Origin of the sequence: Promicromonospora sp. NPDC023987 (genome assembly GCF_040639055.1) — a bacterium.
GTDB lineage: Bacteria > Actinomycetota > Actinomycetes > Actinomycetales > Cellulomonadaceae > Promicromonospora.
Map to the genome: position 1 here is coordinate 1 of NZ_JBEZZF010000034.1, position 55217 is coordinate 55217.

A 55217-nucleotide genomic window follows, 5' to 3' on the forward strand; every position below is an offset into this window, starting at 1 on the left:
GTCGAGACCTGGTGAGCCACTCACGGGGTCTCGACAGGCTCGACCAGCGGTGGGGGGCTCGACCAATCGGTGGGCGGCGCGCGGTCAGCGCAGCTGGGCCTCGATCAGCGCGTCTTCCTCGTCCTCCGCCGTCCGACGGCGCTCGCGGGCCGGCCTGCGCGCCCGCACCCCGTCGGCGTCGGCGTGGTCGGCCGAGGCGAGGAGCAGGTCGCCCGCAGAGACCGACTCGCCCCGCAGCGCCCCGCGCTCCCTGCGCCACAGCAGGACGTACCCGCCGATCGCGCCGATCGCGAAGATGCACCACTGGAACGCGTACGACAGGTGCGACCCCGGGTCGGTGTCCGGCTTCGGGAGGGTGGTGAGCGAGGCCTCGGGCGCCGGGTCCTCGGCCCGCAGCGCGCCGTACGCGCCGACGGTGCGCCCCTCGGCCCATCCGGCACCGTCCGGTCCCGCCGCGAGCACCTGCTCGGTCGAGATCGCCTGCACCTGCCCGGGCACGCTGCCGCGGGCCGACGGCGGCTCGTCCGCCCGCAGCGACACGACGACGCGCACCGGGCCCGACGGCGGCGGCGGGAACTCCCCGGGCCCCGACGCGTCCCGCCCGAGCGGCACGGTGCCACGGTTGACGACGATCACGATGTCCTCTCCCGGGAGCCGGGCCTCGAACGGGACCAGCACGTGGTAGCCGTTGCGCCCGGCGACGGGCCGGTTGCGCAGCACCACCGTCGCGTCGGTGACGTACTCTCCCTCGAGCTCCACGCGCTGCCAGACCTCCGAGTCCGGCACGACGGCGCCCGGCCCGTCCAGGATCTCCTGCACGGGCACCACCGGCGCCGACCAGTTGGCCTTGACGAGGTCGATCTCGGCGTTGCGCGACTCGGACCGCTCCCACTGCCAGCGCCCGGCCACGAGGCAGAGAGCGGCGAGGACCACAGCGGCCACCGCGAGGATCACCCACTGCCGTGTCGTCCGGGGGCCGCGGGACTCGTCGCCCGGGCCACCTGCGCTCATGACGCCCGCGCCGTCGGCGCCCGTGGTGCCGTCGCTCACGACACCCGGTCCAGCTCCGCCACCGCCACCGTCTGCTTCCAGAACGACCGTGACGCCAGGAAGTGCTCGAGGTGCTCGCGGTGTTCGTCGCACGCGAGCCACACCTTGCGGCGCTCGGGCGTGTGCAGCTTCGGGTTGTTCCACAGCAGACCCCACGACGCCTGGGCGCGGCAGCCCTTGGCTGAGCAGATGAGCTCGCCGTCGGGCACAGGGTCAGGTGCGGGGCCGGAGAGGCCGAGGAGGTCCATCGGGAGTTCTCTCAGTCGTCCACGTGGTCGATGACACGGCCGGCACCCGGCGCGCCCGTGGCGCTGGGGTCGCTCGGTGCGTTCGGCACGTCGGGGGAGGTGTCGGGCAGCTCGGTGAGCGCGGGGGCGGCGGGCGGCGTCACGGGCGACGTGTCGTGCGTGACCTGGTCGCGGCCCGAGTTGGCGATCAGCACCGCCGAGTACGGCAGCACCACGGCGGCTGCGACGAGCGCCCACCGGACCCAGCCGTCCACCAGCACGGCGCCGATGATGCACACGACGCGGATGGACATCTGGATGAGATAGCTGCGCGTTCGGCGCGCCTGGTCCACAGCCAGCGGCTCAGGGGCCGAGGTGATGGACGGGACCGGCTCGCTCATCCTGTCAGTCTACGTCCGCGGCGAACCGGGCGGGTACTCCCTGCGGCGTCGGCCGAAGCACGTGCGCCACGGGGAGTTGTTGTAGGAAACCGACAAGGACCGGTGAATCCCTGTGGCCCGGCGCGCGCGGCGCGCGGCCGACGCGCGGGGTAGCGTCGCAGCGGACCCGGATCGACCCAGGTACCGGCCGCGGCCCCCAGCCTCGCGCGGCCTCCATGCGAACTTGCGCCAATCCAGCATCGAGGAGTTCAGGTGACCACCATGCCCGCCACTCAGAGCATTTCCGCAGGTCCGACCGGCCGAGTAGTCGTCGTGACGGGTGCCGCCCGCGGCATCGGCCGCGCTATCGCGGAGCGCTTCGTGGCGGACGGCGACCGCGTCGCCACGATCTACCGCGGCGGCGACCTGCCCAAGGGCGTCGAGGCCTATGTGGCGGACGTCACCGACTCGGCGGCCGTCGACGCGGCGTTCACTGCCATCGAGAAGGACATGGGCGGCCCCGTCGAGGTGCTCGTGGCCAACGCCGGCGTGACGAAGGACCAGCTCCTCATGCGCATGAGCGACGAGGAGTTCGAGTCGGTCGTGGACGTGAACCTCACCGGCACGTTCCGCTGCGTCCGCCGCGCGTCCAAGGGCATGATCCGGGCGCGGAAGGGCCGCATCGTGCTGCTCGGCTCGATCGTCGGCCTGTCCGGCGGCGCCGGCCAGGTGAACTACTCCTCCTCGAAGGCCGCCCTGGTCGGCATGGCGCGTTCGATCACCCGTGAGCTCGGTACGCGCGGCATCACGGCGAACGTCGTCGCGCCCGGATACGTCGAGACGGACATGACCGCCGCGCTGTCCGACGACGTGCGCAGCCACTACCTCAAGACGATCCCGGCGGGCCGCTTCGCCACGCCCGACGAGATCGCGGCCGTCGTGTCGTTCGTCGCATCCGACGCGGCGGGCTACGTCACCGGCGCGGTCATCCCGGTCGACGGTGGCCTCGGAATGGGGCACTGAGCCGTACTCTGGCGCCGCTACCAGCGGTTTTGCCCGAATAAATCCAACATTCGGGACATCAAGCACGGCGCGGAGTTTCGTTCCACGCCGCAATCCGCATTACGCTCACACCCAGCGCAGGGGTCGCCTCGGCACGCCCTGCGCCCGATCGGAAGGACAACATGGGTCTCCTCGAAGGTAAGAAGCTGCTCGTCACGGGCGTGCTGACGGACTCGTCGATCGCATTCCACGCCGCCCGGCTCGCTCAGGAGGAGGGCGCTGAGATCGTTCTCTCGTCCTTCGGGCGGCAGATGAAGCTCACGCAGGCCTTCGCGAAGCGGCTGCCGGTCGAGGCCCCGGTGGTCGAGCTGGACGCGACCAGCCAGGAGAACCTCGACGGTCTGGCCGACGCGGTGCGCGCGGAGGGCTTCGAGCGGCTCGACGGCGTCGTGCACTCGATCGGGTTCGCGCCGCAGTCCGTCATGGGCGGCAACTTCCTCACGGGTACCTGGGAGGACGTGGCCACCGCGCTGCACGTCTCCACGTTCTCGTACAAGTCGATCGCCGTGGCGGCGAGGGAGCTGATGACGGACGGCGGCGCCGTCGTCGGCCTGACGTTCGACGCGCAGTTCGCCTGGCCCGTGTACGACTGGATGGGCGTGGCCAAGGCCGGCCTGGAGTCCGCGAACCGCTACCTGGCGCGCGACCTCGGGCCCGAAGGAATCCGCTGCAACCTCGTCTCGGCAGGGCCGATCCGGACCACCGCCGCCAAGTCCATCCCGGGCTTCGCGACGATGGAGGACGCCTGGCCGACCCGAGCCCCGCTCGGCTGGGACCAGACGACCGCGGAGCCGGCGGCGCGTGCCGTGTGCGCGCTCCTGTCGGACTGGTTCCCGGCGACCACCGGTGAGATCGTGCACGTCGACGGCGGCGTGCACGCCATGGGTCAATAGACCCGGCTCAATAGATGGGCAGGAGGCTTTGATGGGCAGAGCGTCGGGCACGGAGCCCACTACTTCGCCGGGACGGCGTCTGGTGTTGCTCCGGCACGCGAAGGCGGAGCCGCCGTCGGGACTTCCCGACGAGCAGCGTCCGCTGGCACTGCGTGGCCGGGACCAGGCGGTGAAGGTCGGTGCGGCGTTGGTCGCGTCCGGCCTCCTGCCCGACGCCGTCCTCGTCTCCGGGGCGGTGCGTTCCCGCCAGACGTGGGACCTCGCGCGCAAGCACCTGGGGGAGCCGCCGGTGGCGTTCACCGACGACCTCCTTGGCGCGATGCCGCGCGGCGTCCTCGCGCTGGTGCGCGAGCTCGACCCTGCCGCGCGGACCGTGCTGGTGATCGGTCACGAGCCCGCCATGGCGGGCACGGCCGAGCTGCTGGCCGGTCCCGGGTCGGAGGACGGCGCCCTCGCGCAGGTGCGCGTAGGCGTCCCGACGGGCACCTATTCGGTGCTGCACGCGGACCTCGACTGGCCGGAGTGGGACCGCAAGCTGGCCCGCCTGACGGAGGTAACCCGCCCCGCCTGACCCCTCCTCCGTTGAGTGCGGGCTATTTGTTGCCGGAGACGTCTCTGGCCCACAAATCGCCCGCACTCAACGTGCTAGAGGAGGGTGAGGATTCCGTCCAGACGACCCTCTACCGAGTGGGGGGCCTGTTGCCGGACCAGCGGCTTGGCGTTGAAGGCCACGCCGACGCCGGCGATCTCGATCATGCCGAGGTCGTTCGCACCGTCGCCGACGGCGACCGTGTGCTCCAGCGGGATGTCCAGGGCCGCGGCCCACTCGCGCAGCGTCGCGGCCTTGGCCGCCCGGTCGATGACGGGGCCGACGGTGCGGCCGGTCAGCACGCCGTCCGCGACCTCCAGCCGGTTCGCCCGCAGGAGCTCGATCCCGAGCTCCTGGGCGACCGGCTCCACGATCTCCGCGAACCCGCCGGACACCAGCCCGAACGCCCAGCCGCGCGCCTGGCACTCGGCCACCAGCTCGCGGGCGCCCGGCGTCAGCTCCACGGCGGCGCGCACCTTGTCGAGGGCTGCGACGGGGACGCCGGCCAGGGTCGCCACCCGCTCCCGGAGCGACGCCGCGAAGTCGAGCTCGCCGCGCATCGCCCGCTCGGTGACGGCCGCGACCTCGTCCCGGGTGCCGGCATGCTCGGCGATGAGCTCGATGACCTCCTGCTGGAAGAAGGTGGAGTCCACGTCGGTCACGATGAGTCGCTTCACGGGACCAGTGTGCCGGACTCCTGGCCCTAGCGTTTTCGAGGCCTAAGCCACTTCGCTTTGGACGGCTCCAAAGCGAAGTAGCTTAGGCCTCGAAGGAGATGGCGGCCCGGCGCCCACGGCAGCACGAGCGTCAGTCGACGATCGTGCCCTTCGGGACCACCACCAGGCCGCTCTCCGTCACCGTGAAGCCCCGGGCCCGGTCCTCGTCGTGGTCGACGCCGATGCGGGCCCGCTCGTTGATCACCACGTTCTTGTCGACGATCGCCCGGTGCACGTGCGCGTACCGGTGCACCTGGACGTCGTCCATCAGCACGGAGTTCGAGACGTTCGACCAGGAGTGCAGGTGCACGCCGGGGGAGAGCACCGATCCTCCGGCCTGCGCGCCCGAGATGAGCACCCCCGGCGAGACGATCGACTCGACCGCGTGCCCCATGCGCCCGGGACCGGCGTGCACGAACTTCGCCGGCGGCAGCCCCGTGTAGCCCGTGTACAGGGGCCACTCGTAGTTGTAGAGGTTGAAGATCGGGTGCACCGCGATGAGATCGGTGTGCGCGTCGTAGTACGAGTCGATGGTCCCGACGTCGCGCCAGTAACCGCGGTCGCGGTCGGTGGAGCCGGGCACGTCGTTGCGGATGAAGTCGTACACGCCGGCCTCGCCCTGCGCGACGAACGCGGGGATGATGTCGCCGCCCATGTCATGCCGCGAGTCGGGGTTCGCCGCGTCCTTGGTGACGGCCTCGACCAGCGCGTCGGCGTCGAACACGTAGTTGCCCATGGAGGCGAGGATCTCGCCGGGGGAGTCGGGCAGGCCCGTGGGGTCGGTCGGCTTCTCCAGGAACTCGCGGATCTTCGTGGGGTCGTCCGGGTCGACGTCGATGACGCCGAACTGGTCGGCCATCCCGATCGGCTGCCGGATCGCGGCGACCGACGCCCGCGCCCCCGACTCGATGTGCGCGTCCACCATCTGGGAGAAGTCCATGCGGTAGACGTGGTCGGCGCCGACCACGACGACGATGTCGGGCCGCTCGTCGTCGATGATGTTGAGGCACTGGTAGATCGCGTCGGCGCTGCCGAGATACCAGTGCTTGCCCACGCGCTGCTGTGCCGGGACCGGCGCCACGAAGTTCCCGAGCAGCGGCGACATGCGCCACGTCTTCGAGATGTGCCGGTCCAGGGAGTGGGACTTGTACTGCGTCAGCACGACGACGTGCAGGTACCGCGAGTTGACGATGTTGGAGAGGGCGAAGTCCACCAGACGGTAGATGCCGCCGAAGGGCACTGCGGGCTTGGCGCGGGCGGCGGTGAGCGGCATCAGCCGCTTTCCCTCGCCGCCGGCGAGGACGATCGCAAGGACGCGGGGGGCGGAAGCCATACGGGTGACATTAAGCCCTTTTGGGCTGGTCCGTCAGGTGGCGCGCGGAGACTTCGCGCACGCTAGGTTTGGCCACGTGCCCGACGTCGCTGCCGCCCCCGGCTTTGCCCCCCGTTCCGTTCCCGCGCCGGAGCCCGCTCGCGGCCCCGCCCACCAGCGCGCGAGCAGCCTCCGCGTCGACCTCCTGACGCGCGAGTTCCCGCCCCATGTCTACGGCGGCGCGGGCGTCCACGTGGCCGAGCTGGCCGGGGTGCTGGCCCAGCACGCCGACGTGCGGGTGCGCTGCTTCGACGGCCCGCGCGACGCCGCGACGGAGTCGTCGGGTGTCACGGGCTACCGGACGCCGGCCGCCCTGTCCGGCGCGAACGCGGCGCTGGCCACCCTGGGCACCGACCTCGTCATGGCCGACGACGTGGCGGGCGCCGACCTGCTCCACTCGCACACCTGGTACGCCAACATGGCGGGCCACCTGGGCGGCCTGCTGCACGGGGTGCCGCACGTCGTCACCGCGCACTCCCTCGAACCGCTGCGCCCCTGGAAGGCCGAGCAGCTCGGGGGCGGGTACGCGCTCTCGTCGTGGGCCGAGCGCACCGCCTACCTGGGCGCGGCCGGGGTCATCGCGGTCTCCGCGGGCATGCGGGCCGACATCCTGCGGGTCTACCCGGAGCTCGACCCGGAGCGGGTGCACGTGGTGCACAACGGCATCGACCTGGCGGGCTGGCGGCGCCCCGCCGCGGACGACGTCGCGGCGCAGGGCGCCGCAGCGGCGACCGTGCGCAGGTACGGGATCGACCCGGACCGCCCGGCGGTCGTGTTCGTCGGTCGGATCACCCGGCAGAAGGGCCTGCCGTACCTGCTGCGGGCCGCCGCCGAGCTGCCGCCCGAGGTGCAGCTCGTGCTGTGTGCGGGCGCGCCGGACACACCGAGGATCATGGCCGAGGTGGTGGGCCTGGTCGAACGACTGCGCGAGTCCCGCACCGGTGTCGTCTGGATCGAGGAGATGCTCCCGCGGCCCGACCTCGTGGCGGTCCTGTCGGCCTGCACCGTCTTCGTCTGCCCGAGCGTCTACGAGCCGCTCGGCATCGTGAACCTCGAGGCCATGGCGGTGGGCCTGCCCGTGGTCGGCACGGCCACCGGCGGCATCCCCGAGGTGGTCGACGACGGCGTCACCGGCGTGCTGGTCCCCATCGAGCAGGCCGACGACGGGACGGGCACGCCGCTGGACCCCGACCGGTTCGTCGCCGACCTGGCGGGCGCGCTGACCCGGGTCGCGACCGACCCGGAGGGCGCCGCGGCGATGGGGGCGGCGGGCCGCCGTCGGGCCGAGGAGCACTTCACCTGGTCGGCGATCGGCGACCGCACGATGGAGGTCTACGAGCAGGTGCTCGCGCAGGGCTGAGACGTCGGTACTTTCGTCGGTACCGGCCTGCCCCGCCCGCGGGCGAGGCTTCCCCCATGATCCAGATCGAGCACCTGACCAAGAGATACGGCACGACCACGGCGCTGCGCGACGTGACCTGCGAGGTGGCGACCGGCAGCGTGACGGGCCTGCTGGGGCCGAACGGCGCGGGCAAGTCGACGCTGATGCGCGTGGTCCTGGGCCTGGACCATGCGACGTCGGGCACCGCGCTGGTGGCAGGCCGCAGGTACGCGACGCTGCGCCGGCCGCTCCACGTCGCGGGTGCCCACCTGGGCGGGCTCGCGGTGCACCCGCAGCGTTCCGCCCGGCAGCACCTGCTCGCGCTCGCGCGGAGCAACCGCATCCCCGCCACCCGCGTGGACGAGGTGCTCGACCTCACCGGGCTGCGCGGCGTGGCCCGACGGCGGGCGGGCGGCTTCTCGCTCGGCATGGGCCAGCGGCTCGGGCTGGCCGCCGCGCTGCTCGGCGACCCGGGCACGGTCCTCCTCGACGAGCCGGTGAACGGCCTGGACACCGACGGCGTGCGGTGGATCCGTCGCCTGCTGCGCCGCCTGGCCGACGACGGGCGCACCGTCCTGATCTCCAGCCACCTCATGTCCGAGGTGCAGCTCGTGGCCGACCGCGTGCTGGTGCTCGGCAAGGGCCGCCTGCTGGCGGACCTGCCCACGGCGGACCTCGCCGCGCGGGCCACGCCGGAGCACCTGGCGGAGGGGATGTCGGCGCTCGAGTCCGGGTACCTCAACCTCGTCGAGGACTCCGCGGAGTACGTGGCCGGCGCTGAGTACGTGGCCGGCGCCGATGACGCGACCGGCGCCGGGCGCCCGGCGTCCGGTGCCACCGTGCAGTCCGGTGCCACCGTGCAGTCCGGCGTCACCACGCAGGAGGTGCGGCATGGCCGCTGAGCCGCTCCGCGAGCTGTCCGCCGTCGTCCGCTCCGAGTGGGGCAAGGCGTGGTCGGTCCCTGCCGCCGTGCTCTGGCTGGGGATCGCTGTCGTGATCGCCCTCGTCACGGCCATGACGCTCGCCAACGACGTGGTCCACGCCGTCTCGACGGGTGAGCTCCCGCCGGGCACCCGGACGCCGGTGTCGGAGGTCCTCGGTCCCGTGGTGAGCTTCGCCCAGATCGCGGTCGCCGGGTTCGCGCTGCACCTGGTGACGCCCGAGTACGCGGCCGGATCCATCGGGCCGGTGTTCCTGGCCACGCCGCGCCGGTGGATGGTCGTCGCGGCCAAGACGGCAGTGGCGGGCGCCGTCGCGGCGACGCTCGGTGCGGTCCTTGGCCCCGTGTCGGCCCTGTTGGCCGACGTGGTGCTGGGCAGCCACGCCGGCGCCCCCGTCCCGGTGGCCGAGGCCTCGGCCGGAGCAGCCGGGGTGTTCGCCGCCGCCGCGCTGGTCGCCGTGGGGCTGGGCTTCCTGTGCCGTAGCGCGGTGGGCGCCCTGTCGGCCGCGTTCGTCCTGCTCGTCGTCACGCTCGCGGCACCGGACACCGCCGGCCGGTGGTTGCCCGGCCCGGCCGGGGCGGCGTTCGTCTCCGGCACCGCGGACCTCTCCCGGCCGTTCGCGCTCGCGGTGCTGGCCACCTGGTCCGCGGCGACCCTCGGCCTGGCCGTGTGGACGGTGACCCGCCGGGATGCCTAGCCTCGGGCCGATGAGAACGCACCCGGTGCTGCGCTGGGCCGTCCCGGCATTCCTGGTGGTCCAGGCCGGGGTGCTGGGGCTCGCCTGGTGGGCGGGCTCCGGGCTGCTGCTCGCCCTGGCGGAGCTGGCGGCGCTCACCGGGTTCGCCTGCCTGCTGCTCCTCGGCCAGTACCTGCTGCTGCGCGGCAGGTACACCCGGGAGCGGGAGGCCGCTCGGCGGGCGGCCGAGCGGCGCCGGGTCGCCGACGAGGTGCACGACCTCGTGGGCCACGAGCTCAGCCTCATCGCCATGCAGGCGGGCCTGCTCGAGCTGCGGGCGGACGCCGCGGACGCGAAGCTCGCCGGGCAGCTGCGGGCGCAGGCCGAGCGCGCCGTGGCGAGCCTGCACGACACCGTCGCCCTGCTGCACGGGACGGCACCCGACGAGCCGGTGACCGACGACATCGAAGACCTCGTGGCCCGGGCCCGGCAGGCCGGCGCGCGGGTCACGCTGCACGGGGAGGTCGACCGGGTGGCGGTCCCCGCCCGCCTCGCCGTGCACGCGGTGGTCCGTGAAGGGCTCACCAACGCCGCGCGGCACGCGCCGGGCAGCCCGGTCGCCGTCGTGCTGTCGACGTCGACGGGCACGGGCGGCGACGTCGTCGAGGCCCGCGTGGCGACCTCCGACCCGCCGGCGCCGACGGCGGGCGCGGGCCGTGCCGGCCACGGGCTCGACGCGCTGCGCCGCCGCGTGACGGCGCTCGGCGGACACCTGGACGTTCAGCACCACGACGGCACGCACGTCCTCACCGCCCGCATCCCCGCCCAGCCCGTCGGCGACCCGCTCGGCAGCGCCGAACCCGTCGAGGTGGCCGGCGCACGACCCCTGCGCGCCCTGGTCCGCCAGACGGCGGTGCCCGTCGTGGTGGCGTGCGCCGTCGTCCTCGGGTTCTGGACCTGGGCGTCGCACGACACGACGGCGGAACCCGAGGTCCTCGCGCGGCTCGCCGTCGGTCTGCCCACCGCCGAGCTGGACGCCCTCGTGCCCGAGCGGCAGGCACCCGTCCGCCTCGCGCGGGCGCCCGAGCCGCCCCGCGGCTCGACCTGCCGCGCCTGGACCGACGGGAACTTTCCCATCGCTGCCGCGACCGTCGAGGTCTGCGCCGACGACCGCGCGGTCACCCGCGTCACCGACCTCGCCGGGGAGCCGCTGTGGTGAGGGTCCGCGTCCTCGTCGTCGACGACGACCCCCGCGTGCGTGACGTGCTCACCGGCACCTTCGCCACCGACCCGGACATCGACGTCGTCGCGCGGGCCGCCGACGGGCGGGAGGCGCTCGCGGTGGCCCGGTCCCGGCTGCTCGACGTCGTCGTGCTGGACGTGCGGATGCCCGTGCTCGACGGGCTCGGCACGCTGGAGGTGATCCGCCGGGAGCAGCTCCCGGTGCGCGTCGTCGTGCTGACCAGCTTCGGCGAGAGCGAGTACGTGCGCCGGGCGATCGCGCTCGGCGCGGACGGGTTCCTGCTCAAGTCGGGCGACCCGCACGACCTGCTGCGGGCCGTGCGGGGCACGGCGGAGGGGGAGACGTGGCTGTCGCCCGCCGTCGCCCACCAGGTCGCGCGCGACCTGCGCCGCGGCGACGCCGGGCACGCCGATGCCGAGCTCGCCGCCGGCCGGCTCGCGGCCCTCACCGCCCGGGAGCGCGACGTGGCGGACCTGCTCGCCCAGGGCCGCACGAACGCGGAGATCGCCACGGACCTGCACCTCAGCGAGAGCACCGTGAAGGCGTACGTCAGCTCGGCGATGGACCGACTCGGGGTACGCAACCGCGTGGAGCTCGCCTGGCAGGTCTGGTCGGCGGGTCAGCGGACCTCGCCGTAGGTGGCCGCGCTCATAGCGTGCCGGGCCGTGCGGTCCACCTCGCGCAGCGCCGTGGAGCGCTGGTCCACCTGGAAGACGTTCACGGCGCCGCCGTCGTCCACCGTGCCCAGCGCCACGATCGCCCGCAGGCGGTTGGCGAGGTCCAGCACGCGGGCGCGCCGTCCGTCCAGGTGCGGCACCGGCCACGACGACGTGCTGGCGGACCGGATCCGCTCGATGGCGTCGGCGGCGTCGTCGCGCCAGCGGGCGACGTCGAGCTGGTCCAGGGCGTCCGTCGCGGTCATCAGGCTCGTGCGGAGCTCGCGCTCGGCGTCGGCGACCGAGCCGATCGCGGCGTGCACGAGCGTGGTCCACGCGGGGACCTCCAGCACGTGCCACGTCACCATGTGACCCGGCTCGATGTGGCTGCCGAAGGCCTGGACGCGGGGGACCGCCGCCCAGCTCCCCGCGGGCGTCGTGACCACCACGCACTCCCCGGCGTCGGTGGCCTCGAGGTTGGCCGCTGCGGGCACGCCCGCGGCGTCGCCGGGCGCGGGCAGCAGCGCGCACACCTCCCGCGGCCCGGTGGTCCAGGCGGTGAAGAGCGTGTCGAGATCGGTGCCGTCGGCGAAGCCGGGCAGCCCCTCGACGGTGTGCGGCTCGTCGTCGCCCACCACGGACTTCACGGCGTCCGAGGTGTCGCCGACCCCCTGCAGCCAGAGGGCGAGCAGCACGCTCCGGGGGAGCTCCTGATCGGTGTCCACCGCAGAACTGTAAATGACTCCTCCTCGGGTATCGTCGGTGCCCATGAGCTCGGTTCTCCAACTCGCGGGCGTCACCGTCCGTCGCGGCACCTCGACCATCCTCGATTCCGTGGACTGGCAGGTGAACGAAGGAGAACGGTGGATCGTGCTCGGACCGAACGGTGCGGGCAAGACAACTCTCCTCCAGATTGTCGCAGCACGCCTCCACCCGACGTCGGGCACGGCCACGATCCTCGACTCGACCCTCGGCACGGTCGACGTGTTCGAGCTGCGCCCGCGGATCGGCATCTCGAGCGCGGCGCTCGCCGAGCGGCTGCCGACGGCGGAGACGGTGCGCGACGTCGTGCTGACCGCCGCCTACGGAGTGACCGGACGCTGGCACGAGACCTACGACGAGCTCGACGAGCAGCGCGCGAAGGACCTGCTGGCGGCGTTCGACGTCGACCACCTCGCCGACCGCACCTACGGCACCCTGTCCGAGGGCGAGCGCAAGCGCGTGCAGATCGCCCGGGCCCTCATGACCGACCCCGAGCTGCTGCTGCTCGACGAGCCCGGTGCCGGCCTCGACCTGGGCGGCCGCGAGGAGCTGGTCGGCGCGCTGTCCGAGCTCGCCGCCGATCCCGCGTCGCCGGTGCTGGTGCACGTGACGCACCACGTCGAGGAGATCCCGCCGGGCTTCACGCACCTGCTGCTCATGAAGAACGCGGGCATCCAGGCCGCCGGACCGATCGAGGAGGTCCTCACCGCGGACAACCTCTCGTCGGCGTTCGGGCTGCCCCTCATCGTGGCGCACGGTGGCGGGCGCTGGCTCGCGCGTGCTGCCCGCTGAGCCCATGTCCTGACGCCTGATCTCGCGGTGTGCTGACACTTCTGCCGTGGAAACGGTCGGCACATTCGAGAAATCACGTTGAAACACCGGTTTTTGCTACCACTGTGTCAGTAGACCTTGGTAAAGTCCGGGCAAAGGTCCGAGGTGGCGGTAGATTCACCGCGAGGACCCGCTGGCGGAGAGGTTCCGCCGGTGACCGGTCACCGGCCGGAGTGGACGCTCGGAGGGAGCACCCATGGACTGGTTGTGGTGGGTAGGAGCCGCGCTGGTATTCGCGTTGATCGAACTCCTGTCGCTGGATTTCGTCTTCATCATGTTCGCGGGCGGCGCGCTGGCCGCAGGTGTGGCGAACGCAGCCGGCACCCCGCTGTGGGTGCAGGCCATCGTGTTCGTGGTGGCATCGGTGGTGCTGCTCGTGACGCTGCGGCCCACGCTGATCCGCCACCTGCGCAACAACACGCCGAAGGCGCCCACCAACGCGGAGGCGAACGTGGGGCGCACGGCGTCGGTGGTCCAGGAGGTCAGCACGGCCTCCGGGCTGATCAAGCTCAGCGGAGAGGTGTGGAGCGCGAGGGCCGTGCCCGGCTCGCCTCTGCTGGCCGCCGGCACTAGCGTTCGTGTGGTCCAGATCGACGGCGCCACCGCCGTCGTCGAGCCGGCGTAGCCGCCTGGTTCCTGGGCGCCCCAGCAGCAGTACCAGCGTGAAGCAGTACCCAGAAGTCCAGTCGGAAGCTCGCTGTTCAAGTCAGAAGCGTGAAAACCGTCCGTGCGGGCCAAGGCGCCCGCGTAAGGAGACGTCGTGGAGTCATTCGGGCAAGTCCTGCTCTATCTGATCATTGCCCTGGTCGTGATCGTCGGTGTCGTCGCGGTGATCCGTGCCGTGCGGATCGTTCCGCAGTCGGTGGCGCTCGTGGTCGAGCGCCTGGGTCGGTACTCGAAGACGCTCGACCCCGGTCTGCACGTGCTGGTGCCGTTCGTCGACCGCGTCCGCGCCGGCGTGGACCTGCGCGAGCAGGTCGTGTCGTTCCCGCCCCAGCCCGTGATCACCAGCGACAACCTGGTGGTCGAGATCGACACGGTCATCTACTTCCAGGTGACGGACGCCAAGTCCGCGGTCTACGAGATCGCGAACTACATCACGGCGATCGAGCAGCTCACGGTCACCACGCTGCGTAACGTCATCGGTTCGATGGACCTGGAGCAGACGCTCACCAGCCGTGACCAGATCAACGGCCAGCTCCGTGGCGTCCTCGACGAGGCGACCGGCCGCTGGGGTATCCGTGTCAACCGTGTCGAGCTCAAGTCGATCGAGCCGCCGCCCTCCATCCAGGGTGCGATGGAGCAGCAGATGCGCGCCGAGCGGGACCGCCGTGCGGCGATCCTGACCGCCGAGGGCATCAAGCAGTCGGCGATCCTGACCGCCGAGGGTGAGAAGCAGTCGGCGATCCTCACCGCCGAGGGTGACGCCCAGTCGCAGATCCTGCGGGCCGAGGGTGAGTCCCGCGCGATCATCCAGGTGTTCGAGGCCATCCACCGCGGTGACCCGGACCCGAAGCTGCTCGCGTACCAGTACCTGCAGATGCTCCCGCAGATCGCCAAGGGCGACTCCAACACGACGTGGGTCATCCCCACCGAGTTCACTGCCGCGCTGGGCAGCATCGCCAAGGGCTTCGGCGGGACGCCCGGCACGCCGGGCATCCCGGACCCGTCCGGCGGTGACGACAGCCCGTCGAGCGGTCCCCGGACGTCGGTGCTCGACAAGCCGCTGCTGCAGGACCCGAGCGAGGCCCTGGCCGAGGCACAGCGCCAGGCCGAGGCCGCCGTGGCCGACGCGACGAGCGCCGGCACCCGTTCGGGCGAGCCGTTCGACCCGCGCACCGAGCGCGGGCAGCTGCCCGGTGGCGGCTCGACGCCGCCTCCGCCGGTGCCCCCGGCGCCGCCGGCCGGCTGACCGTAGCGTCAGCAGCTTTCGGAAGCCCCTCGGTGTGCGCACCGGGGGGCTTCCGGCATGTCCGGAGGGACGCACTGGGACCGCTCGCCGGCGGGGCGAGATCCGCTCAGCGAAAAACCGGTTGCGGAGTGAGTGCTCACTCATTTACCGTCTGCGGTATGGACAACGAACGGCGCCGAGCCTCGCCGATGACCCCGGACGAACGGCGGGCTGCCATCGCGGCGGCGGTCATGCCCCTGGTCGCCGAGCGCGGCGTCGACGTCACCAGCCGTGAGCTCGCTGAGGCGGCGGGCGTCGCGGAGGGCACGCTGTTCCGCGCGTTCGGCGACAAGGCGGCGCTCGTGGGTGCGGCGGCCGTGGAGGGCCTCTCCCGCGCGGGGAGGCCCGAGGAGACGCTCGCCGAGCTGACCGGGATCGACCCGACGCTGCCGCTGGAACGGCGGCTGGAGCTCGTGATCGAGATGGGCCGCCAGCGGACGGCCGAGGTGATGCGCTGGATCTCCGTGCTGCGCCGCATGGCGCCGCCCCCGGGCGGCCCGCCGGGCGCTGTGGTCGTCCCCGGACCGCCGCCGGGCCCGTCGGGCCCACCGGTGGTGCCGGGGGCGGCCGCCGACCAGCACGAGCGCCTGCACAGCTATCGCCGGATGTTCATGGACCAGCGCGCCCGCCAGCACGAGGCGACGGTCGAGGGCATCACCGCCGTCCTGACACCTGACCTCCACCGCCTCCGGGTCCCGGTCGAGGTGGCGGTCTCGCTGATCGAGTCGGCGATCGCCGGTGCCCACGCGCGCGTCGACCACCTGCAGCCGGGGGTCCCCGCCGACGTCCTGGCCGACGCCCTCGTGAACGGCCTCGCCGGTCCCGGGAAAATGCCTGGCCCCGCCGGCCCGGACCCTGCAACCTCCGGTAGTGCCGTACCGGGCGCCCCGGCCTTTGGTTCTCCACCCCCCAGCCCCGAAGGGAACTGCTTTTAATGCTTGTCACGCTTGCCCGGAAATATCTGGGTCCCTACCGCTGGGCGGTGGTAGCGGTGCTCGTCCTGCAGCTGGTGCAGACGCTCGGTGCGCTGTATCTGCCCAGCCTGAACGCGGACATCATCGACGACGGCGTGGTGGTCGGCGACATCGGCCGGATCTGGAGCACGGGCGGCTGGATGCTCGTCGTCTCGCTCGGCCAGGTCGTCGCCTCCGTCGTCGCCGTCTACTTCGGTGCCCAGGTCGCCACGGCCTTCGGCCGGGACCTGCGGCGCGACCTGTTCCGGACCGTCCAGACCTACTCGGCGCGGGAGATGGCGCAGTTCGGCGCGCCCACCCTGATCACCCGCGGCACCAACGACGTGCAGCAGGTCCAGATGACCGTGCTCATGACGTTCACGATCATGGTGATGGCGCCGATCATGCTGGTCGGCGGCGTGATCCTGGCGCTGTCGGAGGACGTGACGATGTCCGGCCTCCTGCTGGTCATCGTGCCGGTGCTCGGCGTCACGGCGGGCCTCATCGTGTGGCGGATGGTGCCGCACTTCCGCCGTATGCAGAAGCGCATCGACGCGATCAACGCCGTCCTGCGCGAGCAGATCACCGGCCTGCGCGTCGTCCGCGCGTTCGTCCGCGAGCAGCGGGAGAAGGAGCGGTTCGGCACGGTGAACGAGGAGCTGTTCGACACGTCGCTGCGCGCGGGTCAGCTCATGGCGCTCACGTTCCCCGTCGTCATGCTGATCATGAACATGTCGTCGGTGGCGGTGCTGTGGTTCGGCGCGCGCGAGATCGAGGCGGGCGGCCTGCAGATCGGCTCCCTGACGGCGTTCCTGAGCTACCTCATGTACATCCTCATGGCCGTGATGATGTCGACGATGATCTTCATGATGATCCCGCGCGCCGCGGTCGCGGCGGAGCGCATCGGGGAGGTCCTGGAGACCGAGTCGTCCGTCGTCGACCCGGTGGATCCGGTGGCGCTGGTCCCGGCCGGGGACGACGGCGGGGCGGCCCCCCGCGGGCGCGTCACCTTCGAGGATGTCGAGTTCCGCTACCCGGGAGCCGAGGCGCCGGTGCTGCACGAGCTCACGTTCGCCGCGGAGCCCGGCCAGACCACGGCGATCATCGGCTCGACGGGCTCCGGCAAGTCGACGCTGCTCAACCTGGTGCCGCGGCTGTTCGACGCGACGGGCGGCTCGGTGCGGATCGACGGCATCGACGTGCGGGACGTCCTGCAGCGTGACCTCGGCTCGGTGATGGGGCTGGTACCGCAGAAGGCGTTCCTGTTCAGCGGGACCGTCGCGGACAACCTCCGGTACGGCAAGCCCGACGCCTCCGACGAGGAGATGTGGGCGGCGCTCGAGGTGGCGCAGGCGCGCGACTTCGTCGAGGCGCTGCCGGAAGGCCTGGAGTCGGTCGTCGCCCAGGGCGGTGCCACGTTCTCCGGCGGGCAGCGCCAGCGGCTCGCCATCGCGCGGGCCGTGATCCGCAAGCCGCGGATCTACCTGTTCGACGACAGCTTCTCCGCCCTCGACTACGCCACCGACGCACGGCTCCGGGCGGCTCTGCGGCCGCAGACCCGGGACGCGACGGTGATCGTCGTCGCGCAGCGGGTGGCGACCATCCGCGACGCCGAGCAGATCCTGGTGCTCGACCACGGCCGCATCGTCGGCCGCGGCACGCACACCGAGCTGCTGGCCGAGAACCCGACGTACCAGGAGATCGTGACGTCCCAGATGAGCCTTGAGGAGGCCGCATGATCGACAATGTCGAAGCCGCGATCGTGCGGGCCGACCGGGTGCGGGTGTCCCGCAAGGAACTGGAGGAGGCCGCATGAGCGCGCAGGACAAACCTCAGGGCGCGACATCGGGAGCGACGGGCGGTGCGGCGCCGTCCGGTACGGCGGGTCCGGCCACCGCGCCCGCCGGCCCGCCTCCCGGGCGCGGCCCCGGCGGCGGCGGGCCGATGGGCAGCATGGGCATGCCCGTGCAGAAGCCGATGGACTTCAAGGGCTCGCTGCGCCGGTTCGCCGGCTCGTTGCGCCCCGAACGGCGGAACGTCGTGGTGCTCCTGGTGCTGGGCATCGGCTCGGTGGCGCTCACGGTGCTCGGGCCCAAGCTGCTCGGCAACGCGACGAACGTGATCTTCGCCGGCTTCGTGGGCGCCCAGCTGCCCGCCGGCGTGAGCAAGGAACAGGCGATCGACGGGCTGCGCGCCCAGGGTCAGGACCAGCAGGCGGACCTGATCTCCGGCATGCCGGGGCTGGTGCCCGGCCAGGGCATCGACTTCACGCTGCTGCTGCAGACCCTCGGCTGGGTGGTGGCCGCCTACCTGGGGGCCTTCCTGTTCGGGTGGCTGCAGGCGCGCATCACCACCGGCGTCGTGCAGCGGACCATGCGCAACCTGCGCGACGAGGTCGAGTCGAAGCTGCACCGGATCCCGCTGTCCTACGTGGACGCCAAGCAGCGCGGCGAGATCCTGTCGCGGGTCACCAACGACATCGACAACGTCGCCCAGACGACCACTCAGACCCTCGCGCAGCTCGTGACGGCGGTGCTCACGGTGGTGGGTGTGCTCGGCATGATGTTCTGGATCTCGCCGCTCCTGGCGCTCGTGGCGCTGGTGACCGTGCCGCTGTCCGTGATCGTGACGATGCAGATCGCCAAGCGCAGCCAGCCGCAGTTCGTGGAGCAGTGGGCGGCCACGGGCCGGCTCAACGCGCACATCGAGGAGTCGTTCACCGGCCACGCGCTGGTGAAGGTCTACGGGCACCAGGAGGCCACCGCCGAGGTCTTCGCCAAGGAGAACGGCGCGCTGTACTCGTCGACCTTCAAGGCACAGTTCATCTCGGGCACCATCCAGCCCGCCATGGGGTTCCTCGCGAACCTCAACTACGTGATCGTCGCGGTGATCGGCGGGCTCCGCGTGGCGTCGGGCACACTGTCGCTGGGTGACGTGCAGGCGTTCATCCAGTACTCGCGCCAGTTCACGCAGCCGCTCACGCAGGTCGCCTCGATGATGAACCTGCTGCAGTCCGGCGTTGCGTCCGCCGAGCGGGTGTTCGACCTCCTGGACGCGCCCGAGCAGTCGCCGGACCCGGTCGAGTCGCAGAAGGTCGAGCCGGTGCGCGGGCGGGTCGCGTTCGAGGACGTCAGGTTCTCGTACACGCCCGACCAGCAGCTCATCACCGGGCTGAACCTGGTCGCCGAGCCGGGCCAGACCATCGCTGTCGTCGGCCCCACCGGAGCCGGCAAGACCACCCTGGTCAACCTCCTCATGCGGTTCTACGAGGTCGACGGCGGGCGCATCACGCTCGACGGCGTCGACACGCGCGACATGTCGCGCGACGACCTGCGCTCGTCGGTCGGGATGGTCCTGCAGGACACCTGGCTCTTCAAGGGCACCATCGAGGAGAACCTGCGGTACGGCGTCCCGGACGCCGCTGCGGTCGACGACGAGGAGTTCCTCGCCGCCACCCGGGCCACCCACGTGGACCCGTTCGTGCGGACCCTGCCCGACGGCTACGACACCGTCGTGGACGAGGAGGGCTCCAGCGTCAGCACGGGGGAGAAGCAGCTGCTGACGCTCGCGCGGGCGTTCCTCGCCGACCCGGCGATCCTGGTGCTCGACGAGGCGACCTCGTCCGTGGACACCCGCACCGAGGTGCTCGTGCAGGAGGCGATGAACCGGCTGCGCAAGGACCGGACGTCGTTCGTCATCGCGCACCGCCTGTCCACGATCCGCGACGCCGACGTAATCCTCGTGATGGAGCACGGCGACATCGTGGAGCAGGGCTCGCACGACGACCTGCTCGCGGCCGACGGCGCGTACGCGCGGCTCTATGCGAGCCAGTTCGCGGCCCCGGTCGTGGAGGAGCCTGCGAGCTGACCCGGCCGACATCGTTGAGTGCGGGCTATTTGTTGCCGGAGACCGTTCCAGCCGACAAATAGCCCGCACTCAACTGTCCGCGGTTTCGTTGACCGTCGGCGGCGTATCGTGTTTCGATAGTATCGACAAACGATATGCCGACGACGGGGTGACGACGATGGCCAAGTTGTTCAGCGACCAGGGCAAGAACATCGAGGTGATGGCGCTCGCGGGTGGCCTGGCGGTGCTCGCCGGGCTCGTGCTGATCGTCCGCGACCTGGTGCGGATCCTGCCCAACCGCGACGTCCCGGTCCCGGTCGACCTCGCGAGGATGCCGCAGGACCTGCTGCTGGACGGCACCGCCACGGCGCAGGCGACCGAGGTGGTGATCCGGGTCTCCGACCTCGGCCCGGGGCCGTACGCGGTGGTGCTGGCCGCCGCCCTGCTGCCGACGGTCACGCTGATCCTGGTCGCCGTGTGCTTCACCGTGCTCGGCAGGTCGTTCCGGAGCGGCGACTTCTTCGCCCCGCGGAGCGTGCGGACGATGAACGTCACGGCGCTCACGCTCGTGCTGGGCTCGATAGCGATCCCGACGCTGCAGGGGATCGCGGCCGACGGCGCGCTGGCGAGCGTCGGCGTCGAGTTCGGCCCGACACTGGAGGTCGACTGGGTCCTGTTCATGGCTGGCCTGCTCCTCGGCACCGTCTGGCACGCGTTCCAGCGCGGCGCCCGCCTGCAGCGGGACACCGAGGGCCTCGTCTGATGCCCGTGGACGACGACGAGGCCCGCGTGCACTGCCGCCTCGACGAGCTGCTCGAGGAACGCGGGATGACGCTGGCGCGGCTCGCCGAGCTGGTCGGCGTCACGGTGGTGAACCTCTCGGTGCTCAAGAACGACCGGGCCAAGGCGGTGCGCTTCTCCACGCTCACGGCGGTCTGCGACGCGCTGGAGTGCGAGGTCGGTGACCTTCTGGTCGTGGTCCCGCGCTCGTGAGACGTGCGGCTAAGGTCGGCGCGTGACCTCTCTCTTCAGAGCGCCCACCGAAGGACGCACGCCCGACCCGAGCCTGGCGCACCGGCGCGCCGACGCCACGGTGACCCTGCGCGGACCGGACGGTGCGCCGCTGGCCGACCGCGACGTCGTCGTGCGGCAGTCGCGGCACGCGTTCCTGTTCGGCTGCATCGGGTTCGACCTGATGGACCTCGCGAACGGCACGTCGCAGGACCCGCAGTACGACGAGCGCGTCGCCGACGCGTGGTTCGACGTCTTCAACCAGACCACGCTCCCGTTCTACTGGGGCACGTTCGAGCCCGAGCGCGGGGCGCCGCAGACCGAACGCCTGCTCGGCGCGGCACGCTGGTTCGCCGAGCGCGGCACCGTGGTCAAGGGGCACCCGCTGGTGTGGCACACGGTGCAGCCGGGCTGGCTCCGCGGACTGCCCGACGCCGAGGTCGAGCGCCTGCAGCGGGCGCGCATACGGCGCGACGTCGGCGCGTTCCGCGGCGTGATCGACACGTGGGACGCGATCAACGAGGTCGTGATCATGCCCGTGTTCACGGCGGAGGAGAACGCGATCACGCCCCTGGCGCGCCGCAAGGGCCGGGTCGAGATGATCCGGATGGCGTTCGAGGAGGCCCGCGCGGAGAACCCGGGCGCGACGCTGCTGTTGAACGATTTCGACATGTCCACCGCGTACGAGTGCCTCATCGAGGCCGTGCTGGCGGCCGGGATCCCGATCGACCGGCTCGGCCTGCAGAGCCACATGCACCAGGGCTACTGGGGCGAGGAGAAGACGCTCGCGATCCTGGACCGGTTCTCGCGGTACGGCATCCCGATCCACTTCACGGAGACGACGCTCCTGTCCGGCGACGTGATGCCCGCGTACATCGAGGACCTCAACGACTGGCAGGTCGAGTCGTGGCCGTCCACGCCGGAGGGGGAGGAGCGCCAGGCCGACGAGGTCGAGCTGCACTACCGGACGCTGCTGTCCCACCCGAGCGTGGAGGCGATGACGTACTGGGGACTGTCCGACCGGGGTATGTGGCTGGGCGCCCCGGGCGGCCTGCTGCGGGCGGACGGCTCACCCAAGCCGGCGTTCGACCGCCTGCACGCGCTGGTCAAGGACGAGTGGTGGCTGCCGCCCACGACGCTGCGCACCGACGCGGAGGGCCGGGTCCGGTTCACCGGGTTCCTCGGCGACTACCGGATCGAGGCGGCCGACGGCGCGGGTGGCGCCGACGGTGCGAACGGTGCGGCGTTGACGCTGGCCAGCCCGGGCGCGACCACCCTGACGGCCACCCTCCCGCCGAGGTAGTCGTCTGGCGAGGTAGTCACGTGGCGCGAGCTGGGCGACTACTTCGCCAGAGGACTACTTCGCGGTGGCGGTCGCGTGCGGGTCCGTCCCGTTCAGCGTCGCCACGACCTGGTCGTAGTCGCCCCGGGCCTCGCCGTAGCGCAGGAACTTGACCCGCTCGACCTGGATCTCGTGCGCGTCCGGCCGGGACTCCAGGAGCGACAGCACCTCGTCGGCGAACTCGTCCAGCGGCATCGCGTGCTCGTTCGTGTCCTGGCCGGGCATGAGCTCGGTCTGCACGGACGGCGGCACCAGCTCCGTCACGGCCACGCTCGTGCCGGCGAACTGCAGCCGGAGCGTCTCCGACAGCATGTGGATCGCGGCCTTGGTCGCGTTGTAGGTCGGGGTGACGCGCAGCGGAGCGTGTGCCAGGCCCGAGGAGACGGTGAGAATGGTCGCGTCGGGCCGCGACTGCAGGTGCTCCGTGAACGCGGCGATCAGCCGGATCGGGCCCAGCAGGTTCGTGGTCACGGTCGCCTCGGCGTCCTCCAGGAAGCCCGGGGTGCGCCAGTCCTCCGCTCGCATGATCCCTGCCATCGGGACCAGCACGTTGACCTCGGGGAACCGCTCGATCACTTCGGCGGAGGCCGACCTGACTGAGTCCGGGTCGGTCGTGTCGAGGCGGACGGTGGCGAACCCGTGGTCGACGGCGACGGCGTCGAGCGCCTCCTTGTCCCTGCCGCCGACGATCACTGTGTTGCCCCTGGCCTGGAGGCGGACCGCGAGGGCGAGGCCGATGCCACGGTTGCCGCCGGGGATGAAGATGGTGTTGCCGGTGATGTTCATGTCTCCACCGTGCGGCCCCTGCGCCGACCGCGGGAGAGACCCGGTGAACCAGGGACCGGCGGTCCCTGGTTCCCAGCGGCGGCACGGCGCACCATGGGCGTATGAACCGCGCAGCCCTCGCCGACTTCCTCCGCCGACGCCGCGAAGCCCTGCGTCCCTCCGACGTCGGCCTGGTGCCCGGCCCGCGCCGTCGGGCACCGGGACTGCGCCGCGAGGAGGTCGCGGCCCTGACCGGGATGTCCGTGGACTACTACGCGCGGCTCGAGCAGCAGCGCGGACCACAGCCGTCCGAGCAGATGCTCGCCGCGCTCTCCCGCGCGCTGCGCCTGAGCGTCGAGGAACGCGACTACCTGTTCCGGCTCGCGGGGCACGGCGTGCCGCGGCGCACTCCGCTCGACTCCCACGTGGCCCCCGCGCTGCTGCGTGTGCTGGACCGGCTGGAGGACTCGCCGGCCCTGATCCTGTCGGGCCTGGGGGAGGTGCTGGTGCAGAACCGGCAGGCCGAGGCGATCTTCGGTACGCCGCCCACGACGGGACTGGCCCGCAGCAACGTCTACCGGTGGTTCATGGAGCCGGAGTCCCGCGACGTCTACCCGCCCGAGGACCACGAACGGCAGGGTCGCAGCCAGGTCGCCTCCCTGCGCGCGGCGCACGCGGCTGCGGGTCCTGGCTCGGTCGCCGACGAGATCCTGCGCGTCCTGCTGCGCGAGAGCCCTGAGTTCGTCCGGGTGTGGGAGCTGCACGAGGTGTCCCGCCGGTTCGAGGACCACAAGACGCTGGTCCATCCCGAACTCGGTCGCATCGACGTGGCCTGCCAGGCGCTGTTCACCGAGGACCAGTCGCAGGCGCTCCTGGTGCTGACGCCCGAGCCGGGGAGCGAGGCGGAGGAGAAGATCCGCCTGCTCGCGGTGCTCGGGCACGAGACGTTCGCGTAGGAAGGCTGCCCGCGACGCCCGGCGGGTGCGAGGATCGTCCAGTGCACGACGACGAACGCTGCCCCTGCCTCTCCGGCGACACCTACGGCGCCTGCTGCGGGCGCTACCACTCCGGTGCCGCGACCGCCCCGACCGCCGAGGCGCTGATGCGCTCGCGGTACTCCGCGTTCGCGACCGGGGACACTGCCTACCTGCTCGCGACGTGGGCCCCGCAGACCCGGCCGGACGCCGTCGAGACCGGCGACGAGCAGTGGCGCCGCCTGGACATCCACCGCACGGAGCGCGGCGGGCCGTTCGACACGGTCGGCGTCGTCGAGTTCACCGCCTTCTACCGCTACCCGGCCTCCGGCGTGCGCGGGAGCCTGCACGAGACCAGCCGCTTCGTGCGCGAGGACGGCCGCTGGTACTACGTCGACGGCGACCGTGCGGCACGCGACGGCTAACCGCGGTGTCCGCTCCGGCCGTGGTGCACCGGATCGGAGTCGTGGTGGATCGGTGTTGTGGCGCCGGTGTCGTGGTGGCCGGTGGGGTAGTCCCAGGGCAGAGGTGCCAGGTCCGGTGAATTTCGTTCGGCTCAGCCCCGCGTAGTCCGGCCGGGCTGAACTGTTCGGCTCAGGCGACAAGTACCAACCGGAGCCGAACGAAATTCACCGGACCTGGCACCCACCGGAACAGCACACCTTGCCTGCCGGGTAGGCCGCCACGTGCCACCCGGCCGGGCCGGTCAGTCGGCCTCGAGGACGAAGTAGATGAAGCAGACGAAGGCCGTGCGCTGCCCGTTGGCGATGCGTGGCGGCAGGAGCTCGGGCGGAGTATCCGGTGCGGGCGGCGGCTCGCTCAGGAGGCGGACGCGGAATCCCGCACCGGCGAACGCGTCGAACATCGCGTGCAAAGGCCGGTGCCAGAACGTGAGCACCGCTCGTTCGCCCGCGAGCTCGAACTCGTCCGAGAACTGGGTGGTGGCGAAGTAGTCCTCGTCCGGGTCGGTGACCACCCGGACGGTGGGGTGGTTGACCGACAGGATGAGCCGCCCGCCGGGCTTGAGCACCCGGTGGATCTCGGCCAGGGGAGCGGCCCAGTCCTCGAGGTAGTGCAGGACGAGGGAGGAGACGACGTCGTCGAACGAGTCGTCCGCGAACGGCAGGGGCCGGGCGAGGTCCGCGACGTGCAGCGGCACGTCGTCGCCCAGCCTCCTGCGCGCGTGCCCGAGCATCGCGGGGCTGCCGTCCAGCCCCGTCATGAGGGCGCCCCTGGTGCGCAGCTCCGCTGTCAGCGGGCCGGTCCCGCACCCGGCGTCGAGGATGCTTCGGCCGCGCACGTCGCCGGCGAGCCGGATCATGGCTGGCCGGTCGTAGTACGCGTTGAACAGGCTCGAGGCGTTCTCCGCCGCGTAGCTGTCGGCGAAGCCGTCGTAGTGGTCGACCTGCATCAGATCCAGCCCTCTTCCCACGCCCGGTGCGCCGCCGCGTGGCGGGTGGCGACCCCGAGCTTTGCCATCGCGGACGACAGGTAGTTGCGCACGGTCCCCGGTGCGAGGTGCACGGTGGCCGCGATGTCCGAGACAGGGGCGCCCGCGCGGGCCGCGCGCAGCACCTCCAGCTCACGGTCCGACAGCGGGCACTCGTTCTCCGTCAGCGCCGACGCGGCGATCTCCGGGTCCACGTACCGGTGTCCGACGGCGACGTCGCGCACGATCTGCGCCAGGCGCGCCGCCGGCGTCGACTTGGGCACGAACCCGCTGACCCCGGCGGCCAGCGCCCGGCGCAGGACGGCGGGCCGGGCGTGCCTCGTGACGATGATGACGCGGGGCGGCGTGCCGTCGGTCCGGGCCAGGATCTGCGCTGCCGCGTGCAGCCCGTCGGTGGGCGGCATCTCCAGGTCGAGCACGGCGACGTCCGGCCGGTGCTGCTCGGCGAGCCGCACGGCGTGCGTGGTGGTGGCCGCCTGGGCGACGACCCGCAGGTCGTCCTCGAGGTCCAGGAGCGAGCAGAGGGCTCCGCGCAGCAGCTCCTCGTCGTCGGCCAGCAGGAGGCGGATCATCCGGACACCGTAGCCGTGACCACGAACCGGTCGTCGTCGCCGGTCCACGACAGATGCCCGCCGACGGCGTCGAGCCGCTCCGCGAGGGACACGAGCCCTGTGCCGTCGCTGGCCCCGCTGGCCCTGCCGGGTCCGCCGCCCCGATGCGCGTCGTCGCCCGGTCGGGCCGGACGTGCGCCGTCGTTGTCGATCACGAGGCGGGCCCCGGCGCCGTCGGGCAGCAGGACGATCGCCGCGCGGGTGGCGCGGCTGTGCCGCAGCAGGTTGGTGGTGGCCTCGCGCACCACCAGGCCGAGGAGGCTGCGCGGCGCCTCGGGGAGGGCTGCGGCGAGGCCGGTGTCGACGTCGGCCCGGACCTCCACGCCGGCCGCCGTCAGGACCTTCGACGCGTTGGCGATCTCGGCGTCGAGGGTGGTGCGCCGGTAGCCCTGCACCAGGGCGCGGGTCTCGCGCAGGGCGTCCCCGGCGAGCTGCTGGACCTCGCGCATCGTAGCGGCCGCCCGCGCAGGGTCGGCCTCTGCCAGCCGCGCCGCGAGCTCGCTCTTCAGGGCGATCACCTGGAGGTGATGTCCCTGGATGTCGTGCAGGTCGGCGGCGAACCGGAGGCGCTCGTCGGCCACGGCGAGCTGTCCGGCGAGCCGCCGGGCATCGTCGAGGCGGGCCGCGACCTGCCAGCCACGGAGCATGCCGAGCATGGCCGGGCCGAACGCCAGCACCATCAGGGCGGGCATCCAGACGGCGTGCCACACGTCCGGCTCGCCCATGGCCAGCGCCGTGATCAGGCCCAGCGTCGGCAGGACGAGCAGCGCGGCGCCCAGCACCGCCCACGCCCGGCGTGCGGGCAGGAACATGACCAGGACCGAGAGCGTGGCCGCCGGCGGGATCGACCAGATCCCGAAGTTGCCGAGGGCGAGCGGTACCGCCGCGGCGACCCCCGTGACGCAGTAGGCGGTCACGAGCCAGCCGGTCGACGGCGCCTCGTCCCGGATCCTCCGGCCCAGCAGGACGCCGCACGTCACGATGGTCGCCGCCGTCGACAGGCCCGTGAGGGCACGCAGCCCGGCGGGGACGGCGGGGTCCAGCACCCAGTCGCCGACGGCGAAGCCCAGCACGCACGCCACGGTCCCCGCGAGGACCCACCAGATGTTGCGGCGGAAGCTCGCGAGGCCGCTGCCGCCGTCGTCGTCGACGGTCCGTGCGGTGCTCATGACGTCATCCTGCCAGCGCCGACGCCGGTCCGGGCGGCCTGCCGAGCCCTGATGACATCTGTCATGCGAGCTCATGACATGTGCTCGCGCCCGCGTGCGGTCCGGCACTACTGACCGCTGCCGCCGTCGGACAGCGTGGAGACCGGAGCGGCGAGGAACGCCGCCCGGACCGAGGGAGACGGAGACATGACGGAGACGACGGCAACGACGACGACGGTCACGACAGCGACGGCGACCGACCCGGTGACCCACCCGGTGACCGACCCGGTGACCCACCCGGCCGCACCCGCGACGCCGGGGTGGAAGGTGCTGCGGTTCGTCGCGCACCTGGCCGAGATGGTCGTCGTGATGGTGCTCGGGATGCTGCTCCTGGCACCGGCGTGGGACTGGGCGGGTTCGGCGATCGGGATCGAGGCCGTGCTGGCGCGGCCCGACGTCGCCGCGGTGGTCATGGTGCTGGACATGGTGGCCGCGATGACCGTGTGGATGCGGGTGCGGCGGCACGGCTGGGCGGCGATCCGGGAGATGAACGGGGCGATGGCGGCGCCGTTCGCGGTGCTGCTGGTGCTGTTCTGGGCGGGTGCCGTCAGCGCGGGCGACCTGATGCTCTGGGGTCACGTGCTGATGGTCCCGGCGATGGCGGGCGCGATGCTCCTGCGGCGGGCCGAGTACACGGAGCACGCCCACGGGTTCGACCTGGTCTGGCTGCGGAGCCGGTGGCCGGTGCTGGTCGGGCTGCTGCTCCTCGTCGGCACGCTCGCGGGCGGGGGAGCCGGCGTGCCGACGTGGCTGGTCTTCGCGATGGCCCTGGTTTACCCGGTGGTGGGGGTGCTCAGGAACCGCATCCGGGGGCGGGCGATGGTGGTGCTGCAGGCGGCGGGGCTCGCGGTGTTCGCGGGCATCAGCCTGCTGGCCGGTGCCCTCGTGGGGCAGGACACCGGGACGTACGTGCTCGCGGCCGGGCTCGTGGGGCACGGCGTCTGGGACGTGTTCCACCACCGGGCGAACGCGGTCGTGTGGCGTTGGTACGCCGAGACCTGCGTCGTCTACGACCTGCTGCTGGCCGCTGCGGTGCTCGCCTCGACGGTCGGGCCCTGATCGCGGACGCCCTGCGGGATTCACGCAGGATGTGACCGGCCCGCGCGTGGCGGCGCGCGTGTCGCGCCTGGCTCGCTCTACTTTTGGGCGCTATGGACAGCGCCCAGCCCAGCATTCTCGAGCTGCGGATCCACGGCATCGCGAACACCCCGCCGCACGGCACGCTCGACCTGGCGCGGGGCGAGGTGACCCGGTCGGACGGCGACGGCCTGGGCAGCTTCTGGACCCCGAGACCGCACGTCGAGGCACGGGACAAGGCGCTGCCGCCGGGACATGTCCACGCGATCCGGCCCGATGTGCGCCGGGAGGCCTACTCGTGGGGCGCGATGGCGCGGATCGGCGGCCTCCCGTTCGGCGGGCTGCTGGGCGTCGTCGGGCGCCTCGCGGTGCGCCTCCTGTGGGCTGCGATGGTCCCGTTCGGTCTGGCGAACGCCGCGTACTGGGCCCGCCGCATCCCGGCGCCGGAGCCGGGCGCCCACCGTCCGCCGTCGGGCAGCCTGCGCCCCGAGGCGACCGCCGCCCTGACGCGGGTGTTCGCGCTGGGCCTCACGCTCCTTTTCGTGTCGGCGGTGGCGACGGTGTCGCTGTCCTTGATCGGCACGCGCTGCATGGGCCTGGCCACTGCGGGGCCCGACTCCGTGGTCCCGGTCTGCGCCCGCATCCCCGCCGTGCTGTACGGCCTCGCGCGGATGGACGTCGGCGACCGGCTGGCGCTCCTGTCCCTCGCCCCGGTGCTGCTGGTCGCGATCCTCGTGGCCGTGGCGCACAGCGGCCAGGTCCGGTTCGAGTCCAAGTTCTCGGTGATGCGCGCCGGGCGCACGGTGGCGCCGTCGGGCCCGCCGCTGCACCGGGCCGGCTTCTGGTCGCAGCGGTCCGGCTCGGGTCTGCTGTGGGCGCACCTGGGCGCCGCGCTCGGCCTGACGGGACAGTTCCTCACCTGGACCCGCTACGCCGACCCCGGCCTCCCGATGCCGGGCCTCCCCGTGGCTGGGCTGGTCGTGATCGTGAGCGCGTGCGTGTTCGTCGCCCTGCGCACCGACGACGACGGCGTCCAGGCCATCACGCCCCGCTGGAAGGGCCGCGCCTGCCTCGGGGTGTTCGCGGCGGGCCTGCTCGTCTGGCTGCTGGCCTGCTACGCCTGCCTCGCCGGACCGCCGCCGCAGGACATGCCCGCGCTGATCGGCCTCGACCTCGTGCCCGCGCTGCTCGGCGTGGGCCTGTTCGGCATCGCGGCGACCGGCCTGGCCTGGCGTACCACGCGCAGCACCCGCGCCGTCGCCGCCTGGACGGCGGTGCCCGTCGTCGCCACCGTGTGCGTGGCGGTCGTGCTGGTCACACAGCCGGGCGCCCCGCTGCGGCTCCTCCTGGTCGCGCTGGCGGTGCTCGCCGTCCTGAGCCCTGCCGTCGTCGTGCTGACGGCGATCCTGCTGCGCCGTCGGGCCCACGAGGGCTGGAACGGCGCGGGACCGGGCGTGTTCCTGCTGGTGTCCGCCGCGGCGGCGGCCGTGTACTCGAGCCTGCTGGTGCTCGGCGTGCAGTGGTTCCTGCGCAACGGGGAGAGCGCCGCGCCGACCCCGCTCGGGAACGGCCTGGTCGGCATCCCCCGCGGTGTGCCCGACGCCGACCTCGTGCGCGTCCCGCCCGTCTACACCGAGTTCGGCACGGCGTCCGTGGTGATCGCCCTCGTGTTCGTCGTGCTGCTGGTCGTGGCGCTGACCGGGCCCTACGTCATGGACGTGGTCCGCTCCCGCGGGCTGTGGATCCCCGCCGCGCCGCGCACCTTCGGACCGCCCTACGGCCCGGCGGTGCCGGCCTGGCGTGCGGTGGCGAACGCCCCCGAGCCCGACGGCGGCCCCAACCCCGTGCTGGAGCGGGTGCTGCGCGGCAGGCAGGTCGCCGCGATGTCGCACCGCGCGGAGCTCGCCGCCGGCGCCCTGGCTGCCGCCGCCTACGTCGCGGCGCTGGTGGCCCACATCCCGCTGATCGCCCAGCACAGCGACACCGGCACGCTCCAGGTGCCCCCGTGGCTGTCCGGGCTCGCCGTGCCCGCCCTGGGCGTGCTCGCGGCGACCCTGGTGGTCAGCGCCCTGGCCGGGGGCACGGGCGGTGGTCCGTCGCGGCCGTGGGGCCTGCTGTGGGACCTGCTGTGCTTCCTGCCGCGCAGCGCCCACCCGTTCGGTCCGCCGAGCTACGCCGAGCGCGTGGTACCCGAGGTGCGTTCGCGGGTTGACGCCTGGCTCGCCGGCGCCGACATCGCCGACGACGCCGAGCGCGCACGCGTGGCCCCCACGCGGCGCGTGGTGCTGTCGGCGCACTCGATGGGCGGTGTGCTGGCCGCCGCGGTGGTCCTGATCCGGGCAGGCAACCCCGTGCCGGACCTCACCGACGGCCGCATCGGCCTGCTGACCTACGGCGTGCAGCTGCGGCCGTTCTTCGGCCGGTTCTTCCCCGACCTCCTTGGCCCGACGACGACCGGCACGCCGCCCTGCACCGGGCCGGGCTGGTCGGCGGACCCGTGGGGCGGGCAGGCGAGGGGTGGTCCCGGACCCGGGGCGGCCCCGGCGGCGCCGTTGACGCCGGAGCGCCCCGAGCCCGGCTCGGGGGTACAGGTCACGCTGATGTCACTGCTGACCTGCGGTGCCAAGCCCGCGTGGGTGAACCTGTGGCGGCGCACCGACTTCCTGGGCTTCCCTGTGGTGGGTTACGGGGTGAACGAGGTGGATCGCGGAGCCGAGGAGATGGACCGGTCGGCCTATCTCTTCGCCGTGGCTACCCACTCCGGGTACCAGTCGTCGTGGGCTTACCACGCGGCACTGGACGAGGTGGTCGATCGGCTGACGCCGGCTGGGCCGTCGGGTGCCCAGCCGGCGGTCACGCAGCGAGGGGAGCCGGGCTGACGACGTCGCGCAGCCTGGCCAGCGCCGCCTCGAGGATCTGGGCCACGCGCTCCTTGGTCACACCGAGGCGGCGGCCGATCTCGTCGAGCGTGCGTGTCGTGCCGTCCAGCAGCCCGAAGCGCATCTCCAGCACGCGGGCCTCCACGGCGTCGAGGTGCCGCAGGGCCTGCCGGACGCGGCGGCGCAGCATCGTCTGCTCGGGGCTGGGCCCGCTCTGGCTCGCCGACTCGGCGTGCTCCGCTGCGGCGACCGCGCGGACGATGGAGCGGCGTACCCAGCGGGTGGCATAGGCGGCGAACGTGCCGTGCGCGGGGTCGTACGAGTCCGCCGCGCGCACCAGGCCGACGTTGCCTTCCTGCACGAGGTCCATGAACGGCAGGCGACCGGAGTAGGCGCCGACGACGGCGGGCACGAGGCGGAGGTGGGCCAGGACAAGACGCTCCTTCGCGTATTGCCCGTCCTTGACCCGCGCTTCGAGCTGTATACGGAAGCTGGGGGAGACCGCTGTGGCATTGAGGGTACGCGCGGCGTCCGTTCCGGCGACCGCTCGCTCGAGGAGCGACTCGAGCTGCGCATCGTCCAGGGCCGGTGTGCGCTCGATCATCGCCGCGTAGGACTGGGGCAACGCAGGGTGCGGACTAGGTTCCTTGCCACGTCGTGCGCGGGACGACCGGGGATTTCGGGTAGTTCTCATCGCAACTCTCCTCACGAGCGGGACGAACTTTCCTTGCCCGGAGCATATGGAGTCTTGGGGCCTGGGGGAAGCGGAGACGATTTCGCTGTGAGAGATAACGGCTCGATAACGGCATGCTGCTGCGGTTCAGGGGCCGAGATCGAATTTCGGGGCGGTCGCCGCGGCGGGGAGAATGGGTCGGTGACCACCCTCGACGTCGTCCGCATCGACGACCCCGCCGACGAGCGCCTTGCCGACTTCAACAGCCTCACGGACGTCGTCCTGCGCTCCAAGCACGAGCCGGCCAAGGGCCTGTACATCGCGGAGAGCTCGACCGTGATCCGGCGGGCGCTCGCGGCCGGCCACCGTCCGCGAGCGTTCCTCATGGCGCCGAAGTGGCTGGACTCGATGTCCGACCTGGTCGCGGCGACCGGCGCGCCGGTCTACGTCGCCGAGGAACCGCTGCTCAAGGAGATCACGGGCTTCAACCTGCACCGCGGTGCGCTGGCGGCGATGCACCGCCCGCCCCAGCCGAGCGTGCACGAGCTGCTCACCGGCGCGCGCGGCGGTGCGGGGGCGCGCAGGGTGGTGATCCTCGAGGACATCGTCGACCACACGAACGTCGGCGCCGCGATGCGCGCCTGCGCGGCCCTCGGGGTGGACGTCGTGCTGTTCACGCCGAGCTGTGCGGACCCGCTGTACCGGCGGGCGGTCCGGGTCTCGATGGGTACCGTCTTCCAGATCCCGTGGACGCGGATCGACCCCTGGCCCGGCGGCATCCAGACCTTGCGCGAGCACGGCTTCACGGTGGGGGCCCTCGCGCTCGAGGAGGACTCGATCAGCCTGGACGACCTGGTGGCGGACCCTCCCGAGAAGCTCGCCCTGGTGCTCGGCACGGAGGGCGACGGGCTCAAGCCTCGGACGATCGCCGGGTGCGACCTGACCGTCCGGATCCCGATGGCCGGGGGAGTGGACTCCCTGAACGTGGCGTCGGCGGTGGCGGTCGCCGCCTGGGCGACGCGTGTGCCGGCCACATAGCAGGCACGCCATCATCCACGAGGGACGCCATGATCCACCGATCGAGGCAGATTCCGCAGAAGATGGCGTGGCCCGCGCAAGATGGCGTGGCCCGCGCAGCGAGTCAGAGCAGCTGGGACCGGCGTCGGGGCTCGGCGGCCTCGCGCTCGATCTCTTCCTGACGTCCCTGCCAGCCCTTGAACTTCTCCTGCGCCTCGAGCTCCGCCGCGCTGGGCGCCAGGCCGACCACCAGGAGCAGCAGGATCGTGCTGATGGTGACGCCGATGATCAGCGGACCGAGCAGTGCGGCGACGGACACGCCGACGTCCGGGACGATGACGGTGCCGGTGACGACCTCGGCGCGCATGGCGGCCATGCCCGTGTAGTGCATGCCGGAGACGGCGACGCCCATGATGAGCATCGCACCGGCGACCCCGGCGAAGTTGTGCACCCGCGCGGAGAGCCAGAGGCCCGCCGTCGCCGCGACGATGCCGATGAGCACCGACAGGAGCACCGTCGGCAGGTTGTACGTGAGCTCGACGCCGACGTGCACGGCACGCATGCCCAGGTAGTGCATGGCGGAGATGCCAAGGCCGGTGACGACGCCGCCGGCGACGAGAGCGAAGGGCCCGACGCCCGCCGCGCGGACGATGAAGAGGCCGAGCCCCACGACGGCGATCGCGAGCAGGCCGCTGGCGATCGTCAGGGGGACGTCGAAGCGGGTCTCGGTGCCTCGCACGTGGAACCCGAGCATGGCGACGAAGTGCATGACCCAGATGCCGGTGCCGCCGATGGAGACGGCGCCGAGGGCGAGCCAGGCGGTGCTCGCGAGGCCGTGGGAGACCCGCGCGCGGGCGGTGCAGGTCAGGCCCACGGCGCACCCGGCGCACGAGAGCAGGAACGAGATGATGGGCGTGACCCAGCCCAGCGCGAAGTGGTCGATCATGGTGGGGGCTCTCCAGCGAGTACGAGGTAAGCGTGCGGCCGGCCGCTGACGGCGAACGGCGGCCGCGCCAGGGCAAGGTCGGTGTGGGATCGCTTCCAAGTAAAGGGGGCCGAGAGGCAAGATGCACCCTTTGTACAGGGTTAACTTTGCGGAAGAAGGGGTGATCTATTCGGAACCCCGGCATCCTGTTTCCCCTCCGTTGTCCATTCGTGATAGTGCGCTGGAGCAGTCGCGTGAGTGGCCAGGCTCACTGCGTGGAGGGGTGGCACAGGGGCCACAAAGTTAGGTTAGGCTCACCGTCGTGACCACCAAGACCGAGGGGCTCGAAGCCAAGCCCTCGCGAATGTTCGACGTCGAGGTAGCGCGCGTGACGCGCCTGTGCCCGTCCTTCGTCCGCTTCACGTTCCGCGGACCGGACCTGGACAAGTTCGCGGACAACGGCCGCGACCAGCGCATCAAGCTCCTCCTCCCGGCACCTGACGGTGGCTGGGAGGGCCTGCGCCGCGACGACCCCAACTGGTATGCCGCCTGGCGCTCGCTCCCGGACGAGCAGCGCAACCCGATGCGCACCTACACCGTCCGCACCGTGCGCCAGAACCTGCGTGAGGTCGACGTCGACGTCGTCATGCACGGCGACACCGGCCCCGCCTCGCGCTGGGCCCTGAACGCCGCCGCGGGCGACCCGCTGGTCATCATGGGGCCCAACGCCGAGTACGACGGCATCCACGGGGGCGTTGAGTTCGCCCCGCCGTCGTCCAGCCACGCCCTGCTGCTCGCGGGTGACGAGACCGCGGTGCCCGCCATCGCCGCGATCTGCGAGTCCCTGCCCGCCGACGCCGTGGGGGAGATCTTCCTCGAGGTGCCGCACCCCGAGGACGGCTGGCAGCTCGGCGCGCCCGACGGCGTGCGCGTGCACTGGCTGGCACGCGACGGGCGCGAGCACGGCGACGTGCTGGTCCCCGCCGTCCAGGAGGCCGCGGACCGGCTGCTCGCGATGGGTGTGCGGCCGTCGTCGGACGTCGCGCCCGCCCTCACTGCCGCCGGGGTCGACCTGTCGGGGGAGATGGACGACGTCGACATCGACACCGGGATCCTCTGGGAGGTGCCGGTCGACGAGGCGGGCCGCCCCCTGGCGCAGGACACCGTGCTGTACGCGTGGCTGGCCGGCGAGGCGGGCGTCATCAAGACGCTGCGCCGCTATCTGGTGAACGAGTGCCAGGTGGACCGCAAGTCCGTGGCGTTCATGGGCTACTGGCGCAAGGGCCGCGCGGAGAACTGAGCCCGGCGGCTCCCGGCCTCCGGGACCATGACCGCCACCGCGGTCGGGTCAGCGCGCGATGCCGAGGTCCTCGACCACCTCGACACCCGGCATGGTGCACAGCAGCGGGCCTGGCATGAGGAGCTTGGAGCGCCGGACGCCGGAGCCCATGAGCGCCGTCGTGCCCTCCTCGGTGAACCGCGAGTCGACGAGCACGCGGTAGCCCTCGGGCAGGCCGACGGGCGTGATGCCGCCGTACTCCATGCCCGACTCCTCGACGGCGCGGTCCATCGGCAGGAACGATGCCTTGCGCACGTCGAGCAGCTTGCGCACCCGCTTGTTGACGTCGGCGAACGTGCTGGCCGGGACGACGCACGCCGCGACGCGCTCGTCCTCGCCCCGCTTGCCGGCCACGAGCACGCAGTTGGCCGACGCTTCCGGGGGCAGGCCGTGCAGCTCGTTGAGCGTGGCCGTCTCGGCGTGCTCGGGGTCGATCTCGGTGACGGCGACCTGGCTCGCGACCCGCGGGTCGGCGTCGGCCCAGGCGGTCAGCGCCGCGAGCACCGGCTCCGCGAGGAGCTCCGGGTGCTCGAGCGCGGGCGCCCAGGCGAGGTCGCCCAGCGTGGGCAGGGTGGCGTGCTCGCTCATCGGCTGTACGTCGCAGTGAGCGTGGCACGACCCAGCAGGTGGAAGTACACGTTGAACGCCACCTGGGCGTTGGTGTTGTCGGGGCCCAGCCCCAGCTCGCCGGGCTCCACGTCCAGCGCGTGCACGGCGAAGATGTACCGGTGCGGATGGTCGCCGGGCGGCGGGCCCGCGCCCTCGAAGCCCGGCGTGTGGCCGTCGCTGTGGGTGTGGAACGCGCCGGCGGGCAGGCCCGAGCCGTCCGGGGTGCCCGCTCCCGTGTCGAGGGACGTCACGGAGGCAGGGAGGTCCACGACGGTCCAGTGCTGGTAGCCCATCGGCGTCGGCGCGTCGGGGTCGTAGCAGGTCACGACGAACGACTTGGTGTCCTGGGGGAACCCGTTCCACTCGAGCGCGGGGGAGATGTTCTGGTCGTGCGCGGCGTGCGCGTCCGGCATGCGCTCGCCGTCGGTCAGGTTGCTGCTCGTCAACAAGAAGGCCGCGGGCGCGGGCAGCAGCGTGTACGGGTCCGGCGGGTAGGGGCGAGTGAAGTCCATGACCCCACTCTGCCGAATCGCCGGGTCGGGTGCCAGCGCCCCGGCCGGGTGGATCACGGGCGCGCGGCCCGCTCAGCCCACTCGCAGCAGGTGGCGGAACGCCGTCCGCGCGCGCTCCGGGCTCGGCTCGTCGCCGGTGATGAGGTCCGCGTAGGTGAGCGACTCCGACACCCGTACCAGCAGGTAGGCGAGCTCCTCCGGGGTGATGGTGCCGTCGAACGGCCGCTCGCCGAGGTCACGGACCACGAGCCACTCGACGGTCGCGACGAACCGCTGCTGGATGGGGCTGTCTGCGGTGGTGAGCAGCCGCAGGGAGCGGGCGGGTTCGCGGCGCAGGAACGCGCGGAAGTAGTCGGCGACGATGAGGTCGCGCGCGAAGGTGGTCAGCAGGCCGGCGAGCCGCTCGGCGCCGGTCAGATGCTCCGTCGCGCGCTCGGCCTGCACCAGGGTCGGCACGGCGAGCGACCAGAGCACCTCGCTGAGCAGCGCGTCCCGGTTGCCCACCCAGCGGAACACCGACGTGCGGTCCACGCCGAGCTGCGCGGCCAGGGGGCCCATGTCGATGCGATAGCCCTCGATGAAGGTGTCGCGCGCGAGGTCCAGCACACGCTGTGCCTCTGGCCGCGTGGCCAGCCGGGCGGAGAGGCGGCTCGGCGCGGCTTCCAGGCCGACGGTCGCGATCGACGTCGTTGTCATGGCGGCCATCCAACCGCTACCTGACCCTCGGTGCAACAATATGCAGAATGATGCATTCGGGGCAGCGGCGAAAGCATGAACTCTACCGGGAGGGGCCAGTACCCTGCCGCTCGGGGCGAGCATCTCGCCGCTCAGCCTCACCGCCGAGGCCCGCACCGCGGTGCCGCGGCAGCTCGTGATGTGCTGACCTCTCTACCCCGTATCGAAAGGAACCCCTGATGACTCGTACCGCCATCGTCACCGGAGCGGCCCGCGGCATCGGTGCCGCGACGGCCCGTCGGCTCGCCGAGGACGGCTACGCCGTCGCCGTCCTGGACCTCCTGGAGGACCAGGCCGCGGCCACGGCGGAGGCCATAGTGGCCGACGGCGGTCGCGCGCTCGCGGTGGGCGCCGACGTCGCCTCCGAGGAGTCGGCGACGGCCGCCGTCGCCCGCGTCACCGCCGAGCTGGGCGCGCCCACCGTGCTGGTGAACAACGCGGGCATCCTGCGCGACAACCTGCTGTTCAAGATGTCCGTGGCCGACTGGGACGCCGTGCTGAACGTGCACCTGCGAGGCGCGTTCCTCATGACGCGGGCCGTGCAGGCGCACATGGTGGAGGCCAAGTTCGGCCGCATCGTGAACCTCTCCTCGACCTCTGCCCTCGGCAACCGCGGCCAGGTCAACTACTCGGCGGCCAAGGCCGGCATGCAGGGCTTCACCAAGACCCTGGCGATCGAGCTGGGCAAGTTCGGCGTCACCGCCAACGCCGTCGCCCCGGGTGTGATCGAGACCGACATGATCCGGGAGACCGCCGAACGCATCGGCATGCCGCTCGCCGACTACCTCGGCGTGGCGGCCAAGGACGTGCCGGTGGGGCGCGTGGGTCAGCCCGAGGACATCGCGAACGCCGTGTCGTTCTTCTGCGCGGAGCAGTCCGGGTTCGTGTCGGGCCAGGTGCTGTACGTGGCAGGCGGGCCGAAGGCGTGAGTGCGGGCACCGGCGAGGTCATCGCCGTCGACTCGCCGGCTGCTCTCGCCGACGCCGTGGGCCGGACCGCCACCGGTGAGTGGTTCGAGGTCACGCAGGAGCGGATCGCCGCGTTCGCCGACGCCACCGAGGACTACCAGTGGATCCACCTCGACGCGCGGCGGGCGGCCGCCGGGCCGTTCGGCTCCACCGTTGCCCACGGGTACCTCACTCTCGCGCTGCTGCCGCGTCTGGCGTCCTCGCTCGTCGCGGTCGGCGGCACCGCGATGGTGATGAACTACGGCCTGGACCGGCTGCGGTTCCTGGCCCCGGTGCCGGCGGGCTCCCGCGTGCGGGCCGTCACCGAGATCCTCTCGGCCGAGCCGGCATCGACCGGCGTGCGTCTCGCCTCGAAGGTCACCGTCGAGATCGAGGGGGCCGAGAAGCCGGCGTTGGTCGCGCACACGCTGTCGCTCTACGTGCCGGAGCCCTGAGCTGTGAGCTGCTGCTGCTGACTCACGAAAGTCCGCTTCGAAAATGACCTGAGGTACCGATCCGGCCCGGATTCGGTGCCTCAGGTCATTTTCGAAGCGGACCGGGGTCGACCCCGGCCGGGACCCCTGCCAGGGGTGCCGGGCAGTCGTCGCCTCGTGCCGCAGCCGCATCCTTGTCGCGGCGAGGTGGGTCCGAGGCGTGGGTGCCAGGTCTGCTGAATCTCGTTCGCCCTGGCCCTGCCTTGTTCAGCCAGGCCGAACAGTTCAGGAGAGGCGACAACTGCAGCCTGTGGGGCCACGTAGTTCACCTTGGCTGAACTGTTCAGCACAGCCCGCAAACCGGGGACGCAGCCGAACGCAGTTCAGCCCACCTGGCACCCACCGACCGGGTGTGCGCACCGACCGGGTATGCGCACCGACCGGGTGTGCGCACCGACCGGGTGGGCACACCCGATCGGGTGTGCCCACCGGCCGGAGGCTGCGGGCCGGACGGGCGCCGCTGCTGGTCGGCGCGGCGTGGCGTCGGAGGAGCCCCGGGCGCCGCAGTGTTGCGAGGCCGATGGTTTGACAGTCGCACCTCGCGAGGGGTGTACTGGTGTTCTATCGAACAGGCGTTCGATGAGGTGCTCGACCATCCGGTCACCACCGGCAGACACCATCGCTGGAGGGTCATGACCGTCGTAACAGGCTCTTCGAAGAGCGACACCGGCGCTGACGTCGATACCGCAGACACCCGGCACGCGCGGGCGCTCGCGGCGCTACGGTCCGCCGAGGTGCGCACCGGCGTGCGCAGACAGGCCACCGAGTCGTCCGCCGAATCCTCCCGTGGGTCCTTGGCAGAGTCTTTGGCAGGGTCGTCCCACGGGCAGCCCCGGCTACAAGTTCTGGCACTGCGAGGCGGGCTCGCGGCTGATCCGGATCCCACCGCCCAGCCCGCGACCAGCCCCGCGGCTGATCCCACAGGCCCAGCGACTGAGCCCGCGACGGCTCCCGCCACGGCCCTCACGACTGGCCCCGCGACTGGCCCCACGACTGGCCCCACGATCCGCCCCACGGCCGGCCCCGCGACTGGCCCCGCGACTGGCCCCGCGACTGGCCTCACGACCGGCGGCCGCCCAGGCGCCGGTCCGCGCGTCCTGCCCGTGGCCCCGCACCTCGCGACCCTCCTGCCCGAGGGCGGCCTGCGCACCGGCGCCACGGTCGTGGTCCGGGGCTCGACGTCGCTCCTGCTCACCCTGCTCGCCGAGGCCTCTCGCGACGGGGCCTGGACGGTGCTGGTCGGATACCCGGCCGCCGGGATGGCCGCCGCGGCCGACGCCGGGTGCGACCTGACGCGCACCCTGGTGGTGCCGCTGCCGGCCGGGTCGGGTGTGGACGCGCCCGCTGTGCTCGCTGCGCTGATCGACGGCATGGACGTGGTGGTGATCGGGCCGGAGGTCGCGCTGCTGGAGCAGGACCACCGCCGTCTGACAGCGCGCGCCCGCGAACGGGGAACGGTGCTGGTGGCTGCTCTCCCCATCCCCGCATCAAGCGCCGGTTCGTCGATTGCGGGATCTTCGCCCCTCCAACGGCCTTCGACAGGGCGAAAATCCAGCACTCAACGAGAGGCGGGGGGTGTCGGCTGGGCCGGGGCGCACGTGGTGCTCGAGGCGATCGAGGGGAACTGGACGGGGACCGACCACGGGGCGGGCTGGCTGCGGCGTCGGACCCTGCGGGTGCGGCGTACCGGGCGGGGGAGCGCGGCACGACCCCTGCACCTGGACGTCGAGGTGCCGGTGTGCCGGGCCGCCGGCGAAGGACCGGCCGGCGGAGGCGCGCAGCTTTCCGAAGGCCGGGACTCCGGGACGAGGTCGCCGGGCGAGGAGAGCCGTCCGCAGCTGGAGCTCGTCGGATGACCGACCGCTCCGGCCCGGCGGCGACAGGAACGGCCACCCGCACCGCCTGCCTCTGGGTGCCCGACTGGCCGGTCGTCGCGGCCCTCGTCGTCGCCGGTCTGGGCCCGGAGACGCCAGCGGCCGTGACGGGCGGGCCGGGCGGCCGGATCATCGCGGTGTCGGCCCCCGCCCGCAGCACCGGGGTGCGCCGCGGCATGCGCCGTCGCGAGGCGCAGGGGCGCTGCCCCGACCTGCAGCTCTGGTCCGCCGACGACGCCCGCGACGCCCGCGAGTTCGAGCCCGTCGCCGTGGCCGCGGAGACCGTGGTCTCCGGGCTGGAGATCGCCCGCCCCGGCTTGCTCCTGCTGCCGTCGGGCGGCGCGGCGCGATACCACGGCTCCGAGCGCGACCTGGCCCGCGAGCTGATCGAGCAGGTCGCCGTCCGGACCGGTCACGAGTGTCAGGTCGGGGTCGCCGACGGGTTCCTGGCCGCGGTGCTGGCGGCGCGCGAGGACGCCGTCGTGCCGCCGGGCGTGTCGGGGGACTACCTCGCGCCCCGCCCCGCGGCGGTGCTCGTGCACGCCCGGCCCGGGGACCGCACCCTGACCGAGCTGGTCGACCTGTGGCGTCGCCTCGGCGTGCGCACCCTGGCCGAGCTGGGTGCCCTGCCCGACGCCGCCGTCGCCGCCCGCTTCGGCGACCTCGGCGTCTGGGGGCAGCGTCTCGCGAGGGGGCAGGACGTGCGGCCCCCGGCCCGGCGTCGGCTCGAGGAGGACCTGACCGTCGCCGAGGAGCTGGACCCGCCGGCGCACCGGGTCGACGTCGCCACCTTCGCCGCCCGCCGCCTGGCCGAGCGGCTGCACGACGACCTGAGCCGCCGCGGCCTGGCCTGCGGGCGGCTGCGGATCACCGCGCGCGCCGTCGACCCGGTCACGGGCGAGGCCCGCACGCTGGAGCGCCTGTGGCGCACCGACGACACGCTCGGCGGGCTGTCGGCCGCCCGGATCACCGACCGGGTGCGCTGGCAGCTCGAGGGCTGGCTCACGGCGTCGTCCCTGGGGCAGGGCGAGGCGCCCGCCCCGATCGCGGGCCTGGCCCTGGCCGCGGAGGAGGTGGCACCCGCCGGTGCGCTGCAGCCGCGCCTGTGGGGTCCGGGCGCGGGCGAGGACCTGCGCGCCCGCCGCGCCGTCGAGCGCGTGCAGGCGCTGCTCGGCGGCGACGCCGTGCTGACCGTCCGGCTCCAGGGCGGCCGCGACCCCCGGGACCGTGTGCAGCTCGTCCCCTTCGGCGAGCAGGTCCCGCCCGAGCGCGACCCCGACCGGCCCTGGCCGGGCGCCCTGCCGCCTCCGGCACCGTCCGTCGTGCTGCCGGAGCCCGTCCCCGCGCACGTGCTCGACGACGCCGGGCGCCCCGTCGTCGTCGACGTCCGGCTGGGTGTGAGCGGCGACCCGGCGCGCGTCGTCGTGCCCGGTGAGGGGGCGTGGAGCGGGCTCGATACCGCCGTCGTCGACTGGGCGGGGCCGTGGCCGGTCGCCGAGCGGTGGTGGACGCCCCAGGGCAAGCGCCGCGTGTTCCTGCAGGTGGTGGCGGACGGCGTGGGGGCCCCCGCGCTGGGCCTGCTGCTGTCGTCGTCGGCGGGGGAATGGTCGCTGGAGGCGCTCTATGACTGACAGCTCTCTGACCGACCCGGTGCTCGGGGGCGGCGTGCCGTATGCCGAGCTGCACGCGCACTCCGCGTTCAGCTTCCTGGACGGGGCCTCGCACCCCGAGGAGCTCGCGGCCGAGGCTGCGCGTCTCGGGCTGACGTCGCTCGCGATCACCGACCACGACGGGCTGTACGGGGTGGTGCGGTTCTCCGAGGCGGCGAAGAAGGTCGGTCTGAAGACCTCGTTCGGGGCGGAGCTGCACCTGCCGGTCCCGGCGGGCGCGAGCGGCGCGCCCGTGCTCGACCCGCCCACCGGGACCCCCGACCCGCGCGCCACGCACCTGCTCGTGCTCGCGCGCGGCCCGCAGGGGTACCGCAACCTGTCGAGCGCTATCGGCACCGCGCACCTGGCCGCGGGCGTCAAGGGCGCCGCGAACTACACGCTGGAGGCCTTGGGCGAGGCATCGAAGGGCGAGTGGCTGGTCCTGACAGGCTGCCGAAAGGGCGCGGTCCGCCAAGCCCTGACGACTCCGTTGAGTGCTGGATATCTGCCCTCTCGAAACGTTTCGACAGGACAAGTATCCAACACTCAACGATGGGGGGAGGGGCGTACGGGCCGGCTGGACCGGGCGCGGTGGGAGCTCGGGCGGCTTGTTGATGTTTTCGGGCGGGAGAATGTCGCCGTCGAGATCACCGCCACCGGCGATCCCCGGGACGCCGACCTGCACGACGCGCTCGCCCTGCTGGCCGCCGACGCGCGCCTGCCCCTGGTAGCCACCACCGCCGCGCACTACGCACGCCCCCGCGACGCCGACCTCGCCGGGGCGCTCGCCGCCGTCCGGGCCCGCTCCTCCCTGGACGACCTGGACGGCTGGCTGCCCGGTGCCCCCACCGCCCACCTGCGCAGCGGCGCGGAGATGGCGCGTCTGCACCACCGGCACCCGCAGGCCGTGCAGACGGCGGCCGCGCTGGGCAAGGAGTGCGCGTTCGACCTGGACCTCATCGCCCCTGAGCTGCCGCCCTACGACGTCCCGGACGGTCACGACGAGACGTCCTGGCTGCGCGAGCTCGCCTACCGGGGTGCGACCCGGCGGTACGGACCGCGGGAGGGAAGCACGAAGGCCTGGAAGCAGATCGACTACGAGCTGGACATCATCATCCGCCTGGGCTTCCCCGGGTACTTCCTCGTGGTCTACGACATCGTGGAGTTCTGCCGTACCCACGGGATCCTCGCGCAGGGGCGGGGCAGCGCCGCGAACTCCGCGGTCTGCTACGCCCTGGGAATCACCGCGGTGGACGCGGTGAAGCACGGCCTGCTGTTCGAGCGGTTCCTCGCCGAGGCGCGCAACGGGCCACCGGACATCGACGTCGACATCGAGTCGGTGCGCCGCGAGGAGGTGATCCAGCACGTCTACGAGAAGTTCGGGCGCACGCACGCGGCCCAGGTCGCGAACGTCATCTCCTACCGGCCACGCTCCGCGGTGCGCGACGCCGCACGCGCGCTCGGCCACGACGTCGGGCAGCAGGACGCGTGGTCCAAGTCCATCGAGCGCTGGGGATCGCTCAAGCCCCAGGCGGCCCCGACGGCGTCGGCCGAGCCGCGGAACAAGACCGCCGCCAAGGACGCCCAGGTCGCAGCGCTGTGGGGACCGCGGGAAGTACGGCCGCACGTCGACCATGCCGGGCCCGTCGCGAGCCCTGGCGTCTTCGTCGACGTGCTCTCGGAGGAGGCGCGGGCGTCGGGAGAGCCCCGGCCGGACCCGACCCGCGCCGACGACGCCCACGACGTCGTGCCGTTCCGCACGCCGCCGTCGGCCGCCGAGGAGGGGGAGATCCCCGACGACGTGCTCGACCTGGCCGACCGGATGCTCCGCCTGCCCCGCCACCTGGGCATCCACTCGGGCGGCATGGTGATGTGCGACCGCCCGGTGATCGAGGTCTGCCCCGTGGAGTGGGCCCGCATGGAGGGCCGCACGGTGCTGCAGTGGGACAAGGAGGACTGCGCGGACGCCGGGCTGGTGAAGTTCGACCTGCTGGGTCTTGGCATGCTGACCGCCATCCGGTACGCGTTCGAGTTCATCGAGGAGCACACCGGGGAACGGTTCGAGCTGCACGACCTGCCGCAGGACGACCCGCTCGTGTACGACCTGCTGTGCGCCGCCGACACGGTGGGCGTGTTCCAGGTGGAGTCGCGCGCCCAGATGGCGACGCTCCCGCGCCTGCAGCCGCGAGACTTCTACAGCATCGTCGTGGAGGTCGCGCTCATCCGGCCCGGCCCCATCCAGGGCGGCTCCGTGCACCCGTACATCGAGCGGGCCCGCGGGCGCGAGAAGGTGAAGTACCTGCACCCCCTGCTGGAGAAGTCCCTTGGCCGCACCCTTGGCGTGCCGCTGTTCCAGGAACAGCTCATGCAGATGGCGATCGACGTCGCGGGGTTCACGCCCAAGGAGTCCGACCAGCTGCGGCGCGCCATGGGGTCCAAGCGGTCGCAGGAGCGCATGGAGGCGCTGCGCGAACGGCTCTACGCGGGGATGACCGAGAACAAGATCCCGCCCGGCGTGCAGGAGGAGATCTTCGAGAAGCTCAGAGCCTTCGCCGACTTCGGCTTCCCCGAGTCGCACGCCTACTCCTTCGCGTACCTCGTGTATGCGAGCTCGTGGCTCAAGGTGCACCACCCGGCCGCGTTCTACGCCGGGCTGCTCGCGGCCCAGCCCATGGGGTTCTACTCGCCGCAGTCCCTGGCCGCCGACGCCCGCCGGCACGGCGTCCGCGTGCTGCGGCCCTCGGTCACGCAGTCGCGGGTGCTCTCGTCGGTCGAGCGGATCGACGAGCAGCTCGCGGTCCGCCTGGGGCTGGAGTCCGTGCGGGGCACCGGCAAGGACAAGGCGGAGGAGATCGTGGCGGCGCGGGTCTCGACAGGCTCGACCACCGAAGGTTCGGCCGCCGGTTTCCGGGACCTGCGGGACCTCGTGCGCCGCGTCGAGCTGTCGACGGCGCAGCTCGAGGCGCTCGCGACGGGCGGGGCGCTGGAGCCGCTCGGCATCGATCGGCGAGAAGGCCTGTGGGCCGCGGGTGCGCTCGGCCAGGAAGGGCCGACGACGCTGCCCGGCGTCAGCGTCGGCGTCGACGCCCCGATGCTGCCGGGGATGAGCGAGGTCGAGCTGGCGCAGGCCGACGCGTGGGCCACCGGCGTCACGCCTGATTCGTACCCGACGCAGCACGTGCGGCCGGGGCTGGTGGCGGCGGGCGTGCTGACCGTGGCGGAGGCGCTGACGACCGAGCCGGGGCGCCGGATCGCCGTCGGCGGGGTGGTGACGCACCGGCAGCGGCCGGGCACGGCCGGGGGAGTGACCTTCCTGTCCCTGGAGGACGAGACGGGGCTGCTCAACGTGATCTGCAGCGTGGGGCTGTGGCAGCGGTTCCGCCGAGTCGCGCGGTCGGCGCAGGCCATGGTGGTGCGCGGCCGGATCGAGGCGGCCGACGGCGCCGTGAACCTCGTGGCGGAGCACCTCGCGACGCTGTCGCTGACGGTCCCGGCGCGGTCGAGGGACTTCCAGTAGGTGCGTCAGTCCCGGTTGCGCACCAGGCCGCGGGTGATCGCGGTGACGATCGTGCCGCCCACGAGCGTGCCGACCAGCACGAGCACCGCCCCGACCGCCCAGAGCCCGGAGTCGTCGGTCGACGAGGCCTGGATCGTCCAGGCCGCGGTGAAGGGCAGGCTGACCCCGAGCACCGCGAGCCACGCCGGGAGCAGCAGGGCGCCGATCACCACCAGGGCGACGAGCACGATGACGCACGCGATCACCTGGGGCGCCTCGTAGGGTCCGGTGACGGCTCCGGTAGCGGGGTCGACCTCACGGGTCGTGTCCCGGCCGAGGGTCCACCAGGCGGCTGTCGTGAGCGCGACGATGATGAACGTGACGAGAGCGGTGAAGGACTTGTTGCGCATGATGGCCCCAATTGTGCCCTCTCGCGTGGTCACCGCCTCCGGTCCAGCTCCCCGGGCAGCGCCGCGAACGTTCGCTCGTGGGCCGACCGGGCCTGGCCGGTCATGTATCCGGTGACGGGCCACGGGGCGGTGACCTCGGTCGTCTCCGTGAGCAGGGCGCCGCCCGTGACCGGCGTAGCCCGGGTGACCGTCACCAGCGTGCAGCCGGGTGCGGCACGCACGGAGGTGCGCATGGCGTCGTCCGCCGTGCGCACCACGCGGGCCGGGAACCGGATCGGGTACCGCACCGGCCCAAGTCGCGGCCGTTCGACGACGCGCCAGTCCTGCCAGGAGCCGTCGGGGCCGAGCCCGCTCGCGACCACCTCCGCGGACACCAGGTAGGGGTGCAGACGGCGATGGCGGGTGATGTCCACCAGGAAGTCGATCGCCGCGCGCGGGCCGACGGGGACGGACGTGGTGAGCTCGAACCTGCGGAGGGCCACAGTCAGCCCAGGTACAGCAGGCCGGTGTTGAGCGCCCACAGCGCGGCCGCCCCCGCGCCGACGAGCAGCGCGGAGACCACGTAGAACCAGATCCGCATGCGGAATCCGACGATGCGCAGGAGCACGGCCAGCCCGAACGCGGCGACGGCCAGTGCCGGCGCGGCGAGCGGGTCACCCGCCTGGGCGTCCTGGACGACGAGCGCGTACACGGCGCCCAGCAGCAGCAGCCGGGGCACCCAGCGCAGCAGGGCCCCGAGCAGGCGCAGCGGCCAGGGCTTCTTACGGGGCGGAGCGGGTGTGGCGACGGGAGGTGTCGGCTGCCCGCCCTTCCGCACGCTGGGCTGCACGGCCTTTCGGGCGTTCGGCTGCACACCCGGCCGGATGCCGGGCTGCATGCTCGGCGGCCGGCTCGCGGGCGCCTGCTGGACGGGCGGTGCCTGCACGGTCGGCATCGGGCGGGTGGCGTGCGCGGACGGCGCCGGCCCCGCCTGCTTGGGGGCCGGGCCCAGGTGCTTGACCGGGCTCTTGCGCGGCTCGAACGACTGCGGCGCCGGGGCCAGCTTGCGGACCACCTGGGTCGCCGCCGCGGACAGCGGCGCGACCGGTGCGGGGAGGACCGACGGCGGCACGGAGTCCGGCCTGCTGCTGACCGAGGCCGGCTCGCTCGCCGGAGCGGGCTCGGGACTGCGGAACGCACGCCAGCCACGCAGCGTGTCCGCGTGGCCATCAGGGGGCGAGGCGACCCGCCAGCGCATCGCCTGCCAGATCCAGTCCTTGATCTCGGCCGGGGTGCGGCCGTCGGCGACGTGCGCACCGATCTCCGCGACGTGGTCGGCGACGACCTGCTCGGCGGCGCCGTCGAAACCGTCCGCGTGCACCTCGGCCAGGACGCTCATCAGCGCGCGGTCGTACACGAGGGCGTGCCAGGGCTCCGGGGCGCGCGTGTTGGGCGTCGCCTCGTCCGACAGGTCGACGAGCCGGGGGAACAGCTTGGTGTGACCCCGGCCGGGCAGCACGTCGGTCAGCGGGAGCGCGGCCACCTCCGCGGCGGTCACGCCGTCGCTGAGCAGCTGCGAGGTGAGCATCAGCGTGGGGTCGGGCGTCGTGCTCGCGAGGCGGGCGCGCACCACGCTGGCGATGTTCTCCAGCGGTGGACGGTGGTTCGGCTGGTAGCGCGTCATGGCGAGGACCAGCGACTCGAGGTGCCTGTCGATGGTCGGCGGCTCCGGCGGGGCGCCGTCGCCGGAGGCTCGTCCGGCCGGCAGCTCGTCCACGAGGTCGGTGGCCAGCAGGTCCCGGCCCAGGAAGTTCAGGTCCAGCGGCAGCATGCCCGTGCTCGCGTACACGAGCAGCAGCCCCAGGCTGTACACGTCCGACCGCGGGTGCACCCGGCGCCCGAACAGCTCAGGCGCCATGTAGGACACGGTTCCGGCGGGCTGCGTCGACGTCGCGGCGTCGAACACCTTGGCGATGCCCAGGTCGATGAGCACCGCGCGGTCGCCGTCGACCATGATGTTGGCCGGCTTGAGGTCGCGGTGCAGGCAGCGCTCCTCCTGCAGCACGAGGAGTGCGTCGACCAGCTGCTTGGCCAGGCTCAGCGCCTCGGGTCCCGACAACGGGCCCTCTTCGCGCACCCGGTCCCGCAGCGTCGTGCCGGGCACGAGCTCCATCGCGAACCACGGCTGGTCCGCGTCCAGGCCGGCCTCCACGAAGCGCGGGAAGCCGCGACCGTCCAGACGTTCGAGGAGGTCGGCCTCCTGGGCGAAGCGTTCGCGCGCGTCGTCGGGCAGGCCGGTGAGGACCTTGAGGGCGACCTCGGCGCCGTCGTCGTCCAGCGCCCGGTAGACGTGCGCGAAGCCGCCGTGACCCAACGACTCCGCGAGGGTGTACCGGCCCAGCCGCTCGCCGCTGGCCGGGATGCGCCGGATGCGCCGGACGGGGAGGCCGGCGGCAAGGGGGGCGGGCGCCGCCTCGGGCTCTGGAACCGGTACCGCTTCAGGCTCTGGAGCCGACAGCACCTCGGGTTCCGGGTCCGGCACGGGAGCTGTCTCGGAGGCTGGTGCTGGGGCTGGGGTCGCCGCGGCTGCGGGCTCAGGATCGGGCAACGGGACCGGACCGGGGCCGACGGCCGCAGGCGCGACCTCGCCGACGCCTGGCGCTGGTGACGTCATACCGGCAACTTACCAGCGGGGTCGTGCCGGTCCCAGAAAAGTCCCAGGTCGGCCAACCCTCAACCGGCACTTGAACCTCGACCTCTACCTGAACTTGAACCTTGAGGCCCGGGCGATCAGTCGTGTCACACCCCCTGCTTCCGGTACCACGCGATCTTTTCCCGCAGCCGTTCCTGCTGCCGCCGCAGGCCGTCGATCGACTCCTGCACCCGCCGGTCGTGCTCCTCGAGCAGCGCGACCCGGGCGGCCAGCGTCGCCTCGTCGAGCGACAGCTCCGCGTACCGCTTGAGGTCGGCGATCGGCATGCCGGTGTCGCGCAGGCAGTGCACGAGGTCCAGCCAGCCCAGATCGTCCTCGGTGTAGGCGCGGTGCCCGCCCGAGGTGCGCGCGATAGGACGCAGGATGCCCTCGCGCTCGTAGTACCGCAGCGTGTCGATGCTGAACCCGGAGACCTCGGCGGCCTGCGCGGGCGAATAGGTGGTCATGGTCCGATCCTGCCCTTGACCTGGAGCGCGCTCCAGGGGTTTCGCTCGTCCCATGACCACATCGCAGACCACCACCCAGCGCGACACCACCCACGACACCCCGCCCGCCGAGCGCCTCGTCCTCGGCGCCATGGTGTTCGGCACCGCGGTCGACGAGGCGACGTCGTTCGCCGTCCTCGACCGGTTCGTCGACGCCGGCGGGCGGTGGATCGACACCGCCGACTGCTACGCCTTCTGGGCCAGCGAGTCCGGCTACGGCGGGCAGAGCGAGGAGCTGCTGGGCCGCTGGTTCGCCGCCCGGCCCGGCGTCCGCGACCGCATCCTGCTCGCCACCAAGTTCGGTGCCGAGCCGCGCGACGCCGCCGACTGGCCCGCCTCCCGCACCGGCCTCTCCGCCGCTGCGATCCGCGAACAGATCACCGGCAGCCTGCGCCGCCTGCGCACCGACCACGTCGACCTCGCCTGGGGGCACATGGAGGACCGCTCGGTCCCGGTCGAGGAGACCGCCGACGCCTGCGCGGCCCTCGTGTCCGACGGCGTCACGGCCGGCATCGGCCTCTCCAACCACCCGGCGTGGCGCGTCGAGCGGGCCCGCCGGCACGCCGTCGGGCAGGGGAAGGAACCGTTCAGTGCGGTGCAGCACGCCTACAGCTACCTCCAGCCCCGGCCCGGCGCGCGCACGGGAAACCACCGCTTCGGCTGGCTCGACGACGAGCTGGTGGACCTGGCCGCCGTCGAGAACCTGGACGTATGGGCATACACGCCGCTGCTGTCCGGGGCCTACGACAACCCGGCCAAGCCGATCCCCGAGATCTTCGACCACCCGGGCACCACCGAGCGGCTCGCCGTGCTGGATGACGTCGCGGTCCAGGTCGGCGCGACGCGCGGCCAGGTGGTGCTCGCCTGGCTCGCGGCCCGCGGGATCCGGCCGATGCTCGGCGGCAGCAAGGTGCACCAGCTCGACGCCGCCGTCGCCGCCATGACGCTGGAGCTGCCGGCCGAGCTGCTGGAGCGGCTGAGTGCGGTGGACGTCACCCCGCCCACGGCCTGAGCACCGATCCACGAGCTGCTGACCAGGCACAATGGCGTTGTGCACGGTGATTCCCGCTGCCTGTGCCCGACGGGTGATCGACGGCGTCCCGGCAGGATATGACCCGGCCGGGACGGCGCAGGCGGTACGAGACGCCGCGGAGCTACACGGCTGAGGCCCACCCGGCCGGGTCGTGCTCGCCGGGGATCGCCAGGATGCCCTGCCACAGCACGAGGATCTCGAACCATCGTGCCTCGGCGGGGCTCAAGGGCCGCACCGACTCGTACCCGGCGCGCAGTGCCTGCCGTACCTCGCGCGACGTCGGCGGCCAGTCGGTGAACAGTGTGCTGAGGTAGACGCTGGCCTTGGCCAGGTCGTGCACGGGGTGCTCGACCACGACCTCGTCGAAGTCGAGCACCCCGACGACCGCCGAGTCCCGGGTCAGGATGTTGGCGGCCCGGAAGTCGTTGTGCACCCGCTGAGGTTCGCCGTCGAGCTCCGGGGCTCCGGGCAGCAGGTCCCGGAGCCGCCGGGACGCCTCCGGCGCGAGCCCTCGGTCGCCGCTCGCGAGCCAGTCGCCGATCTCCTGGGAGAGCCGGGCGCCTTGTGGCGCCGTCGCGTCGCCTGCCTCGAGTGATCCCAGCGCGAGGTGCAGCTCCGCGAGGCAGGCCCCCGCCGACAGCACCGCCGCGTGGTCCGTCACGTCCAGCCAGTCTCCCGACAGCTCCGGCAGCACGGTGACGGACAGCTCGCCCGAGGGCCCGTCCAGGACCACGCGGTCGAGCCCGTCCGTCGTCGCGAGCGGCGCGGCCACCGGGATGCCTCGGTCGGCGAGCCCGCGCAGCAGCCGGGTGGAGGCGTCGAGGCTCGGGAAGCGTTCACGCGCCCGCGACCACTTGACCACCAGGTCGCCGCGGTCGCTCCGTGCCCAGACGATCGCGTTCTGGTCGCTGATCACCATGCGTGGGCACGCGTCGACGGTGATGGCCCAGGTCGCGTCGAGCGCCTTCGAGACCCAGCCGCGGACGGCGGCGAGGTCGTCGAATCCGAACCGTTCCCTGAGCGCGGTCTCCGGGTCCACCGGTTCCCACAGCATGGACAGTCCGAGCGGCAGCATCCCCGAACCGTAGCGCGGCCGGCCGGTCAGGACAGGTCGATCGCCACCGGCTCGAACGGGGTGCCCACCGGGTAGTTGCCGCCCCAGAGCTTCGCGCCGTCGTCCGTGAGCTCGACCTGGCGCCAGGTGAACCGCGCGCCGTCGTCGGACCGCTCGGGGGATCCGGCCAGGCGGAAGGCGACCGTGCGCACGTCCGACTCGCGGTCCCGGATGGACATGTTCCAGTCGGGGCCGCCGTCGGCGGGCGCGGTGACCTCGATGTCGGCGATCTCGCCGACGAACGAACCGAAGTGCCCGATGAAGACGACGGATCCGGTGAACGCGAACAGCGTGGCGTCGGGGGAGGGAGCCGGGCCGCGCTCCGGGTCGAGCGGGAAGTGGAACGAGGCGCCGCTGCCGCCCACGGCGTCGTCCTGCACGATGCGGCCGCCCGGCGCCCCCATCACGTACATCAGCAGGCTTGCCTTGATCTCCCAGTCCAGATGAGCCACCTGAGAACGGTACCCCCGCGGGGCGAATCGTGATGCTTTGCACCCGGTGCTGATCTCCGCGCGTTCACGTGGGCGTCGCCCGGCTGACGGCGTGGCGCCACGCCGCGGCCACGGGACGTGGCCAGGCTCGGGCGCATGAAGACCACCACGACAGCACTCGCCGTGACCCTCGCGGGCACACTGGCCCTGGGTGCCGCGCCGGCGTCGGCCCTGCCCGACGGGCATCACCGGTCGTTCGACCTCCAGGCCCACCGCGGCGGCGTCGCGCTCACCGTCGAGAACACGCTCCCGGCCTTCGACAACGCGCTCGCGCTCGGCGTCAGCACGCTCGAGCTCGACGTGCAGATCACGCAGGACGGGTACGCCGTCGTGACTCACGACCGCGACCCGAACCCGGCCAAGTGCGTCGACACCGAGCCGGCGTTCCCCGGCGACCCCGAGTTCCCGTACGTGCCCGACACGACGTACATCAAGGACCTCACGCTCGCGCAGGTGCGCACCATCGACTGCGGATCGCTGCGCCAGCCGCAGTTCCCCGGTCAGGAGCTGCACCCGGGCGAGCGCATGCCGCTGCTGTCCGAGGTGCTGAGCCTGGTCAACCGCCACCGCGCGCGCCAGGTCACCCTCAACATCGAGACCAAGGTCGAGGCCGGTGCCCCCGAGCAGACGGCGCCCCGCGAGCAGTTCGTGCAGGTCGTGGCCCGGGAGGTCCGCGCGGCCGGGCTCGTGGACCAGGTGACGGTCCAGAGCTTCGACTGGGGCTCGCTGATGCGGATGAGCGAGGTGGAGCCCCGCTTCCCGCTCGTGGCGCTGACGAACGGGCAGCAGTTCCTGCAGGTCGGCCAGGAGGGCGCCTCGCCGTGGCTCGGCGGGCTGGACATCGACGACTTCCCCGGTTCGATCCAGGAGAAGTTCGTCGCCGCCTCCGCCTCGTTCGGCGCCGCCGCCGTCTCGCCCGTGCACGGCGACCCCCAGGGCGGCGGTGTGAACGACCCGGGCTACGTCCCCTTCACCACGCCGGAGCTCGTCGCCGCCGCGCACGACGCCGGTCTGGCAGTGATCCCGTGGACCGTCGACGACCGCGCCACCATCGAGTCGCTGATGGACATCGGCGTGGACGGGCTCATCACCGACCGCCCGGACCTCCTCCGCGAGATCATGGCGGAGCGTCACCTGAAGCTCCCGAAGCGCTACTGACCGCTGGGGATGGGCGGGCGCTCGCGAGCACGGCGGTCTACCCAGCCATTGCGCCCGAAAGCAGGCCGTCTTCAGGCGCAATGGCTGGGTAGGCGGCAGGCGGTAGGCGGCAGGCAGTGCACCGGCCTGGTCAGCCCGTGGCGGCGTCCTTCGCGTCCCCTGCCGGGTCCGGCGCTGCCCGACGGCGCTCCCTGCGCCCGCGGACCAGCTCCGTCGCCAGGGCGTCGAGCGGCTGGGCGAACGTGTCCTCGAAGCGGGCGAGCCAGGCCTGGGCGGCGGCGGTCCCGGCGTCGTCCACGGCGTAGAGGCGGCGCGTGCCCTCTGCGCGCACCTGCACCAGGCCGGCCTCGCGCAGGACCCTGAGGTGCTGCGAGACCGCCGGCTGGGTGATGGGCACGCGGGCCTGCAGAGCGGTGACCAGGGCACCGGCCGGCTGTTCGCCCGGGACCAGGAGCTCCAGCAGCCGACGCCGCACGGGGTCGCCGAGCGCCTCGAACACGCCGGCCCGCGCGGAGTCGGGCGCGGCGGCCGGCACTCAGGACTCCGGCTGCGTGGTGTAGAAGGCCAGCGTGCGTTCGCCGGCGGCGCGGGCCTGGTCGGCGTCCTCACCGGAGGCGATGGCGGCTTCGGCCCAGCCGGCGCTGGCCAGCCGGACGAACTCGACCCCGACGGGGGAGAGGGTCCACTCCTGGAACTCGGCGGCGTCGTTGTCGGAGCCGGTGGCGAGGTGCAGGCCCAGCCCGACGAGCGCGAGGTCCCAGCCGACGCCGACGGCGCCCGGGCCGTACTGCGCCGCGAAGTCCGGGTCCACGGGGGACTCGTGCACCAGCTCGAGGGTGGTGCCGCCGTCGGCCGGGGTGAGCGAGACGGTGAGCCAGGAGACGTTGTCGCCGAACTCCCACGTGACCGCGAAGTCGTCGGGCGCGGCGCAGCGCTCGACGACGCCGCCCGCGTTGCCCTCGAGCTGGTACCGCCCGCCGACCGCCAGGTTGCCGCTGACGGGCAGGAACCAGCGGGGGAGGCGGTCGGCCGAGGTGAGGGCGTCCCAGAGATCGGTGCGCTCGGCGGCGTAGGTCCGGCGTGCGACGGCGACCTTGGTCGGGACGCCGTCCCGGCTGCTGTCCCGGACCTCCCGGGTCAGGAGTCCGGCGGTGGTGACGGGATCGATCGTGCTGGTCATGGTGACTCCTTCTATAAGTGGAAACTTATGTTATGCCACAGGAGGCCCACGTTGGCAAGCGGACGGCGAATAAAAGTGTGCCAAGCGCACCGCTCGCGGGCCGGTGTCAGTGAGTCGGAGTACGTTCCCGACAATGGCCCAGATCGCCGTGCTCCCCGCGACCGCCGAACGGTTCGGCGACATCGCCCGCGTCCTGAACCCGAACGGGCGCGAGCAGGCGTGCTGGTGCATGCACTGGCGTGCGCCCGCCAAGGAGGACGTCACGACGCGCGCCGGCCGCCTGCGCCAGCTGACCGAGCGGGAGCCGGCGCCCGGGATGCTCGCCTACCTCGGCGGGGAGCCGGAGGTGGCGGGCTGGCTCGGGTTTTCGCGCCGGTCGGCCGCCCGCTCGCTGCAGCGGTCAAGGGTGCTGCCGGTCGGTGAGCCGGAGACGTGGCCAACCACCTGGGTGTTCATGTGCGTGACGGTGCGCGCGGGCTTTCGCAGGCAGGGTGTAGCCCAGGCGCTGCTCGACGCCGGGGTCGGTTACGCCGCGGCCCAGGGGGCGACGACGCTCGACGCGTTTCCCGTCGAGCCGGAGCCCGGCCGCAGGATCCCCGTGAGCGCGGCGTTCGTCGGCACCGTCGGCATGTTCGAACGTGCCGGCTTCGACCGGTTGGCGCCCACGGACGCCACGAGCGGGCGCCTGACCCGCTGGCACCTGCGGCGCGAGGTGACGCCGGCCTGACCGCTGCCGGCCGGGCTACTCCTCGACCGGTACGACGACACACAGCTCGAACGTGTCCCGGCCGCGCCGGAGGAGGTAGCGCACGCGCTCCGCCGTCGCCTCCGCCGCGTTCTCGTCCTTGTAGCTCCAGCGCACGTCGACCCACAGCAGCGCGTCGCCGACCTGCTCGACGGCGCGCACCTCGGGCACCGCGGCGACCAGCCCCTGCTCGCGGTACGCGGCGAGCATGGAGCCGAGGGCGTCGCGTGCCGCCTCGGCGTCGGGCACGACGAGGGACCGTTCGGCCTCCACCACCACCGACGGGTAGGCGAGGCCGTCCGTCACGGTCTCCAGGTCGCCCGAGCCGAGCGCGACGCCGTAGCCGACGAGGAAGGCGAGCAGGTCGTCCTGGTCATACGGAGTGCTGGACATCCCCTCACGGTAGGCCCACACCTCGTTGAGTGCTGGATATTTGTCGGTCGGCTCGGCCGAACCCAACAAATACCAAGCACTCAACGACGGGCGTGGGTGAGGGCCTGGGTCAGGTCTCTCCAGAGGTCTTCCACGTCCTCCAGGCCTACCGACAGACGCACCAGGTCGGGCGAGATGCCGGCGTCCTTGCGGGCGACCTCGTCCATGATCCGGTGGGTCAGCGAGGCGGGATGCTGGATGAGGCTGTCGACGCTGCCGAGGCTCACCGCCGGGGTGATCAGCCGCACGGCGGAGACCAGGGCCACCGGGTCCACCGAGGTCTCGAACGAGACCATGGCGCCGCCCAGGCGCGGGTAGTGCACCTCCGTCACGTGGGGGTGCTCCGCCAGCCTGCGCGCCA

Annotated in this window: 56 protein-coding genes (1 of these 56 running past the window's edge); 31 read left to right on the top strand and 25 right to left on the bottom strand. The window is 72.7% G+C overall.

What is annotated here, in order from left to right; translation table 11 throughout:
- Positions 1–84: 84 nt before the first annotated feature.
- The 3 genes from AB0F40_RS15865 to AB0F40_RS15875 are packed head-to-tail and all read right to left on the bottom strand — an operon-like array spanning position 85 to position 1678.
- Complete coding sequence (locus AB0F40_RS15865; protein WP_357469192.1) at positions 85–1050, bottom strand: SURF1 family protein; 966 nt, start codon at positions 1048–1050, stop codon at positions 85–87.
- Positions 1047–1298: a hypothetical protein gene (locus tag AB0F40_RS15870; RefSeq protein ID WP_357469195.1), complete on the bottom strand. Its 252-nt coding sequence runs from the start codon at positions 1296–1298 to the stop codon at positions 1047–1049. The genes AB0F40_RS15865 and AB0F40_RS15870 overlap by 4 nt, the downstream gene beginning before the upstream one ends.
- 11 nt (positions 1299–1309) lie before the next feature.
- Positions 1310–1678 carry a DUF3099 domain-containing protein gene (locus AB0F40_RS15875; protein WP_357469198.1) on the bottom strand — a complete coding sequence of 123 codons (369 nt, stop codon included), beginning with the start codon at positions 1676–1678 and terminating at the stop codon, positions 1310–1312.
- Positions 1679–1939: 261 nt separating this feature from the next.
- Between AB0F40_RS15875 and fabG (AB0F40_RS15880) the strand changes: the two genes are divergently transcribed.
- The 3 genes from fabG (AB0F40_RS15880) to AB0F40_RS15890 all read left to right on the top strand — a co-directional run bounded on the left by fabG (AB0F40_RS15880) (position 1940) and on the right by AB0F40_RS15890 (position 4183).
- Positions 1940–2680, top strand: a complete 741-nt coding sequence (fabG, locus tag AB0F40_RS15880; RefSeq protein ID WP_357469351.1) for a 3-oxoacyl-ACP reductase FabG — start codon at positions 1940–1942, stop codon at positions 2678–2680.
- Between the two features lie 161 nt (positions 2681–2841).
- Positions 2842–3612 (top strand): enoyl-ACP reductase FabI, encoded by a 771-nt coding sequence (gene fabI / locus AB0F40_RS15885; RefSeq protein WP_357469201.1) that lies wholly within the window; start codon positions 2842–2844, stop codon positions 3610–3612.
- A gap of 31 nt (positions 3613–3643) precedes the next feature.
- Positions 3644–4183, top strand: a complete 540-nt coding sequence (locus tag AB0F40_RS15890; protein ID WP_357469204.1) for a histidine phosphatase family protein — start codon at positions 3644–3646, stop codon at positions 4181–4183.
- A gap of 74 nt (positions 4184–4257) precedes the next feature.
- Here AB0F40_RS15890 and serB read toward each other — a convergent pair whose 3' ends face one another.
- Positions 4258–4878, bottom strand: coding sequence for a phosphoserine phosphatase SerB (gene serB / locus AB0F40_RS15895; protein ID WP_357469206.1), 621 nt, complete (start codon positions 4876–4878; stop codon positions 4258–4260).
- A 130-nt stretch (positions 4879–5008) separates the two neighbouring features.
- Positions 5009–6250, bottom strand: coding sequence for a glucose-1-phosphate adenylyltransferase (gene glgC / locus AB0F40_RS15900; RefSeq protein ID WP_357469209.1), 1242 nt, complete (start codon positions 6248–6250; stop codon positions 5009–5011).
- A 76-nt stretch (positions 6251–6326) separates the two neighbouring features.
- On the opposite strand from glgC, the gene glgA reads away from it, so the two are divergent.
- The 5 genes from glgA to AB0F40_RS15925 are packed head-to-tail and all read left to right on the top strand — an operon-like array spanning position 6327 to position 11168.
- A complete protein-coding gene (gene glgA / locus AB0F40_RS15905) occupies positions 6327–7649 on the top strand; it encodes a glycogen synthase (protein WP_357469212.1) in 1323 nt (440 codons plus the stop codon).
- Positions 7650–7705: 56 nt separating this feature from the next.
- Positions 7706–8572: an ATP-binding cassette domain-containing protein gene (locus tag AB0F40_RS15910; protein WP_357469215.1), complete on the top strand. Its 867-nt coding sequence runs from the start codon at positions 7706–7708 to the stop codon at positions 8570–8572.
- Positions 8562–9308, top strand: a complete 747-nt coding sequence (locus AB0F40_RS15915; RefSeq protein WP_357469218.1) for a hypothetical protein — start codon at positions 8562–8564, stop codon at positions 9306–9308. The genes AB0F40_RS15910 and AB0F40_RS15915 overlap by 11 nt, the downstream gene beginning before the upstream one ends.
- A gap of 10 nt (positions 9309–9318) precedes the next feature.
- Positions 9319–10506: a histidine kinase gene (locus AB0F40_RS15920; RefSeq protein ID WP_357469220.1), complete on the top strand. Its 1188-nt coding sequence runs from the start codon at positions 9319–9321 to the stop codon at positions 10504–10506.
- Positions 10503–11168, top strand: coding sequence for a response regulator transcription factor (locus AB0F40_RS15925; RefSeq protein WP_357469223.1), 666 nt, complete (start codon positions 10503–10505; stop codon positions 11166–11168). The genes AB0F40_RS15920 and AB0F40_RS15925 overlap by 4 nt, the downstream gene beginning before the upstream one ends.
- On the opposite strand, the gene AB0F40_RS15930 is transcribed toward AB0F40_RS15925, so the two are convergent.
- A complete protein-coding gene (locus tag AB0F40_RS15930; RefSeq protein WP_357469226.1) occupies positions 11150–11911 on the bottom strand; it encodes a hypothetical protein in 762 nt (253 codons plus the stop codon). The genes AB0F40_RS15925 and AB0F40_RS15930 overlap by 19 nt on opposite strands.
- A gap of 43 nt (positions 11912–11954) precedes the next feature.
- Between AB0F40_RS15930 and AB0F40_RS15935 the strand changes: the two genes are divergently transcribed.
- The 9 genes from AB0F40_RS15935 (at position 11955) to AB0F40_RS15975 (ending at position 21843) form a co-directional block, all read left to right on the top strand.
- Positions 11955–12740, top strand: a complete 786-nt coding sequence (locus AB0F40_RS15935; RefSeq protein ID WP_357469229.1) for an ABC transporter ATP-binding protein — start codon at positions 11955–11957, stop codon at positions 12738–12740.
- A gap of 235 nt (positions 12741–12975) precedes the next feature.
- The gene (locus AB0F40_RS15940; RefSeq protein ID WP_357469232.1) at positions 12976–13404 is read left to right on the top strand and encodes an NfeD family protein; all 429 of its coding nucleotides are present in this window, start codon (positions 12976–12978) and stop codon (positions 13402–13404) included.
- Positions 13405–13539: 135 nt separating this feature from the next.
- Positions 13540–14691 (top strand): SPFH domain-containing protein, encoded by a 1152-nt coding sequence (locus tag AB0F40_RS15945; protein ID WP_357469235.1) that lies wholly within the window; start codon positions 13540–13542, stop codon positions 14689–14691.
- Between the two features lie 158 nt (positions 14692–14849).
- A complete protein-coding gene (locus AB0F40_RS15950; RefSeq protein ID WP_357469238.1) occupies positions 14850–15665 on the top strand; it encodes a helix-turn-helix domain-containing protein in 816 nt (271 codons plus the stop codon).
- A complete protein-coding gene (locus tag AB0F40_RS15955; protein WP_357469241.1) occupies positions 15665–17422 on the top strand; it encodes an ABC transporter ATP-binding protein in 1758 nt (585 codons plus the stop codon). Before AB0F40_RS15950 ends, AB0F40_RS15955 begins: the two co-directional genes overlap by 1 nt.
- Before the next feature lie 220 nt (positions 17423–17642).
- Positions 17643–19550 carry an ABC transporter ATP-binding protein gene (locus tag AB0F40_RS15960; protein WP_357469354.1) on the top strand — a complete coding sequence of 636 codons (1908 nt, stop codon included), beginning with the start codon at positions 17643–17645 and terminating at the stop codon, positions 19548–19550.
- A 157-nt stretch (positions 19551–19707) separates the two neighbouring features.
- A complete protein-coding gene (locus tag AB0F40_RS15965; RefSeq protein WP_357469244.1) occupies positions 19708–20292 on the top strand; it encodes a hypothetical protein in 585 nt (194 codons plus the stop codon).
- Positions 20289–20522 (top strand): helix-turn-helix transcriptional regulator, encoded by a 234-nt coding sequence (locus tag AB0F40_RS15970; protein ID WP_357469357.1) that lies wholly within the window; start codon positions 20289–20291, stop codon positions 20520–20522. Before AB0F40_RS15965 ends, AB0F40_RS15970 begins: the two co-directional genes overlap by 4 nt.
- A 22-nt stretch (positions 20523–20544) precedes the next feature.
- The gene (locus tag AB0F40_RS15975; RefSeq protein WP_357469247.1) at positions 20545–21843 is read left to right on the top strand and encodes an endo-1,4-beta-xylanase; all 1299 of its coding nucleotides are present in this window, start codon (positions 20545–20547) and stop codon (positions 21841–21843) included.
- A 54-nt stretch (positions 21844–21897) separates the two neighbouring features.
- Here the strand turns inward: AB0F40_RS15975 and AB0F40_RS15980 are convergent, their stop codons facing one another.
- Complete coding sequence (locus AB0F40_RS15980) at positions 21898–22668, bottom strand: SDR family NAD(P)-dependent oxidoreductase (protein ID WP_357469250.1); 771 nt, start codon at positions 22666–22668, stop codon at positions 21898–21900.
- A gap of 101 nt (positions 22669–22769) precedes the next feature.
- Here AB0F40_RS15980 and AB0F40_RS15985 point away from each other — a divergent pair, with 101 nt between their 5' ends.
- Positions 22770–23603 (top strand): helix-turn-helix transcriptional regulator, encoded by an 834-nt coding sequence (locus AB0F40_RS15985; protein WP_357469253.1) that lies wholly within the window; start codon positions 22770–22772, stop codon positions 23601–23603.
- Between the two features lie 41 nt (positions 23604–23644).
- Complete coding sequence (locus AB0F40_RS15990; protein ID WP_357469256.1) at positions 23645–24046, top strand: YchJ family protein; 402 nt, start codon at positions 23645–23647, stop codon at positions 24044–24046.
- 281 nt (positions 24047–24327) lie between these two features.
- On the opposite strand, the gene AB0F40_RS15995 is transcribed toward AB0F40_RS15990, so the two are convergent.
- The 3 genes from AB0F40_RS15995 to AB0F40_RS16005 are packed head-to-tail and all read right to left on the bottom strand — an operon-like array spanning position 24328 to position 26851.
- The gene (locus AB0F40_RS15995) at positions 24328–25032 is read right to left on the bottom strand and encodes a methyltransferase domain-containing protein (RefSeq protein ID WP_357469259.1); all 705 of its coding nucleotides are present in this window, start codon (positions 25030–25032) and stop codon (positions 24328–24330) included.
- Positions 25032–25643 (bottom strand): response regulator transcription factor, encoded by a 612-nt coding sequence (locus AB0F40_RS16000; RefSeq protein ID WP_357469262.1) that lies wholly within the window; start codon positions 25641–25643, stop codon positions 25032–25034. Before AB0F40_RS16000 ends, AB0F40_RS15995 begins: the two co-directional genes overlap by 1 nt.
- Positions 25640–26851, bottom strand: a complete 1212-nt coding sequence (locus AB0F40_RS16005) for a histidine kinase (protein ID WP_357469264.1) — start codon at positions 26849–26851, stop codon at positions 25640–25642. The genes AB0F40_RS16000 and AB0F40_RS16005 overlap by 4 nt, the downstream gene beginning before the upstream one ends.
- 186 nt (positions 26852–27037) lie before the next feature.
- Here AB0F40_RS16005 and AB0F40_RS16010 point away from each other — a divergent pair, with 186 nt between their 5' ends.
- Complete coding sequence (locus AB0F40_RS16010; RefSeq protein ID WP_357469267.1) at positions 27038–27949, top strand: hypothetical protein; 912 nt, start codon at positions 27038–27040, stop codon at positions 27947–27949.
- A 92-nt stretch (positions 27950–28041) separates the two neighbouring features.
- On the top strand, positions 28042–30846 hold the full coding sequence (locus AB0F40_RS16015) for a hypothetical protein (RefSeq protein ID WP_357469269.1): 2805 nt from the start codon (positions 28042–28044) through the stop codon (positions 30844–30846).
- Here the strand turns inward: AB0F40_RS16015 and AB0F40_RS16020 are convergent.
- A complete protein-coding gene (locus AB0F40_RS16020; RefSeq protein ID WP_357469272.1) occupies positions 30821–31540 on the bottom strand; it encodes a sigma-70 family RNA polymerase sigma factor in 720 nt (239 codons plus the stop codon). The two genes, AB0F40_RS16015 and AB0F40_RS16020, sit on opposite strands and share 26 nt — an antisense overlap.
- 180 nt (positions 31541–31720) lie before the next feature.
- Here AB0F40_RS16020 and AB0F40_RS16025 point away from each other — a divergent pair, with 180 nt between their 5' ends.
- The gene (locus tag AB0F40_RS16025; protein WP_357469275.1) at positions 31721–32557 is read left to right on the top strand and encodes an RNA methyltransferase; all 837 of its coding nucleotides are present in this window, start codon (positions 31721–31723) and stop codon (positions 32555–32557) included.
- Between the two features lie 103 nt (positions 32558–32660).
- Here the strand turns inward: AB0F40_RS16025 and AB0F40_RS16030 are convergent, their stop codons facing one another.
- A complete protein-coding gene (locus AB0F40_RS16030; protein ID WP_357469278.1) occupies positions 32661–33482 on the bottom strand; it encodes an MHYT domain-containing protein in 822 nt (273 codons plus the stop codon).
- Positions 33483–33783: 301 nt separating this feature from the next.
- On the opposite strand from AB0F40_RS16030, the gene AB0F40_RS16035 reads away from it, so the two are divergent.
- The gene (locus AB0F40_RS16035) at positions 33784–34761 is read left to right on the top strand and encodes a siderophore-interacting protein (RefSeq protein ID WP_357469280.1); all 978 of its coding nucleotides are present in this window, start codon (positions 33784–33786) and stop codon (positions 34759–34761) included.
- A 48-nt stretch (positions 34762–34809) separates the two neighbouring features.
- Here AB0F40_RS16035 and AB0F40_RS16040 read toward each other — a convergent pair whose 3' ends face one another.
- The 3 genes from AB0F40_RS16040 to AB0F40_RS16050 form a co-directional block, all read right to left on the bottom strand.
- Positions 34810–35388: a YbaK/EbsC family protein gene (locus tag AB0F40_RS16040; RefSeq protein WP_357469283.1), complete on the bottom strand. Its 579-nt coding sequence runs from the start codon at positions 35386–35388 to the stop codon at positions 34810–34812.
- Complete coding sequence (locus AB0F40_RS16045) at positions 35385–35921, bottom strand: YbhB/YbcL family Raf kinase inhibitor-like protein (protein ID WP_357469285.1); 537 nt, start codon at positions 35919–35921, stop codon at positions 35385–35387. Before AB0F40_RS16045 ends, AB0F40_RS16040 begins: the two co-directional genes overlap by 4 nt.
- A 72-nt stretch (positions 35922–35993) precedes the next feature.
- Positions 35994–36617, bottom strand: a complete 624-nt coding sequence (locus tag AB0F40_RS16050; RefSeq protein ID WP_357469288.1) for a QsdR family transcriptional regulator — start codon at positions 36615–36617, stop codon at positions 35994–35996.
- A gap of 218 nt (positions 36618–36835) precedes the next feature.
- Here AB0F40_RS16050 and fabG (AB0F40_RS16055) point away from each other — a divergent pair, with 218 nt between their 5' ends.
- The 5 genes from fabG (AB0F40_RS16055) to AB0F40_RS16075 all read left to right on the top strand — a co-directional run bounded on the left by fabG (AB0F40_RS16055) (position 36836) and on the right by AB0F40_RS16075 (position 45137).
- Entirely contained in the window at positions 36836–37585 is a 750-nt protein-coding gene (gene fabG, locus AB0F40_RS16055) for a 3-oxoacyl-ACP reductase FabG (protein WP_357469291.1), read from the top strand.
- Entirely contained in the window at positions 37582–38058 is a 477-nt protein-coding gene (locus AB0F40_RS16060) for a MaoC family dehydratase (protein ID WP_357469294.1), read from the top strand. The genes fabG (AB0F40_RS16055) and AB0F40_RS16060 overlap by 4 nt, the downstream gene beginning before the upstream one ends.
- 1142 nt (positions 38059–39200) lie before the next feature.
- The gene (locus AB0F40_RS16065; protein WP_357469297.1) at positions 39201–39953 is read left to right on the top strand and encodes a hypothetical protein; all 753 of its coding nucleotides are present in this window, start codon (positions 39201–39203) and stop codon (positions 39951–39953) included.
- The gene (locus AB0F40_RS16070; RefSeq protein ID WP_357469300.1) at positions 39950–41602 is read left to right on the top strand and encodes a DNA polymerase Y family protein; all 1653 of its coding nucleotides are present in this window, start codon (positions 39950–39952) and stop codon (positions 41600–41602) included. Before AB0F40_RS16065 ends, AB0F40_RS16070 begins: the two co-directional genes overlap by 4 nt.
- A complete protein-coding gene (locus AB0F40_RS16075; RefSeq protein ID WP_357469303.1) occupies positions 41595–45137 on the top strand; it encodes an error-prone DNA polymerase in 3543 nt (1180 codons plus the stop codon). Before AB0F40_RS16070 ends, AB0F40_RS16075 begins: the two co-directional genes overlap by 8 nt.
- Positions 45138–45142: 5 nt before the next feature.
- On the opposite strand, the gene AB0F40_RS16080 is transcribed toward AB0F40_RS16075, so the two are convergent.
- The 4 genes from AB0F40_RS16080 to AB0F40_RS16095 form a co-directional block, all read right to left on the bottom strand.
- Entirely contained in the window at positions 45143–45526 is a 384-nt protein-coding gene (locus AB0F40_RS16080) for a hypothetical protein (protein ID WP_357469306.1), read from the bottom strand.
- Positions 45527–45555: 29 nt separating this feature from the next.
- Positions 45556–46008 carry a hypothetical protein gene (locus AB0F40_RS16085; protein WP_357469309.1) on the bottom strand — a complete coding sequence of 151 codons (453 nt, stop codon included), beginning with the start codon at positions 46006–46008 and terminating at the stop codon, positions 45556–45558.
- A 2-nt stretch (positions 46009–46010) separates the two neighbouring features.
- Positions 46011–48179 (bottom strand): protein kinase, encoded by a 2169-nt coding sequence (locus AB0F40_RS16090; RefSeq protein WP_357469312.1) that lies wholly within the window; start codon positions 48177–48179, stop codon positions 46011–46013.
- 125 nt (positions 48180–48304) lie between these two features.
- Positions 48305–48664, bottom strand: a complete 360-nt coding sequence (locus AB0F40_RS16095; RefSeq protein WP_357469315.1) for a MerR family transcriptional regulator — start codon at positions 48662–48664, stop codon at positions 48305–48307.
- A gap of 52 nt (positions 48665–48716) precedes the next feature.
- Here AB0F40_RS16095 and AB0F40_RS16100 point away from each other — a divergent pair, with 52 nt between their 5' ends.
- Positions 48717–49715 carry an aldo/keto reductase gene (locus tag AB0F40_RS16100; RefSeq protein WP_357469318.1) on the top strand — a complete coding sequence of 333 codons (999 nt, stop codon included), beginning with the start codon at positions 48717–48719 and terminating at the stop codon, positions 49713–49715.
- 142 nt (positions 49716–49857) lie between these two features.
- Here the strand turns inward: AB0F40_RS16100 and AB0F40_RS16105 are convergent, their stop codons facing one another.
- Positions 49858–50811 (bottom strand): phosphotransferase, encoded by a 954-nt coding sequence (locus AB0F40_RS16105; protein ID WP_357469321.1) that lies wholly within the window; start codon positions 50809–50811, stop codon positions 49858–49860.
- A gap of 26 nt (positions 50812–50837) precedes the next feature.
- A complete protein-coding gene (locus tag AB0F40_RS16110; RefSeq protein WP_357469324.1) occupies positions 50838–51302 on the bottom strand; it encodes an HtaA domain-containing protein in 465 nt (154 codons plus the stop codon).
- 135 nt (positions 51303–51437) lie between these two features.
- On the opposite strand from AB0F40_RS16110, the gene AB0F40_RS16115 reads away from it, so the two are divergent.
- On the top strand, positions 51438–52499 hold the full coding sequence (locus tag AB0F40_RS16115) for a glycerophosphodiester phosphodiesterase family protein (RefSeq protein ID WP_357469327.1): 1062 nt from the start codon (positions 51438–51440) through the stop codon (positions 52497–52499).
- A 130-nt stretch (positions 52500–52629) separates the two neighbouring features.
- Here AB0F40_RS16115 and AB0F40_RS16120 read toward each other — a convergent pair whose 3' ends face one another.
- Positions 52630–53034: a metalloregulator ArsR/SmtB family transcription factor gene (locus AB0F40_RS16120; protein WP_357469330.1), complete on the bottom strand. Its 405-nt coding sequence runs from the start codon at positions 53032–53034 to the stop codon at positions 52630–52632.
- Positions 53035–53679 (bottom strand): SRPBCC family protein, encoded by a 645-nt coding sequence (locus AB0F40_RS16125; RefSeq protein ID WP_357469333.1) that lies wholly within the window; start codon positions 53677–53679, stop codon positions 53035–53037.
- Between the two features lie 133 nt (positions 53680–53812).
- Between AB0F40_RS16125 and AB0F40_RS16130 the strand changes: the two genes are divergently transcribed.
- Positions 53813–54406, top strand: a complete 594-nt coding sequence (locus AB0F40_RS16130; RefSeq protein WP_357469336.1) for a GNAT family N-acetyltransferase — start codon at positions 53813–53815, stop codon at positions 54404–54406.
- Positions 54407–54421: 15 nt separating this feature from the next.
- Here AB0F40_RS16130 and AB0F40_RS16135 read toward each other — a convergent pair whose 3' ends face one another.
- Positions 54422–54817 (bottom strand): hypothetical protein, encoded by a 396-nt coding sequence (locus tag AB0F40_RS16135; protein WP_357469338.1) that lies wholly within the window; start codon positions 54815–54817, stop codon positions 54422–54424.
- An 80-nt stretch (positions 54818–54897) separates the two neighbouring features.
- On the bottom strand, positions 54898–55217 hold the 3' portion of the coding sequence (locus tag AB0F40_RS16140) for an aminotransferase class I/II-fold pyridoxal phosphate-dependent enzyme (protein ID WP_357469341.1). Its footprint extends 838 nt past the window's final position; only the last 320 of its 1158 coding nucleotides appear in the window; the start codon falls outside the window, past its right edge; its stop codon occupies positions 54898–54900.

Excerpts from the sequence above, each read along its gene's own strand:
- AB0F40_RS16125 (WP_357469333.1), bottom strand. The coding sequence starts at position 53,679 with ATGACCAGCACGATCGATCCCGTCACCACCGCCGGACTCCTGACCCGG.
- AB0F40_RS16045 (WP_357469285.1), bottom strand. The coding sequence starts at position 35,921 with ATGGACTTCACTCGCCCCTACCCGCCGGACCCGTACACGCTGCTGCCC.
- AB0F40_RS15995 (WP_357469259.1), bottom strand. The coding sequence starts at position 25,032 with ATGCAGGTCGACCACTACGACGGCTTCGCCGACAGCTACGCGGCGGAG.
- AB0F40_RS15955 (WP_357469241.1), top strand. The coding sequence starts at position 15,665 with ATGCTTGTCACGCTTGCCCGGAAATATCTGGGTCCCTACCGCTGGGCG.
- AB0F40_RS15985 (WP_357469253.1), top strand. The coding sequence starts at position 22,770 with ATGAACCGCGCAGCCCTCGCCGACTTCCTCCGCCGACGCCGCGAAGCC.
- AB0F40_RS16000 (WP_357469262.1), bottom strand. The coding sequence starts at position 25,643 with ATGATCCGCCTCCTGCTGGCCGACGACGAGGAGCTGCTGCGCGGAGCC.
- glgC (WP_357469209.1), bottom strand. The coding sequence starts at position 6,250 with ATGGCTTCCGCCCCCCGCGTCCTTGCGATCGTCCTCGCCGGCGGCGAG.
- AB0F40_RS16130 (WP_357469336.1), top strand. The coding sequence starts at position 53,813 with ATGGCCCAGATCGCCGTGCTCCCCGCGACCGCCGAACGGTTCGGCGAC.
- AB0F40_RS15915 (WP_357469218.1), top strand. The coding sequence starts at position 8,562 with ATGGCCGCTGAGCCGCTCCGCGAGCTGTCCGCCGTCGTCCGCTCCGAG.
- AB0F40_RS15935 (WP_357469229.1), top strand. The coding sequence starts at position 11,955 with ATGAGCTCGGTTCTCCAACTCGCGGGCGTCACCGTCCGTCGCGGCACC.
- AB0F40_RS16020 (WP_357469272.1), bottom strand. The coding sequence starts at position 31,540 with ATGAGAACTACCCGAAATCCCCGGTCGTCCCGCGCACGACGTGGCAAG.
- AB0F40_RS15960 (WP_357469354.1), top strand. The coding sequence starts at position 17,643 with ATGCCCGTGCAGAAGCCGATGGACTTCAAGGGCTCGCTGCGCCGGTTC.
- AB0F40_RS15950 (WP_357469238.1), top strand. The coding sequence starts at position 14,850 with ATGGACAACGAACGGCGCCGAGCCTCGCCGATGACCCCGGACGAACGG.
- AB0F40_RS16100 (WP_357469318.1), top strand. The coding sequence starts at position 48,717 with ATGACCACATCGCAGACCACCACCCAGCGCGACACCACCCACGACACC.
- AB0F40_RS16075 (WP_357469303.1), top strand. The coding sequence starts at position 41,595 with ATGACTGACAGCTCTCTGACCGACCCGGTGCTCGGGGGCGGCGTGCCG.
- fabI (WP_357469201.1), top strand. The coding sequence starts at position 2,842 with ATGGGTCTCCTCGAAGGTAAGAAGCTGCTCGTCACGGGCGTGCTGACG.
- AB0F40_RS16090 (WP_357469312.1), bottom strand. The coding sequence starts at position 48,179 with ATGACGTCACCAGCGCCAGGCGTCGGCGAGGTCGCGCCTGCGGCCGTC.
- AB0F40_RS16115 (WP_357469327.1), top strand. The coding sequence starts at position 51,438 with ATGAAGACCACCACGACAGCACTCGCCGTGACCCTCGCGGGCACACTG.
- AB0F40_RS16070 (WP_357469300.1), top strand. The coding sequence starts at position 39,950 with ATGACCGACCGCTCCGGCCCGGCGGCGACAGGAACGGCCACCCGCACC.
- AB0F40_RS16105 (WP_357469321.1), bottom strand. The coding sequence starts at position 50,811 with ATGCTGCCGCTCGGACTGTCCATGCTGTGGGAACCGGTGGACCCGGAG.
- AB0F40_RS16015 (WP_357469269.1), top strand. The coding sequence starts at position 28,042 with ATGGACAGCGCCCAGCCCAGCATTCTCGAGCTGCGGATCCACGGCATC.
- AB0F40_RS16030 (WP_357469278.1), bottom strand. The coding sequence starts at position 33,482 with ATGATCGACCACTTCGCGCTGGGCTGGGTCACGCCCATCATCTCGTTC.
- AB0F40_RS16135 (WP_357469338.1), bottom strand. The coding sequence starts at position 54,817 with ATGTCCAGCACTCCGTATGACCAGGACGACCTGCTCGCCTTCCTCGTC.
- AB0F40_RS15890 (WP_357469204.1), top strand. The coding sequence starts at position 3,644 with ATGGGCAGAGCGTCGGGCACGGAGCCCACTACTTCGCCGGGACGGCGT.
- AB0F40_RS15940 (WP_357469232.1), top strand. The coding sequence starts at position 12,976 with ATGGACTGGTTGTGGTGGGTAGGAGCCGCGCTGGTATTCGCGTTGATC.
- AB0F40_RS16040 (WP_357469283.1), bottom strand. The coding sequence starts at position 35,388 with ATGAGCGAGCACGCCACCCTGCCCACGCTGGGCGACCTCGCCTGGGCG.
- fabG (WP_357469291.1), top strand. The coding sequence starts at position 36,836 with ATGACTCGTACCGCCATCGTCACCGGAGCGGCCCGCGGCATCGGTGCC.
- AB0F40_RS16010 (WP_357469267.1), top strand. The coding sequence starts at position 27,038 with ATGACGGAGACGACGGCAACGACGACGACGGTCACGACAGCGACGGCG.
- AB0F40_RS16080 (WP_357469306.1), bottom strand. The coding sequence starts at position 45,526 with ATGCGCAACAAGTCCTTCACCGCTCTCGTCACGTTCATCATCGTCGCG.
- AB0F40_RS16050 (WP_357469288.1), bottom strand. The coding sequence starts at position 36,617 with ATGACAACGACGTCGATCGCGACCGTCGGCCTGGAAGCCGCGCCGAGC.
- fabG (WP_357469351.1), top strand. The coding sequence starts at position 1,940 with ATGCCCGCCACTCAGAGCATTTCCGCAGGTCCGACCGGCCGAGTAGTC.
- AB0F40_RS15980 (WP_357469250.1), bottom strand. The coding sequence starts at position 22,668 with ATGAACATCACCGGCAACACCATCTTCATCCCCGGCGGCAACCGTGGC.
- AB0F40_RS15875 (WP_357469198.1), bottom strand. The coding sequence starts at position 1,678 with ATGAGCGAGCCGGTCCCGTCCATCACCTCGGCCCCTGAGCCGCTGGCT.
- AB0F40_RS15920 (WP_357469220.1), top strand. The coding sequence starts at position 9,319 with ATGAGAACGCACCCGGTGCTGCGCTGGGCCGTCCCGGCATTCCTGGTG.
- AB0F40_RS16005 (WP_357469264.1), bottom strand. The coding sequence starts at position 26,851 with ATGAGCACCGCACGGACCGTCGACGACGACGGCGGCAGCGGCCTCGCG.
- AB0F40_RS16095 (WP_357469315.1), bottom strand. The coding sequence starts at position 48,664 with ATGACCACCTATTCGCCCGCGCAGGCCGCCGAGGTCTCCGGGTTCAGC.
- AB0F40_RS15965 (WP_357469244.1), top strand. The coding sequence starts at position 19,708 with ATGGCCAAGTTGTTCAGCGACCAGGGCAAGAACATCGAGGTGATGGCG.
- AB0F40_RS15870 (WP_357469195.1), bottom strand. The coding sequence starts at position 1,298 with ATGGACCTCCTCGGCCTCTCCGGCCCCGCACCTGACCCTGTGCCCGAC.
- AB0F40_RS15910 (WP_357469215.1), top strand. The coding sequence starts at position 7,706 with ATGATCCAGATCGAGCACCTGACCAAGAGATACGGCACGACCACGGCG.